At 66.0% G+C, this 57671-nt stretch carries 51 protein-coding genes (2 of these 51 only partly in view); 30 read left to right on the forward strand and 21 right to left on the reverse strand.

Going from position 1 to position 57671, the window contains the following annotated elements; genetic code table 11:
- Window positions 1-319, forward strand: partial view of a polysaccharide deacetylase family protein gene (locus tag NATOC_RS13260; protein ID WP_015321960.1) — the 3' portion only. The gene continues 1055 nt to the left of window position 1, outside the view; only the last 319 of its 1374 coding nucleotides appear in the window; its start codon lies off the left edge, out of view; the stop codon is at window positions 317-319.
- Between the two features lie 16 nt (window positions 320-335).
- Here NATOC_RS13260 and NATOC_RS13265 read toward each other — a convergent pair whose 3' ends face one another.
- From NATOC_RS13265 to NATOC_RS13275, 3 genes are all read right to left on the reverse strand, one after another.
- Complete coding sequence (locus NATOC_RS13265; protein ID WP_015321961.1) at window positions 336-1106, reverse strand: TrmB family transcriptional regulator; 771 nt, start codon at window positions 1104-1106, stop codon at window positions 336-338.
- Window positions 1103-6118: an MMPL family transporter gene (locus NATOC_RS23205; protein ID WP_015321962.1), complete on the reverse strand. Its 5016-nt coding sequence runs from the start codon at window positions 6116-6118 to the stop codon at window positions 1103-1105. The genes NATOC_RS13265 and NATOC_RS23205 overlap by 4 nt, the downstream gene beginning before the upstream one ends.
- 176 nt (window positions 6119-6294) lie before the next feature.
- Window positions 6295-7029, reverse strand: a complete 735-nt coding sequence (locus NATOC_RS13275) for an MBL fold metallo-hydrolase (RefSeq protein ID WP_015321963.1) — start codon at window positions 7027-7029, stop codon at window positions 6295-6297.
- Between the two features lie 89 nt (window positions 7030-7118).
- Between NATOC_RS13275 and NATOC_RS13280 the strand changes: the two genes are divergently transcribed.
- Window positions 7119-8180: a zinc-dependent alcohol dehydrogenase family protein gene (locus tag NATOC_RS13280; RefSeq protein ID WP_015321964.1), complete on the forward strand. Its 1062-nt coding sequence runs from the start codon at window positions 7119-7121 to the stop codon at window positions 8178-8180.
- A gap of 8 nt (window positions 8181-8188) precedes the next feature.
- Here NATOC_RS13280 and NATOC_RS13285 read toward each other — a convergent pair whose 3' ends face one another.
- Complete coding sequence (locus NATOC_RS13285; RefSeq protein ID WP_015321965.1) at window positions 8189-9088, reverse strand: hypothetical protein; 900 nt, start codon at window positions 9086-9088, stop codon at window positions 8189-8191.
- A 178-nt stretch (window positions 9089-9266) separates the two neighbouring features.
- Here NATOC_RS13285 and NATOC_RS13290 point away from each other — a divergent pair, with 178 nt between their 5' ends.
- Together NATOC_RS13290 and NATOC_RS13295 are read left to right on the forward strand one after the other, a co-directional pair.
- On the forward strand, window positions 9267-12080 hold the full coding sequence (locus NATOC_RS13290; RefSeq protein ID WP_015321966.1) for an ATP-dependent helicase: 2814 nt from the start codon (window positions 9267-9269) through the stop codon (window positions 12078-12080).
- A gap of 144 nt (window positions 12081-12224) precedes the next feature.
- Window positions 12225-12743 (forward strand): Lrp/AsnC family transcriptional regulator, encoded by a 519-nt coding sequence (locus NATOC_RS13295; RefSeq protein ID WP_015321967.1) that lies wholly within the window; start codon window positions 12225-12227, stop codon window positions 12741-12743.
- Here the strand turns inward: NATOC_RS13295 and NATOC_RS13300 are convergent.
- Window positions 12740-13807, reverse strand: a complete 1068-nt coding sequence (locus NATOC_RS13300; protein WP_015321968.1) for an mRNA surveillance protein pelota — start codon at window positions 13805-13807, stop codon at window positions 12740-12742. The genes NATOC_RS13295 and NATOC_RS13300 overlap by 4 nt on opposite strands.
- Before the next feature lie 256 nt (window positions 13808-14063).
- Here NATOC_RS13300 and NATOC_RS13305 point away from each other — a divergent pair, with 256 nt between their 5' ends.
- The 3 genes from NATOC_RS13305 (at window position 14064) to NATOC_RS13315 (ending at window position 16767) form a co-directional block, all read left to right on the forward strand.
- Entirely contained in the window at window positions 14064-14387 is a 324-nt protein-coding gene (locus NATOC_RS13305; RefSeq protein WP_015321969.1) for a hypothetical protein, read from the forward strand.
- 95 nt (window positions 14388-14482) lie between these two features.
- Window positions 14483-16261, forward strand: coding sequence for a nitrite/sulfite reductase (locus NATOC_RS13310; protein WP_015321970.1), 1779 nt, complete (start codon window positions 14483-14485; stop codon window positions 16259-16261).
- A 221-nt stretch (window positions 16262-16482) separates the two neighbouring features.
- The gene (locus NATOC_RS13315) at window positions 16483-16767 is read left to right on the forward strand and encodes a DUF6360 family protein (RefSeq protein WP_015321971.1); all 285 of its coding nucleotides are present in this window, start codon (window positions 16483-16485) and stop codon (window positions 16765-16767) included.
- 1 nt (window position 16768) lies between these two features.
- Here NATOC_RS13315 and NATOC_RS13320 read toward each other — a convergent pair whose 3' ends face one another.
- Window positions 16769-17029 (reverse strand): hypothetical protein, encoded by a 261-nt coding sequence (locus NATOC_RS13320; RefSeq protein WP_015321972.1) that lies wholly within the window; start codon window positions 17027-17029, stop codon window positions 16769-16771.
- A gap of 119 nt (window positions 17030-17148) precedes the next feature.
- Between NATOC_RS13320 and NATOC_RS13325 the strand changes: the two genes are divergently transcribed.
- From NATOC_RS13325 to NATOC_RS13335, 3 genes are all read left to right on the forward strand, one after another.
- Window positions 17149-17682, forward strand: coding sequence for a hypothetical protein (locus NATOC_RS13325; RefSeq protein ID WP_015321973.1), 534 nt, complete (start codon window positions 17149-17151; stop codon window positions 17680-17682).
- Between the two features lie 56 nt (window positions 17683-17738).
- Complete coding sequence (locus NATOC_RS13330) at window positions 17739-19487, forward strand: asparagine synthase-related protein (RefSeq protein ID WP_015321974.1); 1749 nt, start codon at window positions 17739-17741, stop codon at window positions 19485-19487.
- Between the two features lie 134 nt (window positions 19488-19621).
- Entirely contained in the window at window positions 19622-20707 is a 1086-nt protein-coding gene (locus NATOC_RS13335) for a thiamine ABC transporter substrate-binding protein (protein WP_015321975.1), read from the forward strand.
- Between the two features lie 75 nt (window positions 20708-20782).
- On the opposite strand, the gene NATOC_RS13340 is transcribed toward NATOC_RS13335, so the two are convergent.
- On the reverse strand, window positions 20783-21097 hold the full coding sequence (locus NATOC_RS13340; protein WP_015321976.1) for a thiamine-binding protein: 315 nt from the start codon (window positions 21095-21097) through the stop codon (window positions 20783-20785).
- Window positions 21098-21208: 111 nt separating this feature from the next.
- Here NATOC_RS13340 and NATOC_RS13345 point away from each other — a divergent pair, with 111 nt between their 5' ends.
- The 3 genes from NATOC_RS13345 (at window position 21209) to katG (ending at window position 26555) form a co-directional block, all read left to right on the forward strand.
- A complete protein-coding gene (locus NATOC_RS13345) occupies window positions 21209-23101 on the forward strand; it encodes an ABC transporter permease (RefSeq protein ID WP_015321977.1) in 1893 nt (630 codons plus the stop codon).
- Window positions 23091-24248, forward strand: coding sequence for an ABC transporter ATP-binding protein (locus NATOC_RS13350; protein WP_083866587.1), 1158 nt, complete (start codon window positions 23091-23093; stop codon window positions 24246-24248). The genes NATOC_RS13345 and NATOC_RS13350 overlap by 11 nt, the downstream gene beginning before the upstream one ends.
- A 138-nt stretch (window positions 24249-24386) precedes the next feature.
- Window positions 24387-26555 carry a catalase/peroxidase HPI gene (katG, locus tag NATOC_RS13355; RefSeq protein WP_015321979.1) on the forward strand — a complete coding sequence of 723 codons (2169 nt, stop codon included), beginning with the start codon at window positions 24387-24389 and terminating at the stop codon, window positions 26553-26555.
- A 27-nt stretch (window positions 26556-26582) separates the two neighbouring features.
- Here katG and rqcH read toward each other — a convergent pair whose 3' ends face one another.
- On the reverse strand, window positions 26583-28721 hold the full coding sequence (gene rqcH, locus NATOC_RS13360; protein WP_015321980.1) for a ribosome rescue protein RqcH: 2139 nt from the start codon (window positions 28719-28721) through the stop codon (window positions 26583-26585).
- 198 nt (window positions 28722-28919) lie between these two features.
- On the opposite strand from rqcH, the gene NATOC_RS13365 reads away from it, so the two are divergent.
- Window positions 28920-29564, forward strand: a complete 645-nt coding sequence (locus NATOC_RS13365) for a hypothetical protein (protein WP_015321981.1) — start codon at window positions 28920-28922, stop codon at window positions 29562-29564.
- A 316-nt stretch (window positions 29565-29880) separates the two neighbouring features.
- Here the strand turns inward: NATOC_RS13365 and NATOC_RS13370 are convergent, their stop codons facing one another.
- The 4 genes from NATOC_RS13370 to NATOC_RS13385 form a co-directional block, all read right to left on the reverse strand.
- Entirely contained in the window at window positions 29881-30603 is a 723-nt protein-coding gene (locus NATOC_RS13370) for a ferredoxin--NADP reductase (protein WP_015321982.1), read from the reverse strand.
- Window positions 30604-30703: 100 nt separating this feature from the next.
- A complete protein-coding gene (locus tag NATOC_RS13375; RefSeq protein ID WP_015321983.1) occupies window positions 30704-31495 on the reverse strand; it encodes a thioredoxin domain-containing protein in 792 nt (263 codons plus the stop codon).
- Between the two features lie 227 nt (window positions 31496-31722).
- Complete coding sequence (locus tag NATOC_RS13380) at window positions 31723-32745, reverse strand: amidohydrolase family protein (RefSeq protein WP_015321984.1); 1023 nt, start codon at window positions 32743-32745, stop codon at window positions 31723-31725.
- A 50-nt stretch (window positions 32746-32795) separates the two neighbouring features.
- Window positions 32796-34028, reverse strand: a complete 1233-nt coding sequence (locus tag NATOC_RS13385; protein ID WP_015321985.1) for an HD domain-containing protein — start codon at window positions 34026-34028, stop codon at window positions 32796-32798.
- Window positions 34029-34135: 107 nt separating this feature from the next.
- Here NATOC_RS13385 and NATOC_RS13390 point away from each other — a divergent pair, with 107 nt between their 5' ends.
- Window positions 34136-34387: a hypothetical protein gene (locus NATOC_RS13390; RefSeq protein WP_015321986.1), complete on the forward strand. Its 252-nt coding sequence runs from the start codon at window positions 34136-34138 to the stop codon at window positions 34385-34387.
- 59 nt (window positions 34388-34446) lie between these two features.
- Here the strand turns inward: NATOC_RS13390 and NATOC_RS13395 are convergent, their stop codons facing one another.
- Together NATOC_RS13395 and panB are read right to left on the reverse strand one after the other, a co-directional pair.
- Window positions 34447-35418 carry a C-terminal binding protein gene (locus tag NATOC_RS13395; RefSeq protein WP_015321987.1) on the reverse strand — a complete coding sequence of 324 codons (972 nt, stop codon included), beginning with the start codon at window positions 35416-35418 and terminating at the stop codon, window positions 34447-34449.
- 349 nt (window positions 35419-35767) lie between these two features.
- A complete protein-coding gene (gene panB, locus NATOC_RS13400; RefSeq protein ID WP_015321988.1) occupies window positions 35768-36580 on the reverse strand; it encodes a 3-methyl-2-oxobutanoate hydroxymethyltransferase in 813 nt (270 codons plus the stop codon).
- A gap of 96 nt (window positions 36581-36676) precedes the next feature.
- Here panB and NATOC_RS13405 point away from each other — a divergent pair, with 96 nt between their 5' ends.
- On the forward strand, window positions 36677-36910 hold the full coding sequence (locus NATOC_RS13405; RefSeq protein WP_015321989.1) for a DUF5822 domain-containing protein: 234 nt from the start codon (window positions 36677-36679) through the stop codon (window positions 36908-36910).
- A 67-nt stretch (window positions 36911-36977) separates the two neighbouring features.
- Here NATOC_RS13405 and NATOC_RS13410 read toward each other — a convergent pair whose 3' ends face one another.
- The 4 genes from NATOC_RS13410 to NATOC_RS13425 form a co-directional block, all read right to left on the reverse strand.
- Entirely contained in the window at window positions 36978-37508 is a 531-nt protein-coding gene (locus tag NATOC_RS13410) for an HAD family hydrolase (protein WP_015321990.1), read from the reverse strand.
- A gap of 48 nt (window positions 37509-37556) precedes the next feature.
- Window positions 37557-38681, reverse strand: coding sequence for an acyl-CoA dehydrogenase family protein (locus NATOC_RS13415; protein WP_015321991.1), 1125 nt, complete (start codon window positions 38679-38681; stop codon window positions 37557-37559).
- Window positions 38682-38725: 44 nt separating this feature from the next.
- Window positions 38726-39403 (reverse strand): helix-turn-helix domain-containing protein, encoded by a 678-nt coding sequence (locus NATOC_RS13420; RefSeq protein ID WP_015321992.1) that lies wholly within the window; start codon window positions 39401-39403, stop codon window positions 38726-38728.
- Between the two features lie 222 nt (window positions 39404-39625).
- On the reverse strand, window positions 39626-40876 hold the full coding sequence (locus NATOC_RS13425; RefSeq protein WP_015321993.1) for an HAD family hydrolase: 1251 nt from the start codon (window positions 40874-40876) through the stop codon (window positions 39626-39628).
- 120 nt (window positions 40877-40996) lie between these two features.
- On the opposite strand from NATOC_RS13425, the gene gfcR reads away from it, so the two are divergent.
- Window positions 40997-41647, forward strand: a complete 651-nt coding sequence (gfcR, locus tag NATOC_RS13430) for a transcriptional regulator GfcR (protein ID WP_015321994.1) — start codon at window positions 40997-40999, stop codon at window positions 41645-41647.
- 317 nt (window positions 41648-41964) lie between these two features.
- Window positions 41965-42303 carry a hypothetical protein gene (locus NATOC_RS22390; RefSeq protein ID WP_174299200.1) on the forward strand — a complete coding sequence of 113 codons (339 nt, stop codon included), beginning with the start codon at window positions 41965-41967 and terminating at the stop codon, window positions 42301-42303.
- A gap of 136 nt (window positions 42304-42439) precedes the next feature.
- Here NATOC_RS22390 and NATOC_RS13440 read toward each other — a convergent pair whose 3' ends face one another.
- Window positions 42440-43402, reverse strand: coding sequence for a transcription initiation factor IIB (locus NATOC_RS13440; RefSeq protein ID WP_015321996.1), 963 nt, complete (start codon window positions 43400-43402; stop codon window positions 42440-42442).
- A gap of 162 nt (window positions 43403-43564) precedes the next feature.
- Between NATOC_RS13440 and rnhA the strand changes: the two genes are divergently transcribed.
- Both rnhA and NATOC_RS13450 read left to right on the forward strand, forming a co-directional pair.
- Window positions 43565-44158: a ribonuclease HI gene (rnhA, locus tag NATOC_RS13445; RefSeq protein WP_015321997.1), complete on the forward strand. Its 594-nt coding sequence runs from the start codon at window positions 43565-43567 to the stop codon at window positions 44156-44158.
- A gap of 49 nt (window positions 44159-44207) precedes the next feature.
- Entirely contained in the window at window positions 44208-44822 is a 615-nt protein-coding gene (locus NATOC_RS13450; RefSeq protein WP_015321998.1) for a DUF7108 family protein, read from the forward strand.
- Between the two features lie 75 nt (window positions 44823-44897).
- Here the strand turns inward: NATOC_RS13450 and NATOC_RS13455 are convergent, their stop codons facing one another.
- Window positions 44898-45257 carry a PadR family transcriptional regulator gene (locus NATOC_RS13455; protein ID WP_015321999.1) on the reverse strand — a complete coding sequence of 120 codons (360 nt, stop codon included), beginning with the start codon at window positions 45255-45257 and terminating at the stop codon, window positions 44898-44900.
- 178 nt (window positions 45258-45435) lie between these two features.
- Between NATOC_RS13455 and NATOC_RS13460 the strand changes: the two genes are divergently transcribed.
- From NATOC_RS13460 to NATOC_RS13505, 9 genes are all read left to right on the forward strand, one after another.
- The gene (locus tag NATOC_RS13460; protein WP_015322000.1) at window positions 45436-45966 is read left to right on the forward strand and encodes an inorganic diphosphatase; all 531 of its coding nucleotides are present in this window, start codon (window positions 45436-45438) and stop codon (window positions 45964-45966) included.
- Between the two features lie 453 nt (window positions 45967-46419).
- The gene (locus tag NATOC_RS13470) at window positions 46420-47763 is read left to right on the forward strand and encodes an alkaline phosphatase family protein (RefSeq protein WP_015322002.1); all 1344 of its coding nucleotides are present in this window, start codon (window positions 46420-46422) and stop codon (window positions 47761-47763) included.
- Window positions 47764-47859: 96 nt separating this feature from the next.
- Window positions 47860-48279 (forward strand): DUF371 domain-containing protein, encoded by a 420-nt coding sequence (locus NATOC_RS13475; RefSeq protein ID WP_015322003.1) that lies wholly within the window; start codon window positions 47860-47862, stop codon window positions 48277-48279.
- Window positions 48280-48810: 531 nt separating this feature from the next.
- Entirely contained in the window at window positions 48811-49623 is an 813-nt protein-coding gene (locus NATOC_RS13480; RefSeq protein ID WP_015322004.1) for an endonuclease III domain-containing protein, read from the forward strand.
- A gap of 125 nt (window positions 49624-49748) precedes the next feature.
- Window positions 49749-51425, forward strand: coding sequence for a potassium channel family protein (locus NATOC_RS13485; RefSeq protein ID WP_015322005.1), 1677 nt, complete (start codon window positions 49749-49751; stop codon window positions 51423-51425).
- A gap of 371 nt (window positions 51426-51796) precedes the next feature.
- On the forward strand, window positions 51797-52945 hold the full coding sequence (locus NATOC_RS13490; protein ID WP_015322006.1) for an ABC transporter substrate-binding protein: 1149 nt from the start codon (window positions 51797-51799) through the stop codon (window positions 52943-52945).
- A 46-nt stretch (window positions 52946-52991) separates the two neighbouring features.
- Window positions 52992-54131, forward strand: a complete 1140-nt coding sequence (locus NATOC_RS13495; RefSeq protein WP_015322007.1) for an ABC transporter ATP-binding protein — start codon at window positions 52992-52994, stop codon at window positions 54129-54131.
- Window positions 54132-54137: 6 nt separating this feature from the next.
- Entirely contained in the window at window positions 54138-55052 is a 915-nt protein-coding gene (locus NATOC_RS13500; RefSeq protein ID WP_015322008.1) for an ABC transporter permease, read from the forward strand.
- Complete coding sequence (locus NATOC_RS13505; RefSeq protein WP_049888771.1) at window positions 55045-55851, forward strand: ABC transporter permease; 807 nt, start codon at window positions 55045-55047, stop codon at window positions 55849-55851. The genes NATOC_RS13500 and NATOC_RS13505 overlap by 8 nt, the downstream gene beginning before the upstream one ends.
- Before the next feature lie 13 nt (window positions 55852-55864).
- Here NATOC_RS13505 and NATOC_RS13510 read toward each other — a convergent pair whose 3' ends face one another.
- Window positions 55865-56842: an EamA family transporter gene (locus NATOC_RS13510; RefSeq protein WP_015322010.1), complete on the reverse strand. Its 978-nt coding sequence runs from the start codon at window positions 56840-56842 to the stop codon at window positions 55865-55867.
- Window positions 56843-57184: 342 nt separating this feature from the next.
- On the opposite strand from NATOC_RS13510, the gene NATOC_RS13515 reads away from it, so the two are divergent.
- On the forward strand, window positions 57185-57671 hold the beginning of the coding sequence (locus tag NATOC_RS13515) for a hypothetical protein (protein WP_015322011.1). Its footprint extends 509 nt past the window's final position; the window shows 487 of its 996 coding nt (coding positions 1-487); the start codon lies at window positions 57185-57187; the stop codon falls past the right edge of the window.

Here is a 57671-nt window from a genome sequence, read left to right on the forward strand (position 1 = left end):
TGTACTGGACGTCGTCTCGGACTACTACTACGCGGGCGGGTTCAACCAGGCCGGCGACGTGAACCTCACCGGCGTCTACGGCTTCGACCCGCTCGTCTTGCCCCGGACGATCGGCCACGACCTCGACATCGCGAAGCGGTGTGTCGACCTCGCCGCGGCCCACCGCCAGTGTACGATTCTCAACTTCCACGCCTTCGATCTAGAGAACACGATGGCCGAAGACGAGTACGAAGAACTCCTGCAGTACATCGATAGCGAGGACGGAGTCGAGGTCATCGACTTCGACGATCTCTGGACGATGCGTCGCGAGGGCCACTAGCGCGAGTGTCGCGTGGCTACGGCTCCGTCGCTTCGGACTCGGGCGCCGCCGTGCTCGCCTCGATAAGCTGAATGAGAACGGAGGCAAACAGCGAGCCCGCGCTCCAGATCGCCGTCTCGCTGCCGTCGTCGCCGACGACACTCAGCAGGATGTTGTCGTCGTCGGCGATCATAATCCGTCCCGAGCGCTGGTCGTCGTCGCGGTGGGCCGGAGGGATAGCTGTCGTAATACCCTCGAGCGCGCCGAGCCGGTCCCGAACCGTCTCGTTTCTGCTGATCACGGTGACCGGGACCCCGTCGGCCGCGCGATCCTCGAGGGTCCGTTCGATTTCGGACGTGACCAGCTCCGGGAGCCTGGTGCCGAAGACGATCTCCTCGTCGGCCTGCGAGAGGAGATCGACGACGCGGTCGTCGACCCGATCGCGGCTCCGTACCGTCCAGATGTCCTCCTGGGTCTCCTCGGTCGTCGACTCCTCTTTGACCGAGTCGACGAACTCGAAGGCCCGCTCGCGTTCGCGCTCGAAGCGGTTCCGGAGGGTGTCCTCGGCTTCGTCGATACTGACGGGTCGGTACCGGATCGGGCTGGATTGCTGTACCTCGAGCAGTCCGCGATCCTCGAGACTTTCGGCGACGCTGTACACCTGCGATCGCGGGACGTCGGTGACGCTTGCGACGTCACGGGCGGTTCCCGAGCCCAGTCGGTGGAGCGCGATGAACACCTTGGCCTCGTAGCTCGTGAGGCCGAGTCGCTCGAACGCGTCGATGGCCTCGCTTTCGTCGTCGGTCACGGTTCGTCCTCCGATCGATCCTCGGAGACCGTGTCGGTTTCCATTTCGGTTCCGCCGTCGCTCGCGGCCGGCGTCGGCGCATCCGTTCGCGATCGGTCGAAGGAGACGTCCGGCCCGAAGTACCGCGTCCACAACACCAGCAGCGTCGGCAGGACGATCACGCTCGCGAGGAACGAGTAGATGATCGTCATCCCGGTGATGATCCCGAACTGGCGCAACGCCGGCAGGATCGCAAAGGCGAGGGTCCCGAACCCACCGACGGTCGTCGCAGCGCTGCCGAGCAGTGCACCGCCGGTGCCAGTCACGGTCGTGTGCATCGCCGACCAGACGTTGCCCTGGCGCTCGAGTTCGAGTGTGTACCGGGCGCTGATGTGGATGCTGTAGGCGACTCCGAGCCCGATCGTGAGGCTGGTGATCATCCCGGTCAACACGTTAAAGGGCATCCCCAGGAGGTACATCGTCCCGAGGATCCAGCTGACCGCGAACGCGACCGGAAGCAGCGTCACCGTCCCCAGCGTCGCGCTGTTCCCCGTCAGCTTGTACGCGGCCGACAGGAACACGAAGACCGCCACCAGCGTGATCAGCAGGCTCTGGAGCACCGTCTCGAGCAGGTCCTGCTCGACGATGTGGTTGACGATCGGATCGCCGGTTGCGAAGGCGTTCAGTTCGCCGTCGCCGGCGTCGACGTTGCGCTCGTCGCCCGTTCCGGCCACGTCGAGATCACCGGCGATCGACCGCAGCTCCGTGGTGACCTCGTCGAAACCGGCACCGCCGTCAGTCGCAACGATCAGCCGAACCGACTCGTACTCGCCGTCGTCGGTCCGGTGGATGACCGTGCTCGCTTCGTCCTCGTTGACCTCGAACAGTTCGTCGTACAGCGCCTCGACGTTCTGGTCGGGAACGCCGTCGCCGCTCGTGTCCGCGTCCTGGAACGACTCGTTGAACGACTCGTTCTCGGCCGCCGTATCCTCCATTACCGACAGCGGCCCCTGGACGTCCGCGTCGCCGTTGGGTAGCGTGTAGACGACGTCGCTCTGTGCCGCCCCCTCCTGGCTCTCATTGAGCTGCTGTAAGGCCGTGTCGTCGGTTATATCACCGTCCACGAGCAGCTGTGCCTGCGTGTCCTCGCGCTGGAAGTTATCGTTGATGTAGTCGAGATCGTCAGCCGCCTGGTACTCGCCCGGCGCCATCGATCCGGGCAGGTTTTCCGTCCAGCCGGGCGGACTCTCAGCGAGGAAGTCCTCTTCCTCGAAGCTGGTGTCGACCTGGGTCGCGCCGTAGACGCCGCCAGCCGTAAGCAAGAGCGCGGCGATCAGGATGATTACCGGGATCTTCCGGGCCGCCTCCGAACCGAGCGTCAGCGCGCTCGTGAACCCGCCCTCGCCGGTTCCGAACGCCCGCTTGCGGCGATCCCAGCCGCGGGATTCGAGCAGCGAGTCGATCTCGACTTTCAGTGCCGGGATCAGGCCGCCGAAGATGATCAGCGCGGCGATGATCCCGAACGCGCTGACGACTCCGAACTCCTGGATCGGAGCGATCGGGCTCACGAGATTCGCGAGGAAGCCGATCGCCGTCGTCGCCGTCACCCACACGAGCGCGACGCCGACGCCGGCCAGCGCGATCGTCATCGAGCCACGGACGGTGCTGGTCTTCCCCTCGGCCTCGCGCTGTTCGCGGTGGCGCATGAAGACGTGGATCGCGTAGTCGATCGAGAGCCCGATCAGCAACACGGGAACGGCGATCATCATCTGGTTGAACGCGATCCCTGTCCACCCCATGAAGCCGAACGTCCAGATCAACACGCCGCCGATCCCGACGACCCCCATAGCAATGTCGAGCGGATCGCGGTAGGCGATCGCCAGCGCGACGACGACGAACAGCAGAGCCAGCGGACCGACGATCGCGAGGCTGTCACCCATCGAGTTCTCGATCTCGTCGGTGATGATCCCGGCGCCGAAGACGACGTACTCCTGTTCGTCCTGGTTCGCGAGCTCGCGCAGATCGAGCTGGCTTTCGAGGGTCTCGTCCATCTCGCCGCCCATCTCCATGTCGTCGCCGCCGGCGGTCTCCTGGGAGACCATCGTCATCCGGGCGTCGGCCTCGGTCGAACCGGGCTCGTAGTCCGAGGGCATGAATCCGAGCGCCGCGCCCTCGTCGCCGTCGTCGTCTTCGTCGAGGACGTCCTGGAGGAGGTCCTCGAACTCCTCGTCGTCCAGGTCCTCGAGGGCCTCGACCTGCTCGTCGAGCGACGGCGTCTCGTCGTCTTCCTCGAGCTCCTCCCAGCCTTCTTCGAGCGCCTCGGCGTCGTCCTCGAGCTGCTCGTACTCCTCTTCGAGTACACCCAGCGTCGCGCCGGTGTAGATCCCCTCGAGCGCCTCGTTGAGCTCCTGATACTCGGGGCTCTCCTCGGGATCGTCCGGCATCTGTTCGATCGCGAAGCGGTTGGACTCGATCTCGCGGGCCTGCTCGGCGAGCTCCTCGTACTGGTCGGTCTGATCCTCGTCGAGCTCCGCGTCGGCCGCGGCCTCGGCGATTGTCGTCTCGATCTCGGCCTCGATCGCCTCGGCCTCCGCGTCGTCACCGGCCTCGGACGCCGCCTCGTACTCCTGCTGGAGCTCGAGGACGTCGTCGAGCCCGTCCTCGAGGACTCCGCTTCGCTCCTCGAGCTCTGCTTCCTGCTGCTCGAGGCTCTCGGCGTCGTCCTCGAGGGCTTGTCCGTCGGCCTCGAGCGCTTCGGCTTCGGCCTCGAGCTCGGCGAACTCATCCTCGAGGACGCCCGCGGTTGCGGCGGTGAAGACCTCCTCGAGCTCCTCTTCGTCCGGTCCGATTCCCGCGTCGGCGGGATCGAACTCGTCAGGGTCGGCGTCAGCCGCGTCCTCGAGTTCGGCGGCCTCCGCTTCGAGAGCTTCCTGCTGTTCCTCGAGCGCTTCGGCTTCGGCCTCGAGTTCGGCGAACTCATCCTCGAGGACGCCCGCGGTTGCGGCGGTGAAGACCTCCTCGAGCTCGCCCTCGTCGGGTTCGAGTCCCGCGTCGGCGGGATCGGGCTGTGCCTCGTCGCCGTCGCCCTCGAGTTCGGCGGCCTGGGCCTCGAGCTCTTCGCGGTCCGCGTCGAGCTCGGCCGCGTCGTCCTCGAGCTGTTCGTACTCCGAACCGAGGATGCCCGTGGCTACGGTGGTGAGCGCGTCGGAGTCGCCGTCCGCGGCGGCTGCGAGCGCTCCGAGCCCGTCGGCCGGATCGAGGTCGTCCTCGTCGGCCGCGACGTCCTCGGGATCGGACTCGGCGAGCGCCTCGAGCTCGGCGGCCTGCTGGCCGTTGAGGTCGGCTTCCTCGATCGTCTCCTGGATCGTCGTCTCGATCTCGTCCTCGAGTTCGGCAGCGGTCGCCTCGTCGTCCGTCGCCGCTAGCTCCGCGCGGAGCTCGGCGGCTTCGAGAAGTCCGTCCTCGAGAGTCTCGGTTTGCTCCTCGAAGTCGGCCTCGCGGTCCGCGAGGTCGTCGGCGCGCTCCTCGAGTTCTGCCTGCTGGGCCTCGAGTTCGTCGGCGCCGTTCGTCGGGAGCTCGTCGACGTCGTCGGTGTCGATCTCCTCGCGGGCCGTCTCGACGGCGGCCTCGTACTCGGCGGCTTGCTCGTCGTCGAGGTCGGCCTCGGCGATCGTCTCTTCGACCGTCGCCTCGATCTCTTCTTCAGCCTCGGCGGCAGCCGCGTCGTCGCCGGCCGCGCTCGCCAGCTCGTACTCGTACTCGAGTTCGATTACGTCCTCGAGTCCCGACTGAAGCGTCTCGGTTCGCTCCTCGAGTTCGGCCTCCTGCTGTTCGAGCGCTGCGGCCTGGCTCTCGAGTTCCGCCTGCTGGGCCTCGAGCTCCGCGGCGTCGCCGCCGGCGAGTTCGGCGAGCTCCTCCTCGGAGACGGTGATCTCCTCGCGAGCCGTCTCGACGGCAGCCTCATACTCGGCGGCCTGCTGGTCGTCGAGCTCGGCCTCGGCGATCGTCTCCTCGACCGTTGCTTCGATCTCCGCTTCGGCCTCGTTAGCGGCGGCCTCGTCGCCGGCCGCGCTCGCCAGCTCGTACTCGTACTCGAGTTCGATTACGTCCTCGAGTCCCGACTGAAGCGTCTCGGTTCGCTCCTCAAGTTCGGCCTCCTGCTGTTCGATCGCTGCGGCCTGGTTCTCGAGCTCCGCCTGCTGGGTCTCGAGGGCCTCGGCGTCGGCCTCGAGCTGTTCGTACTCCTCCTGGAGCACGCCCATGGTCGCGCCGGTGTAGATCTCCTCGAGCGCCTCGTCGAGCTCCTGGTACTCGGGGAGCTCCTCGGGCGGAAGCTCGGCCTGTCGCTCGAGCATCCAGCGGTTGGACTCGACCTCCCGGGCGTCCTCGGCGAACTCCTCGTACTCGTCGGCCTGGTCCGCGTCGAGTTCGGCTTCGTCGACGGTTTCGTCGATCGTCGCCTCGATCTCGGCGTCGATTTCGTCGGCCGCGGCCTCGTCGCCGTCGGCCGACGCCTCCTCGTACTCTCGCTGGAGTTCGGTAACCTCGTCGATACCCTCCTCGAGGACGTCGCTACGGTTCTCGAGTTCGGCCTCGCGATCCTCGAGCTCGTCGGCGCGAGCCTCGAGCTCGTCGATCTCCTCGTTCGTGATCGCGGTCATCGCGAGGATGTTCTCGACGCCGGTGATCGGGTCTTCGTCGGCCAGCGTTTCGTTGAGCGACTCGTTGTCGTGAATCTCCTGCTGGAACTCGAGCGAGCTGATCAGCGACTCCTGTGAGAGGACGTTCCCCTCGTCGTCCCTGTGTATCAGCTGGACGGAAGTCGTGTTCTCGTCACCCTCCGCGGCGAACTGGTCGTCCATCTCCTCGAGGGCCTGGGCCTCCTCGGACTCGCCTTCGAACTGGTCGAGCGAGGAGTCGTCGTCGACCATCGGGACCCCGGCGCCGACGAGCGCCGTGGTCAACAGTAACACGACGATGACGATCTTGGAGTAGGACGTGAGTAGCTCCGAAAAGCGATACGGAAGGCTCATCCGCTCACCTCGGGAATACGGGCGGATCTGGAACGAGGGGACATTCTGTTGTTATCATCCTACAAACTCTCCGCTTATACGTTTTCGGATCTCCCATCTCCGGGACGACGTCGGTATCACTGTCGCTTGCGGCGGTCGGATATCGAAAAAGCGGCACCCGCGTCGCGACCGTTGAGCTACTCGATCGAGATCGTCTGTAAGTCCTCGGCGAACCGGACGTCGCCGTCGTAGTGGTTCCCGATCGACTCGAGCATCTCCTCGTGGCGGCCGTCGGTGTGTGGGTAGAGGTGCGTGAGGTAGACCCGGCCGAGCTCCCGGTCGGCCAGTTCGCGACCGAGCGTTTCGGGGGTCGGGTGGTTCGAGACGTCGACGTCATCCGGGAACGAACAGTCGTGGGCGAGAATCGCCGACCCCTCCGCGAAGTTCGCCAGCCCGGCAAAAGCCTCGCTGTCGCCGCTGAACGTGAACAGATCGCCGAACCGGTAGGCCAGACACGGCAGCGAGTGGCGGGTCTCGTAGGCCGCGACGTCGAAGCCAGCGACCGAGAACTCGCCGGGATGGACCTCCCGGAGCTGCAGGTCGAGCCGGTCTTGCATATAGTCGTGGACGTCGAGTAGGTCGTCGACCAGCGACTTCGTTCCCTGCGGTCCGACGATCTCGAGGTGGTCCTCGCCGGCGAGCCAGCGCGCTTTCATCAGCGGCAGCAGGTCCGCGACATGGTCGAGGTGGTGGTGAGTCAACAGAACCGTCGAGACGCTCTCGTAGCCGACGCCGGACTGCTGGAGCCGGTGGAGGACTCCGGAGCCGCAGTCGATCAGCAGGGTTCGGCCCTCGTCCTGGACGAGGACGCCGGTCTGGAAGCGTTCGCCCGTGGGCATCGCACTGCCCGTGCCGAGAAAGGTGACGCGCATACCCGCCTCTGGGATCGCACACCCGATAAGGTTGGCTCTCGACCGCCGTATCCGTCACTGATTACTCGCCTGCCCGCGGAGTCGAAGGCATGCGCGCTGCAGTACTCGAGGAGTACGGCGAACCGCTCGCGATCGAGTCGGTCGACCCCCCGGATCCCGCTCCTCACGGCGTCGTCGTCGACGTCGAGGCCTGCGGGATCTGTCGGAGTGACTGGCACGCCTGGCGGGGCCACGGCGAATGGGCCGACGATCAGGTGCCGATCGGGCAGATCCTGGGGCACGAGCCCGCGGGGACGGTCGCCCGCGTCGGGGAGAGGGTAGATCGGTTCGAGCCCGGAGACCGGGTCGCCGTTCCGTTCAACCTCGGCGAGGGTACCTGTCCGCAGTGTCGAAACGGCCACGGAAACGTCTGTGAGGACGGCTACGCCCTGGGATTCGAGGAGACGGTCCCCGGCGCGTTCGCCGAGCAGGTGTCCGTTCCCCACGCCGACTTCAACGTCGTCGCGCTCCCCGACGCGGTCTCGACGGTCGAGGCGGCCGCGCTGGGCTGTCGGTACGTCACGGCCTTTCACGCGCTTGCCCACCGGGCCGATCTCGCGGCCGGCGACTGGGTCGCGGTCCACGGCTGCGGCGGGCTCGGCCTCGCGGCGGTTCAGATCGCCGGGGCGCTCGGGGCGAACGTCGCGGCGGTCGACGTCCGCGAGGATCCCCTCGAGCTGGCGACCGACCTCGGCGCCGACGCCACGGTGGTCGCGGACGAGGACGTCGACGTCCCTGGCGAGATCGCGGCCGTGACGGATGGCGGCGCCCACGCCTCCGTCGACGCGCTGGGCCGGGCCGAAACCTGCCGGAACAGCGTCGACTGTCTGCGGACCCGGGGGACCCACGTCCAGGTCGGTCTGACGACCGACGCCGAGCGCGGCGAGATCGCCCTGCCGATGGACGAGCTCACCCGCTGGGATGTCACGATCGTCGGCTCGCGAGGGATGCCGCCGTCGCGGTACGACGAACTGCTGCGGCTGATCGAGACGGGACGGCTCGATCCCGGCGCGCTGGTCACGCGGGAGGTCGTCCTCGAGGACGTCTCCGAGCGCCTGGCCGCGATGACCGACTACGGGACCCGAGGGATCGAGGTCGTAAGCGAGTTCTGAGCGAGCCGTCACCGATCGGTTCTGGCTCGGGCGCTGACGGCACGGTCGACCGGAACGAACAGGAACCGATCGTACCGGTCCGCGTACGAGCCCAGCAGCGACTCGCCGTCGGCCGTCGAGATCCCGATGGCGTGTCGGTCACCGGCGTACTCCTCGGCGGCGTCGTTCGGATCGTAGACCGCGAACGCGATCTCGCCGTCGTCGACGGCGTAGTCGTAGAGCAACACGTAGTGGCCCTCGAGGACGTTCTCGCCGCTGATCGTTATCCCCGCCGTGCCGAACTCGTCGATCGCGGTCTGGAGCTCCCGGGCCTGCTTGCGGTAGTCGATCCGCTCGGGTTCGAGGAGCGGTCGCCGCTGGAGCCACGAGAGGGGATCGAGGAACTGCTGGCGGTGGAACCGTTCGACGTCGTCCCTGACCGGTGTCGCGTCGTCCTCGAGGGGGGCGTCGACGTGGTCGATCTCGCTCGCCGACTCGCGCTCGAGTGGGACGGCAGTCGGCTCCTCGTGGTACCACTGTGCGGCCGTCGCCATGCCGTAACAGTACCCCCTCGTCCCGAACAGTCGGCTGGCGTTCGCGTACAGCCGATCGACGATCGACCCGAGCTGCGGTTCGGCAGTCGACAGCGGGGCCGTTAGCCGCGTCCCCAGCGAGTCGTCGAGTCGAGTCGCCAGCGTCTCCCGCAGTTCGCGTCGCGAGACGAACTCCGTCGGTTCCGGCGGAACCGGGGGCGTCGCGTAGTTTTCGAAACCGAACCCGTCGACGCGGGGGTCGAACGCGACGCTATCGGGGACCGACTCGTCGCCCGACGCGGACCGCGAGCGCTCTCTGACAACGAGAGAGAGCGCGCCGACGCCGGCCGAAAGCGAGAACGCACCGAGCAGCTTGCGACGGGTGAGTCGTGGCATGGTCGAGGAAGTTGCGGTTCGACGGTAGCTGTCACGTCCTCGCACCGAGTAGTGATATATACGTGGCACTTGCAGTCTCCGGCACTCCTATGCGAATCTGCGGACCGGTACCGCTCCCGGTTTCACTTTCACCGTGCCAGCCAAACGCTCTTGACCCGCGCCTCCCCAGGTCGGGGTGATGGACGGGACCGACGAGCTCGCGTTGCCGGTCGCCGACGACGAGCTGCCGTTCGATCCGGACGCCGTCACGATCGAGGACGGCGACGTCCTCGAGCTGCTCGAGCCCGCGGTCCGGGAGTGGTGGCTCGAGGAGTTCGGCGAGTACGTCCCCGAGAACGACGGGTTCTTCACGCCGCCCCAGCAGGGAGCGATCCCGAAGATCGACGCGGGAACGAACACGCTCGTCTGTGCTCCGACAGGGTCGGGAAAGACCCTCGCGTCGTTTACCGCGATTATCAACGAACTCTACAGCGTCGCTCGCGACCTCGAGGAAGGTCTCGAGAACTCCGTCTACTGTCTCTACGTCTCGCCGCTGAAGTCGCTGGCAAACGACATTCACCGCAACCTCGAGGTTCCCCTCGAGGGGATCGAGTCGATCGCGAAAGAGCGCGCGGCGCCACCTGCCGTGGAACACTCAAGCGGTGAAGCCGCGAGGAGCGGTGAGGACGTCGGCGAGATCCGCCACGCGATCCGTCACGGCGACACCGCCTCGAGCGAGCGCCAGAAGATGCTCGAGGAGACCCCACACATCCTCAACACGACCCCGGAGACGCTCGCAATCTTGCTGAACTCACCGAAGTTCCGCGAGAAGCTCCGGACGGTGGAGTACGTCATCGTCGACGAGATCCACTCGCTGGCGGCGGGTAAACGCGGCACCCACCTGTCGGTGAGCCTCGAGCGCCTCGAGGCGATGGCCGAGAACGAGCTCACCCGGATCGGCTGTTCGGCAACGATCGAGCCGCTCTCGCGGGTCGCTGAGTTTCTGGTCGGACGCCAGAAGCCGGGCGGCGAACCCCGGGAGTACGAGATCGTCGACGCCCGCTTCGCCCGCGAGTTCGACCTCGAGCTCGAGTCGCCGACCGACGACCTGATCCACACGCCCCGCGAGCTCGTCCAGGACCGCTTCTACGAGCGCCTCCACGAGCACGTCCAGACCCACACCAACACGCTCGTCTTTACGAACACCCGCTCGGGCGCCGAACGGGTACTGCACAACCTCCGCGAGCGCTTCGACGCCTACGACGAGGCCAACTCGGCGTGTCACCACGGCAGTCTCTCGAAGGAGGTCCGCCAGGACGTCGAAGGACGGCTGAAACGCGGCGAGCTCGCGGTGGTCACGTCCTCGACCTCGCTAGAGCTAGGGATCGACATGCCCCACGTCGACCTCGTCGTCCAGGTCGGCTCCCCGAAGTCCGTCGCCGCCCTCCTCCAGCGGGTCGGGCGGGCGGGCCACCGTGTCGGCCAGACCGTGACGGGGCGGGTGATCGCGCTGGACCGTGACGAGCTGCTCGAGTGCGCGGTGATGCTCAAGAAGGCCGAGGAGGGGTTCGTCGACTCCGTCTCGATCCCCGAGGACGCCCAGGACGTCGCCAGCCAGCACGTCTACGGGATGGCGATCGCCGAGATCCGACCCGAATCCGAGGTCCGGGGGATCCTCCGGCGGGCCTATCCCTACCGGAACTACACCGACGAGGAGTGGGAGTCGCTCTGTCGGTACCTCACCGCCGAGTACGCCGGGCTCGAAGACAAGAACGTCTACGCGAAGATCTGGCGCGACGCGAACGACCCGCCTGGGGGCGAGCACCACCACGAGTCGTTCCCGGTCGGCGAACCCCTGATCGGCAAGCGGGGTCGACTCGCCCGGGTGATCTACATGACCAACATCGGGACGATCCCCGATTCGTTCACCTGCGACGTCCACACCCGCGCGAGCGACGAGTGGGTCGGCCAGTTAGACGAGGACTACCTCGACACCTTAGAGAAGGGCGACGTCTTCGTTCTCGGGGGCGACCACTTCGAGTACCGCTACCGGCGGGGGTCGAAGGTGTACGTCGACCGCACGAGCGCGCGGCCGACGGTCCCGTCGTGGTACTCCGAGCGACTTCCGCTCTCGTACGATCTGGGCTGTGAGATCCTCGCTTTCCAGCGGGAGCTGCTCGAGCATTACGAGGCGGGCGGTCCCTCCCGCGTTCGGGGCTGGCTGCGAGGGTTCCCGCTCGACGACGACAGCGTCCGGGCGATCGCGCGGCTGTTCGACCACCAGCTCCGGTACGCGGGGACCGAAAGCGTCAGCACCGACGAGCGCCTCGCCATCGAGGTCGAGCGCGACCGCGACGAGTACGAACGCCACTACTACGTCCACTCGAACTACGGGCGGAAGGTCAACGACGGCCTCTCGCGGCTGCTCGCGTACCACTGTGCCCAGGCGGCCACGGCCAACGTCAAGGTCGCCGTCGCCGACAACGGGTTCGTCCTCTCGATGCCGCTCAATCGGAAGCTCGACCTCGAGGGCGTCCTCGCGGACCTCGATCCCGAGGACGTCCGCGCGGATCTACGTGCAGCCCTCGAGGGCACTGACCTGCTCCAGCGGTACTTCCGGATCAACGCCACGCGGGCGCTGATGATCCTCAAGCGGTACAAGGGCTACGAGAAGTCCGCCAGCGAACAGCAGGTCTCGAGCGAGATGTTGCTCGGGTTCGCCCGGGATCTCGAGGAGTTCGCGGTGATCGAGGAGACCTACCGCGAAATTCTGGCGGACAAGCTCAACGTCGCCGAGATCGAGGCCGTCGTCGCGGCGATCGACTCGGGGGCGCTGGCGGTCGAGCGCCAGCTGCTCGACTCGCCGACGCCGCGGGCGTTCGGGCTGGCGACGCTGTCGGCCAGCGACGTCGTCCTCGCGGAAGACGAGAGTGCGGCTCTGCAGGCGTTTCACGAGCGCGTCCTCGAGGAGATCGGCGAGGAGTCGCTGCGGCGGCTCTCCGGCGAAGACTGACTCCCACCGTGTCGGTTACCATTCGAAACTGATGACGCGGATCGCGCCTGTCACCGATGGGGACGGGACGGTACCGAGCGGGTGAGCTCCCCGTCGGCGTGCGAACCAAACACGTAAACAGTGGTAACTACCATACTACGAGTTATGAGCGACGCACCCGACTGGGAGTTCAAGGACCGCGACATCGCGATCCTCAGCGAGCTGGCTGATGACCCGCAGCTCTCCTCGCGGGAGCTGACCGACGTCCTTGAGGCCGACTACGGTATCGACGTCTCCCACGTCACCGTCAGCGAGTCGATCCGACGGATGCGAAACGAGGGGGTCTTCCGGGAGGCGATCATCCCCAACGAGGAGTACTACATCTTCGCGCTGTTCGAGTTCAAGTTCAACACCGAAAACTTCGCCGACGGCTGGCGCGAGGCGATGGAACACATTCGCGAGGACAAACACACCCTGTTTTTCTTCCTCTCGGACGGGGAGTACCAGTGGAAGACCGTGATGATGTTTCGGGACCGCGAGGAGGTCTCCCGGTGGATCCACGACTGTTACTCCGAGCACGGCGACGTCATCGCGAACGTTCGGAACTCGGCGGTCCACAACGTGTTGAAGTTCCGGACCGATCCGGAGATCTACGAGGACCTGGGCGAGGAACAGGGGACCTAGTCGAGCCGGTAGCGCAACAGCGCAGCGATCCCGCCGAGGTTCGCGAGCTGTTCGCCGGGTGGGAACTCGCTCGAGAACACCGTCACCTCGCCGCCTTTCTGCTCGGCAGTGCGGACGACGTCGTCGACGTCGATCGCCCACTCCCCGTCAGGACCCCGCTCCTGGCGGAGTCGGTCGTCGACGATCAGCAGCCGCTCGATCGCGCCGTACTCCGCGGCTCGCTTCACCTCTTCGGGGCCGTAGGCCGCCTTCGCGCCCTGGGCGATGCGCTCGGTGAGCTCGTCGATGTACTCGGCTTCGCGCTCGATTCGGGTCTCCTGTTGAACGTCCGCGACGGCACCGCGTTTGAGTACCTCGTGGACGCCCCGGTCGCCGACGGCCGCCGCGTCGACCATCGTGATCTTCTCGGCGACGTCGGGCGCGTTCTGCTCGATGTACTTGTAGGCGTCCTGCTTCGTAAAGCCGGGCCCCGCGAGGATGACCGCGTCGGCGTCCTGGCGCTCGAGGACCGTCGCCAGCTCCGCGAACAGCTCCGAGCGCTCGCGGGCGAAGTCGCCCTTGCCCGTCGGTCCCGTGATCGCCGCCCGTTCTTCGGTGCCGTACTGGGCGACGGTGTGGAGGTGAGCCTTCCCCTCTTCGACGGTCGCGATCGCGACGTCGGGGTTCTCGGTGGCCTCTTCGGCCTCCTCGAGGCGGGCCTCCTGGTCGGGTTTGAACCGCTTCTCGATCGACAGCTCCTCGCGTTCCTCGACGTTCAGGGTGTGGTGGAAGCCAAGCTGGTCCTCGCGCGAACAGGCGACGATCTCGCCGCCGACCCGCAGTCGGTTGGCGAACTTGTGGAACTCGACGTCCTCGACGGCGATGGCGACCCACATATGTTCGCGCTCGCCGCCCGTATCCCGCATCTGATCGTCGTTGCGCTGGATCCGCCGGGTCGTATCGCCCGCAACCCGGTCGCCGGGCTCTAAGACGTACTGCAAATGCCAGAGGTCGTCCACGCTCTCGGGGACGACCGTGAGCCGTTCGCGGCCGCCCTCGACCCGCTCCCGGTCTTTGATCTGCATACCCGCCAGTCCGGCCGGCCCGTTAAAAGGTGCTGTTGTTCGCGGCCCGCCACCATAGGTTCGGGGACAGATCCCCGGCGTGGGGACGGGTCGCCAGTGTGGGTTGTTCATACCGGCAAGAATAGCAGCTATCCTGGTTCGGGATATCAGCGCCGTTCCGATCCCCGCATGCGGTTTTCGTTCGAGCTCCTGTCTGCTCACCGGTAAGCATTGCCCGGGCCGACGAACGGAGGCCGGTCGCCGACGAAGCGGTCGTATGACGATCGCAGTGCGGACGCTCGACGACGGCGCGTGGATCAGCGTCAACGACAGCCGACAGGTAAGCGTGAGCGACGTTTGGACACTGTCACACGGCGTATTCTGCGAGTGCGAACCGGCGTACGTCCTGCTTGAGGGGTTTTTCGGCGTCGACGTCAGCGGCTCGATCGTCGTCGCGGACACCGTCGGGCGATGTCTCGAGTGTGGTACCCAGGATTCGATCGATCGGTTACCCGTCGGCCGAATCGTCGACGGCGAGTTCAAACCGTACGGACCCGAGGGAGTCCAGTCGATCGTCGAGCCGAATCCGCAACCCGAGTAACATCGGTGTGGCAATTTTCTCCGGAACCAGCTAGATGCGGGGAGAACTGACGTGAGGCCGGGGTGCTTATAATAGCGGTTCATAGGGTGGGATCAATGCCGAGTGACGTCGAAGAGTGGAAAGAGGAGCTCTACGGTACCGACATCCGCGCGGAAATAGAACGATTCGCCGAGGAGGGGTGGGACGCGATCCCCGACGACGAGCACGACGCCTGGTTCGAGCGCTTCAAGTGGTACGGGCTGTACCACCAGCGCGCCGGCCAGGAGTCGTACTTCATGATGCGGATCGGCCCGCCGGGTGGCGTTCTCGAGCCCGGCCAGTTCCGAGAGATCGTCGAGATCGCGGACGACTTCTCTCGTGGCCCCGCGGAGAATCCGGTGTTTGGCAACGGCTGGCTCGACGTGACGACCCGCCAGGCGATCCAGCTCCACTGGATCCGCCTCGAGGACGTCCCGGAGATCTTCGACCGGCTCGAGTCGGTCGGGCTCTCGACGGTTCAGGCCTGTGGCGACTCCTGGCGCAACATCGTCGGCTGTCCCGTCGCCGGCAAGGACAAACACGAACACGTCGACGCCGGTGCACTCGCCGACGAACTCCACGACACGTTCAAGAAAAACGAGGCCCACTCGAACCTCCCGCGGAAGTGGAAGGTATCGGTCACGGGCTGTGACGAGGGCTGCGGCCAGGGTGACATCAACGACCTCGCCTTCGAGCCTGCAAGGAAGGAGATCGACGGCGAGACGGTGACGGGCTACAACGTCCGCGTCGGCGGCGGACTCTCGCGCAACGAGCCCCGTCTCGCCCGGGACATCGACGTCTTCGCGACGCCCGAGCAGGCCGTCGACGTCGCCGGCGGCATCTCGGCGCTGTTCCGTGACAACGGCGACCGAGAGGACCGCTACAACGCCCGCATCAAGTTCCTCGTCGACGAGTGGGGCCCCGAGAAGCTCCGCGAGACCCTCCAGGAGGAGTACGTCGACTTCGAGCTCGAGACCGCGGGCGAGGACCTCCGGGAATCCTACTCCTACAACGCCGGCGAGGCCGACGGCAAACACGACCACGTCGGCGTCCACGAGCAAGCCGACGGCGACTACTACGTCGGCCTGAACGTCCTCGTCGGCCGTATCGGCGTCGACGAAGGGTACGAGCTGGCCGACGCCGCCGAGGAGCACGGCTCCGGCGAAGTCCGGCTCACCCAGCGCCAGAACATCATCTTCACGGACGTCCCCGAGGAGAACCTCGAGGAGCTGCGCTCCGAGCCGGTACTCGACCACTACAGCCCCGAGCCGCACCCGTTCCAGCGGGGTTCGATCGCCTGTACCGGAACGGAGTTCTGTTCGCTCTCGATCGTCGAGACGAAGAACCGCCAGGTCCGTTACGCCCGCTGGCTCGTCGACAACGTCGAGCTCCCCGAGGGCGTCGAGAACTTCCACATCCACCTCTCGGGCTGTACGGCCTCCTGTGCTCAGCCCCAGATCGCCGACGTCTCCCTGCGCGGAATGAAGACGCGCAAGGACGGCGAACCCGTCGAGGCGCTCGATATCGGACTCGGTGGCGGGCTCGGCGAGGACCCGCAGTTCGCCTCCTGGATCGCCGAACGGGTGCCCGCCGACGAGGTGCCGGGTGCGATCGCGAACCTGCTCGAGAACTTCGCCGAGGCCCGCGATAGCGAGGCCCAGAGCTTCCGGGAGTTCGTCGCCGAGCGCGACGACGAGGCGCTCGCCGAGCTGATCGAGCCCGAGGAGACGGGCTACGAGGATCCGTTCATGCACAACACAAAGCGGACGTGGTACCCCTACGCCGAGGAGGACGATATGGACGCGAGCCCCGCGCCCGCACAGGCCGACGGGACGCCGATCCCGTCCGACGACTGAGACGGTCTGCTGGACCGATTTGCCGGCACAACCGCAAGACGGTTCGCGGTTGCGCCGTCAACGACTTCCAGTAGTCCGTCCGACCGACGGCCACCGCTCGGCATCGATCTCTCGATTGCTGTTTTCCGGCGGATCCGCGTAGCCACAGCAGTCGGTTCGGCAGTTCCCGTTGCGCGCCGCTGCCGGGCTACCTAAGTGCGTTCGGCCGCTCTCGGGACACGATGGCAGACCGTCTGATGAAAGTCAACGCGTACACGACGCTCGATCTCGTCGACGCCGTCGCGAAAGGCCACGAGTTCGAGACCGAATCGCTCGCCGTCGTGAACGCGACAGCGGACCGAGAGGAGCCCGACTGCGTCCGGTTGCAGTTCGAACTCGACAACATGACCGAAGAGCACCTCCCCGCCCACATGGAGGAGCTCCAGCTAACGCCCGATCAGGCTCGAACGATCGCGGACGACCTCGAGAAACACGCAGAGCGGGTCGAGGACGCGACCGACGAGTAGCTCACTTGAGGTCCTCGAGGGTGTCCTTGGCCTTGTCGACCGCGGTGTCGAACGTACTCTCCAGTTCTTCGACCGAGCGCTCGACGTGGTAGACTCGCTCGCTCGGGACCCGTCGAACCATGTCGTTGCCGTCCTCGTCGGTACCGTACGCGAACAGCCAGTGGTCCTGGAAGTAGGCGATGTGGTCGTTGTCGACGGTGACCTCCTCGATCTCGTCGCTCGAGTTCCGGTAGACGATCGTCGCGGTGCCGAGTTCTGCCATACGTCCGCTATATTGGTCTCGAACGGGAAGCCGCTAGCCCGGCAGCTGCAACGATTGTGTGGAAATACCTAACATAGTTAGGGGTGGCCGGCTTTCGGCGCGAGATCGTACGACGGTGTATGAACACGACGCAGCTGAACCGGCTGGCCGACTTCGGTACCCGCTCGATTATCACGCACGGGCTCATGGCGGCGTCGCTTGTCGGTGCGATCACCGCGGGGCTGTTCGTCGGCGGTGAGCTGGGGCTGGTCTCGTTCGTCGCGCTGTTGAACTTCACTGCCGGACTGTGGATCGCACAGTCGCTCCACTCGCTGGGCCACGCGCGAGACGGCGGCGAGTACAGCGGCGTCCTCGACGAGCTGCTCGAGCGCACCGAAACGGGCTCTGACTCCGAGCGCGGTCTCGACACCGGCCGGCTAGCGCGGCTCGGAACGCTGATCGCGTTCGTGACGGCGGTCTCGCTGCTGACCTCGGCACAGGTCCTCGCGGGAGCGCTATTCTCGGTCGCGGTCGTCGCCATCGGCAGCGTCGCGCTCGTCACCGCCATCATCGGCTTCCTGATCTCGCTGGGGACGGCCTACGACGCGTCGGCAGAACGGTGGGAGACGGCTACCGACCAACGGCGCCGCGAGCTGGCCGACAACCAGGAGTGAGCCGTCGAGTCGGCGGCCGTCGGCGGACTGAAGTGCGCCTCGACGAACGAACGAGTATGCAGACGACGCTGTACCACGACGGCTGGACCCGGGCCGAGGGAGTCGCGGTCCGGGGTCGCGCGTTCGAGGACGGTCGCCTCCTCGAGGACGACGTCCTCGCCGCTCGCCTCTCCGAAATCCGGGAGTCCGACGCCCCGCTCGAGGACGTCGCGGCTCTCGCAGCCACCCTCGAGGGCTTTTTCGCCGCCGTCCTCGAGGACGGCGACGCCACCTACCTCGTCGCCGACGGCGCCCGATCGATCCCGCTGTACTACGGCGTCGAGGGGCCGGTTGCCGACCGCGGTCGCGTCGTCCGCGAGGCGCTCGAGGCGGAAACCGATCCCGTTCTCGAGAGTGAGTTCCTCCTGACGCGGTACGTTACCGGTCCGGAGACGATCTGGGAGGGGGTTTACGCGACCCAGCCCGGCGAGGTGGTCCGGATCGACGGTGACGGGATCGAACGGCGAACCTACCGGGAGTACTGGCCCGCGGGGCCCGAGGACGAACGCACGAACGAATCGGCGACCCCTCGGGCGAGCCTCGAGTCGGCCCTCGAAACCGCGCTCGATCGCCTCGAGCGCGTCGCGGGCGACCGCCCTGTCGTCGTCCCGCTCTCGGGCGGCTACGACTCGCGGCTGCTCGCGTCGGCGCTCGTCGAACGCGACCGGGAGGTGATCGGGTTCACCTTCGGATGTTCGGGCCACCCCGACGTCGAACTGAGCAGAGAGATCGCGGACCGCCTCGGGATTCGCTGGGAGTTCTGTGACTACGACGCCGACCGCTGGCGCGAGTGGTACCGCGGCGCGGCGGGACGGGAGTACCGACGGGCGGCGTTCGGTGGCGACGCGCTGCCCTTCCTCGCGGAGTGGCCCGCCGTCCGCGAGCTAGTCGCCGACGGACGGCTGCCGACCGACGCGCTGTACTGTCCGGGCCACACCGTCGCGACGCCCAGCGAGCGGCTGCCGCGGTTCGTCGGCGAGCGCGAGTGGGAGGCGTCCTCCAGCGTCGGCTGCGGGCCGGCCGTCGACGCCGACGACGACGCACTCGACCGGGAGCTGGTCGACCCGACTCTCGAGGACGTCGTCGACTACGTCCTCGATCGCCACTACGCGCTGTGGGAGTGGGACGATCCGACGTTCGAACGCGCCGCGCGCGAGCGGATCCGGCGCGGGCTCCGCGGCGACCGGGATCCGGACGCCGTCGCGGGGCCCGCGAGCGCGGCCGCAGCCTACGAGCGCTGGGAGTGGCGCGGACGGATGGCGACGTTCACCAACGGGGACCTCAGGGTGTACGAGGACGCGGGTCTGGACTGGTGGCTCCCGCTGTGGGACCCCGCCTACGTTCGCGCCTGGGAACGAGTCCCGCTCGCGTCCCGACGGGGGAAGGGACTGCACGCCGACCTCGCGCGCGATCGCTACCGGCGCGCGGCCGACGTCTCCGACGAACGAGCGGGGTTGACGGACCGATCGCTCTCGGCCGCGGATCGCCACCTGGCGCTGGTTCGACATTCACCGGTCTGCCAGTTCACCGAGCGCGGCGGGGCGTGGGAGCCGCCGTTTCTCGCGTCGCGGTCGGCCTGGAGCGAACCGGGCTCCCATCCCCTGGCGTGGTACGGGATCGTCGACGACGACGTCCTCGAGGCGCTCCCGGCGTTTCGGAACCTCTACGCGCTGCGGACGCTGGCCGCGACGGGTCGGCTCGACCTCGAGGACGCGTCGGGCCCGATCCCCGACAGACCGACGCTTCGGCTGCCGACCGAGGACTGAGACGGATTGCTGTACCGATTTGCCGGCGCAATCGCGACCCAGGCGGCGGTTGCGCCGGAACTGACTTCCAGTAAGCCATACGAATCGAGTCGAAAGCGCGACCCTTACGTACCACCGGTTGTGATCACTCGGTAATGAGACGACGGACGTTTCTCGCAAGCGGAGGGGCAGTCGCCGGGCTCGGCCTGGCCGGCTGCGTCACACAGGAGGGTGACAACGGTGGCACGACCGGGAACGGCGACGACGAGGACGTGCTCCGGGTCGCGGCGAACACTTCGTTCGTCGACGCGCCCAGCGACAGTCCCGGCGAGTGGATCGCCGAGGAGTTCGCCGACCGGTACGACGTCGAGTTCGAGTGGCACACGCCCGAACAGGAGCTGAACTACTACATCGAGCGCCACAACGAGGACGTCGAGATCGAGCCCGAGCTCTACCTGGGGCTAAACCCCCACGAGGTCGTCCGGGCCGACGGGAACACCGACGGCGAGCTGTTCGTCGAGACCGACGACGACGCGCTCGAACACCTCGCGAACGTCGACGAGGAGCACTACTTCGACCCCCAGGGCCGGGTGATCCCGACCTACCGGAGCTTCTGTGCGATGGTCTACGACGGCCGCAACGTCCCCGAGCCCGAAACGTTCGAGGACCTGCTCGATCCCGAGTACGAGGGCCAGATCGCGGTCTCGAACCCCCAGCGCGGGACGACCGGACTGCTCTTCTTGCTGTGGACGATCGACTACTTCGGCGAGGACGAGTACCTTGAGTACTGGGAGGAGCTGCTCGACAACGACACCCGCGTCCTCGACTCCTGGAGCGAGGTCTACGCCCAGTTCGAGGAGGGCGAGATTCCGGTCGTCGCCTCCTACGCGAACGACCGCGTCTACGCCCAACGCGCCGGCAACGACCTCGAGAAACACCAGGTCGCGTTGCTGAACGACCAGGCCTACGCCAACATCGCCGGCATGGGTCGGTTCGCGGATGGGACGAACGACGAGCTCGCCCACGAGTTTATGGATTTCATCCTCGATCCCGAAGTGCAGGCGGTGATCGCCGAACGCAACGTGACGGGCCCGGTCAACGACGAGACCGAGCTTCCGGAGGTGTACGAGGAGTACGCGGAAGTGCCGGACGACACGCCGTTTTTCGACTACGACGACCTCGAGGCGAACCTCGACGACTGGCTCGGCGAGTGGGAGCAGGTCGCCGCGGGCGACCACTGAGCGAGCCGTGGCCCCGAGCGCTCCGGACGATCCGACTGCGGGCGTCGCGAATCGGCAACCGCCGCGAGCGACGACTCAGTCGCCGTCGCTCCGGGCGTCCCGGCCCAGCTCCGACTCGACGGCGTCGACCTTGTCGCTCGCAGTCATCGACTTCTCGCGTCTGTCGTCGACCTGCACCAGCGTCTGGACCTCGCTGCCGTCGACGGCCTGGTGGGCGGCCCCGCAGGCTGCGAACAGCTCCTCGGCGTCCTCGGCCTCCAGCGTCGTCGCCAGCGGCGTCGTCTCGTACTCGACGTCGTACTCCTCGAGGGCGTCGATCGCAGCCGCGACGTCCTCGGTCGCGTCGTCGTCGGTGATCGGCGTCACGCGAAGCAGTGCGAAAACCGTCATGGACGTTCGTTTCCCCGGTCGCCACGTAGTGGTTTCGATCGGCGGTACCACCGGGTTGTCCGCGCGTAGCAGGACGCGAGGACGGACGGGCGAGCACCGAGGTGTGCTGGCGTGACCGATCGTCGCGAGCCGACGACCGACGGCGGGGCGACCGCACCCGTCGACGCGCCGACGCCCGGCTCCGGGGGGGACGATCGATCGGGGCCCGCTTCGGAGGACGAACGGTACCGCGCGAGGGGGATCCGCAACCGCCTCGAGCGACGGGCCATCGCGCTGTTCGGCCTCGGTACCGTCTCGCTGCTGCTCGTGTTGTTTTACTACCCCGTGGCGACGGTGTTCGTCGAGGCCGTCGTCGTCGAGGGCGCGGTGACGCTTGCAGTCTTTCTCGAACTCCTGCGGGATCCGTTCTACTTCGGGGATTTCGCCCGGCTGTTCGCCGGCGAGTCCCCGCTTTCGGTCGCCGCGGACCTCCTCTCGAGCGATCGTCGGATCGGGATCGTCGGCTTCACCGCCTACCAGGCGTTCCTCTCGACGCTGCTCAGCGTCGTGCTCGGCGTCCCCGCGGCGTACGTCCTCGCGCGCTACGAGTTCCGCGGCCGACAGACGCTGCGCTCGTTGACGGTGTTGCCGTTCGTGCTCCCGTCGATTATGGTCGCCGTCGGCTTCGTCGCGACGTTCGGGGAGAACGGTACGCTCAACCGCCTGCTGGGACTCGTCGGACTCGGCCCGATCGAGCTGATGTTCACGCTGGAGGCGATCCTGATCGCCCACGCCTTCTACAACGCCCCGCTGGTAGCGCGGGTGACGACCGCAGCCTGGGAGTCCGTCGACGCGAGCGCGATCGAGACCGCCCGCAGCCTCGGGGCGAGCCCCTTCCGTGCCTTTCGGGACGTCGTCGCCCCCCAGCTGTACCCGGCGGTGCTGATGGGTGCGGCGTTGACCTTCGTCTTCACGTTCGGCACCTTCCCGATCGTGCTGGCGCTCGGCGGGTTCGAGCTGGCGACCGTCGAGGTGTTCGTCTACCGGCTGATCCAGGATCTGAACTACGCCGAGGCGGCCGCGCTGGCGATCGTCGAACTCGTCATCACGCTGGGGATCCTCTACGGCTACCTGCGCTACGAGGCCACCCACGTCGTCCGCTCGCGGGGCGTGCGTCCGCTTCCGCGTCGGCCGCTCTCCCCGCCCTCGCTCTCCGTTCGCGAACTGCTCCCGCGGGCTGGAATCGCCGTCTACGCCGTCATCGCGCTGGTCGTCTTCGTCTCGCCGATCGTCAGCATGCTCTACGCGAGCGTCTCCGGGCCCGACGGGCTCACGCTGGATCACTACCGGTTCCTGCTCGAGCGCCAGGAGACCGCCGCGGCGTTCCAGGTCCAGCCCTGGCCCGCGATCCGTAACTCCCTGCTCTTTGCCGCGGGCGCACTCGCACTCGCCCTGCCGATGGGTGTCGTCGTCTCGGTGCTAACGACCAGACGCTACCGGGGTCGGAAGCTCGTCGACGCCGTGGCGATGGCCCCGCTCGCGGTCTCGGGGATCATCGTCGGGATCGGCCTGCTTCGGGGTCCGGTCTTCGGGATCGAGCTCTCGGGCTGGCGGATCGCGATGGGCGGCGCCGCGGCGATCGTCGCCGCCCACGCTGTCTCCTGTTACCCGTTTGTGGTCCGGACCGTCGCGCCGGGCCTCGAGTCCGTCGATCGCTCGCTCATCGAGTCGGCTCGCGCGCTCGGTGCTTCCCGGGCCCGAGCCCTGTACGACGTCGAACTCCCGCTGGTCTGGCCTGGCGTCGTCGCAGGCGCGGCCTTCGTCGTCGCCATCTCGATGGGCGAGTTCTCCTCGACGGTCATTTTGGCGACCGGAACCGACCAGTACACGATGCCGGTCGCGATCGAACGGTTCATCGGCCGTCGCCTCGGACCCGCAACCGCAATGGGCGTCGTCCTGCTGGTCGTCACGAGCATCAGTTTCGTGATCATCGACCGCCTCGGAGGTGAGAGCTTTGGCATCTGAGGAGCCCGACCGGGCGCTCGATCGATCCTCGTCCGCTACGGACGCGACGAGCGACGAGCCCGCCGCGGACTCGATCGCCGTCGAACTCGAGGCCGTTACGAAACGATATGCCGAGACGACCGCCGTCGACGCCGTCTCCCTGGCGGTCCGCGAGGGTGAGTTCTTCACGCTGGTCGGCCCCTCCGGCTGCGGGAAGACGACGACGCTGCGGCTGGTCGCCGGGTTCGAGTCGCCCACCGACGGCGCCGTCCGCTTTCGCGACGAGGACGTCACCGGCGTTCCGCCCGAGGATCGAGACGTCGGCGTCGTCTTCCAGAACTACGCGCTGTTTCCCCACATGACCGTCGGCGAGAACGTCGCCTACGGGCTCAACTTCGCCGATCCGCCCGGTGGTGTCTCGGACGACCGGCGGGTCCGGGAGCTGCTCGAGCTGGTCGACCTCGAGGGGATGGCGGACAGAGAGCCCGATCGACTTTCGGGCGGCCAGCAACAGCGGGTCGCGATCGCCCGCGCGCTGGCGCCCGGTCCCGACGTCCTCCTGCTCGACGAGCCGATGAGCGCGCTCGACGCTCAGCTGCGCGAGCGACTCCGGATGCAGGTGAAGGCGATCCAGCAGGAGCTGGACATTACGACGATCTACGTCACTCACGACCAAGAGGAGGCGCTGGCCATCTCGGATCGCGTCGCGGTGATGCGAGACGGGACGCCCGAACAGGTCGGCCCACCCCGCGAGATCTACCGCCGTCCCGGAACGCGGTTCGTCGCGGAGTTCGTCGGCGACAACAACGTCTTCGAGGGAACGGTTCGGTCGTTCGACGGAAACGGGCTCGCGTCGGTCGACGTCGGACCGGAGACGTTCGCCGTCGCCCCCGGAGAACGCGACGTCGCCGTCGGCGACGGCCTCGCGTTCTGTGTCAGACCGGAGAACCTGGTCATCGCGGCTGATCCGAACAGCGACCTCGAGACGGCAACCGCGACCCGGGCGACCGTCCGCAGCGCGGAGTTTCTCGGCGAGACGACACGAGTCCACCTCGAGTGGCAGGGCCAGGAACTGCTCGTGCGAACGCGGGATCCGCTCTCCGGCGACGTCCTCGTCGGGTTCGATCCGGAGAACGCACACGTCGTCGCGGTCGATCGAACTGTCTGATCGGCTCGACCGGCCCAGTACAGGGAGTCGCCCGGACGGGACGATCCGATTTTCCCATTTCCTGACTTGCAAAGAAGAGATTCAGCATAGTAGGGGGGGTAGATAATCTTAATAGGGTACTCCCGATCCTGTTACCACATGACGTGGTCCAACCAAAACTGGTGGCCGAACCTATTGCGATTGGATATCCTCGACGATAACACCGTGGACGCCGGTCCGTACGCCGAGGACTTCGACTACGCAGAGGAGTTCCAAAAACTCGATTTCGAGGCAGTGAAGGCGGACATCGAGGAGGTGATGACGACCTCCCGGGAGTGGTGGCCGGCCGATTACGGTCACTACGGGCCGCTGTTTATCCGGATGGCGTGGCACAGCGCGGGAACGTATCGCACTCTCGACGGCCGCGCTGGCGCGTCCGGCGGCCTCCAGCGTCTTCCGCCGGAGAGCAGCTGGCCGGACAACGTAAACCTCGACAAGGCCCGCCGCCTGCTCCAGCCGGTAAAGATGCAGTACGGGCGGCAGCTCTCGTGGGCCGACCTGATGGTCCTCGCCGGAAACGTCGCCCTGGAGTCGATGGGCTTCGAGACGTTCGGCTTCGCGGGGGGCCGCGAGGACGCGTACACGCCCAACGAGGCCGTTGAGTGGGGTCCCGAAATGGAGTGGGAGGAGACCTCGCCCGAGCGCTTCCACGAGGGAGAGGTGGGAAACCTCAAGGACCCGCTCGCGAACACCGTGATGGGCCTCATTTACGTGAACCCCGAGGGTCCGTACGGCGAACCGGACCTCGAAGGCTCCGCGAAGAACATCCGCGAGGAGTTTTCCCGCATGGCGATGACCGACGAGGAAACGGTTGCGCTCATCGCCGGCGGCCACACCTTTGGGAAAGTCCACGGCGCCGACGACCCCGACGAGAACCTCGGTCCCGAGCCCGAGGCGGCCCCCATCGACCTGCAGGGCCTCGGCTGGCAGCACGAAGGCAGCGAAGACAAGATCGGCGGACTCGACGTCATCTCCAGCGGGATCGAAGGGCCGTGGAACGCCACGCCGATCCAGTGGGACATGGGCTACGTCGACAACCTGCTCGAGCACGAGTGGGAACCCCACAAGGGCCCCGGTGATGCGTGGCAGTGGCGAGCGAAAGACGAGGAGGGACTCGAGCCCGCGCCGGACGCCCAGGACGAATCGGAGACGCAGCTGCCGATGATGCTGACGACGGACGTCGCCCTGAAGCACGACCCCGACTACCGAGAGGTCTTAGAGCGCTTCCAGGAGAACCCCAACGAGTTCCGGGAGGCTTTCGCGAAGGCGTGGTTCAAGCTCCTCCACCGCGACATGGGCCCGCCCGAGCGGTACCTCGGACCGGAGGTTCCCGACGAGACGATGATCTGGCAGGATCCGATCCCCGACGCCGACTATGACCTGATCGACGAGGACGCAATCGACGACCTCGAAGCGGAGATTCTCGAGTCGGATCTCTCGGTCCCGCAACTGGCCACGACCGCGTGGGCGTCGGCGTCGACGTACCGCGATAGCGACAAGCGCGGTGGCGCGAACGGCGCCCGCATCCGCCTCGAACCACAGCGGAGCTGGGAGGTCAACGAGCCCGACAAGCTGGAGCCGGTCCTTTCGACCTACGAGGAGATCCAGGAGGAGTTCAACAGCTCGCGCTCGGACGACGTGCAGGTCTCGCTGGCCGACCTGATCGTCCTGGGCGGCAACGCGGCCGTCGAGCAGGCGGCGGCCGACGCCGGCTACGACGTGGACGTGCCGTTTGAACCGGGTCGCACGGACGCCACACCGGAGCAGACCGACGTCGAATCCTTCGAGGTGCTCGAGCCGAAGGCCGACGGCTTCCGGAACTACCTCGGTGGCGAGTACGACGACCTGTACGACTCGCCCGAGGAGCGGCTAGTGGACCACGCGCACCTGCTGACCCTGTCGGTGCCCGAGATGACGGTACTGGTCGGCGGCATGCGCGCGCTGGGTGCGACCTACGGGGACTCCGACCGCGGCGTCCTCACCGACCAGCCCGGCACCCTGACGAACGATTTCTTCGTGAATCTGCTCGACATGGACTACGAGTGGGAGCCGGTTTCGGAGGACAACGAGGGCTTCGAGATCCGCGATCGCGACACCGGCGACGTCGAATGGGAAGCCACCCGCTTCGACCTCATCTTCGGCTCGAACGCCCGACTTCGCACCCTCGTGGATGCCTACGGCGCCGCTGACGGCGAGGAGGAGTTCGTCCGTGACTTCGTGGACGCGTGGAGCAAGGTGATGACGCTCGATCGATTCGACCTCGAGTGACCACGGCCAGTAAGCCGTGGGAGGAGGTCACTCCCCCTTGACCCGGCTCCCACCCGGCGGCATGAAGTGCTGGATGCGGTCCGGGCTGGCGATCTTCCGGACGAACGACTCGTCGGCGAACTCCTCGCGGAACTGCCGGTAGAGCCGCTTCGCCGCGTCGGCCTGGGCGTATCGGCCGGGCTCGAGTTCGATCAGCGTCTCCACCTGGCCCTCGATGGCCGACGGCGGCCCGCCGATCACGCGGGTGTAGGGCTCACACTGGATGCCGACCGCCGCGCCGACGGGCGTGTCCCGGTAGTAGGTTCGGTCCCCGCGGATCGCGAACCCGCCTTTCTCCAGGTACTCGCCGCTCTCGGGGGTCTTGGTGACCTGATCCGAGTCCACTGCGTAGACGTCGCCCGCGTAGCGGCCGTCCTTCCAGACCGACGAGTACGAGACCGCGAACTGGGCTGCCTCCTCGATGCTCGAGTCCGGCAGCTCGATATCCGACGAGGACGCCTCGCTCGGATCGGTCGCCTTCAGCACCGTGACGGGACCCCCGTGGGCCTGGGTGTGGAGCACCGTGTCGCCGGGTTCGAGGTACTTTTTGACCAGCTCCTCGTTCTGGTCGGCGCTGCGCCCGCCGATCACGAGGTAGCCGTCGCTGGTGTGGAACCACCGAAAGCGGTCGTACCAGGGTTCGTTCTCGCGGATCGGGACCGAGGCCATCTCGAGCCAGTTTTTCTCTTCGTCCTCCTCGTCATCGTCGTCCTCGTGGTCGTCCGTTGCCTCCCACTCGTCGCGGCGTCGCTTGGCGTCTTCTAAGTCCTCGCGGGTGTCCTCGATGGCCGCCAGCGCGCCCTCTTTCTTCTCCTCGATGCGTTTGGCCTCGGTGTAGAGGCGGTCGGCGTTCTGCTCGACGCCGTCGTCCGCGACGAGATCGATCTCCTCGCCGTCGAGCTCGACGGTGACGATCCCCTCCGTCCCGTCGACGCCAACGACCGCCTCGGCGGCCTCGATCCCGCGTTCTTTCCCCTCCTCGAAGCGCTCCTCGATCTCGTCCCAGGGGCGATCCTGTGTGCGGGCCTCCTGGATCGTCGAGAGGATGTCGTCGACCAGCTCGTAGCGGGCGTACAGCAGCTCGGCGTTTTCCCGCTGGGCCTGGGCCTGCTGTTCGAACCCCTCGATCGCGCCCTGCTGTTGTTCGATGATCCGCTCGTGTTTGGCGATCTCCTCCTCGAAGTCGGGTCGTTGTTCGGTCGGGTCGGGCTCCTCTTCGTCCTCGAGTTCGAGCTCGAAGAAGTAGTCGTCCAGCGCCCCGAGGAAGCTGTCGGCGGCTTCCGCGGTCAGCCCCTCGTCCTCGTGTTCCTCGAGCGGAAACGGCGTGGCGTCGACGACCGGACCGGTCGTCTCCTCGTCCTCGGTCTCGTCTTCGGCGGGCGCCCGGTACAGCCGCGGATCGAAGTTCCCGTTCCGGACGTCGAGCGCGAGCCGTTCGATGGCCTCGTAGACGCGTCGGTAGTCGTCCTCGGTGGCGTCCTCGATGTCCAGGGCCTTCTCGACGCCCGCGCGGGTGCAGATCTCTTCGGCGTAGAGCCCGCCCATGTTGAGCTGAGTCGCCAACGTCCGGACGACGTCCGTATCCGAATCCTCCATCTCGCGGTCGAAGGCCTCCCGCGAGACCGACAGCGGGTTCGTCCGCGAGTCAGGAAACTCGTACCGGGAGCCGGGAACGACCGTCCGCGATTTCAACCGAACCGTCTCGAGGCAGTCGATGACCTCGTACTCGCCGTCGGTGACGGCGATGTTCCCCTGCCCGAACAGCTCGACGATGATACGGGTGGTGCCGTCGTCGCGTTCGAAGACGAACTCGAGAATGCGGTCGAACTCGAACTGCTCGACGCCGGCGAAGTCAGCACCCGACAGCCGGTTTCGAAGCATCATCGCGAACTGAGGAGGCCGCCCCGGGGCGTCGGGTACCCGCTCGGGGGCGACCGTGTGGGCGCGTTTGATTTCGCCGACCTCGATCAGCAGCTCGACGCGACCGCGGTCGAAATCGCGCATCTTGAGCCGCAGGAGGTCGTCGCCGTAGAGATAGGCCTTGTCGACCTTCGCACCCTCGTAGGTGCCGAACTCCCCGACGAGGGCCGCGAGGTCGACGCTCGTAAGCTCCCGCTTTGGATCCATACCTCTACCTGCCCGGCCCGGTCAAAAAGGCGTGTCGCTCCGGCCCGAACCCGCGGTTTCCGTCCCGGGTCAGAAAGGCTCATCGGCGACGAGCGCGTTTTCGCCGAGTATGAAGGCGACAGGCTCGCACGCGAACGGAACCGATCCGAGGACGTCGAGGCGAAATGCGGGTCGACGAACCGACGGGGGGATGGACCGATGAGCGCACCCCAGGCACCGGTCTGGGCGGACGTTTCGAAGCTCTCGTCGTTTCTCGATCGGCTCGAGGAGACCGGTGGGTTGTCGGCTCGCGGACTGGTCGAGGAGCTCGAGGTCGACGTTCCGGCCGAGGGCGTTGCCTACCACGACCGCGGAATCAGGATCCCCGGCTACGACGCGACGTTCGTCCACGAGCCGACGGGCTCTCGCGGCCGACCGGCCTTCAGCGTCCAGATCGACACGATCGGACCACGAAACGGCTGGGCGATCTTCGATCGGACGCTGTCGTGGGACGTCTACCTGCTCCGGACGGAGGGGGCCGCGGCCATCGCCTGGCTGAGCGACGAGGAGTATCGGATCGAGGAAGCCGACGAGTTCGACTCGAAACACGAGGCGATGGCGGCGGGGCGGTTCTCCTTTGGGGTCTTCCTCTATGCCGGCGAGGACTGGGAGGAACAGCAACGGCGGATCCGGAGCACGAACGCGCCGGCGTACCTGCTTCGTGAGGACGGCCAGCCGATGATCCCGAACACCCAATCGGAGTTCTACAACCTCGTCGACTCGACGGTCACGGAGTTTCGGACCAGCGGCGCGGCGGCGGACTACCTCGGACTGCTCGAGCTCGAGGCAACTATCGACGGCTAACGAGTTGTTAATCGTTTCAGAGCGTCCGAGACGCCCGCTTGAACGGAGCGGGGCCGGACGAAAGGGATCACAGGGTACGTCGTCGAAGACCGCTCGAGTGGGGGGAGAAGCGTCGAGCGGTGGGGGTGGGGGAGTGGACGACGCACCCGAATGAGGTACAGCGGGTGTGGCGCTGGTTGTCTGGGGGGAGTGTGATCGATGCCGACGAACGTCGGCACTCGATGGTTCACATCCCGTTAATATAAAAATTTCGTAAGCAAAGTTATGTTTTAAACATGGTGAGGTGCGAACCCGATCGGGGTTCCAGCGGCAGCCGTCAGTCCTCGCCGGCCGCGTCGGCCTCCCATCCTTCGGTGAAGATCCGATCCTCGTCGGCGCCCGCGTCCGCGAGCAGCTCCTCGGTTTCGACGACCATCTCGGGGACCCCACAGAGGTAGCAGTCGGCGTCCGCGACGTCCTCGAGGTCCAGCGACTCCGGAAGGTGATCCTGGACGTGTCCGGTTCGACCGTCCCAGGCTCGATCGTCCGCGGCGTCGGAGAGGACGTACTTTACGGACAGCTGCTCCGCGCCCGCCCGTAACTGGTCGAGGCTCTCGCGGAAGATCAGGTGCTCCTGATCCCGTTCGCCGAACACGAGCGTGGCAGTGCCGGTTCCCGCTCTGGCGTACTGTTTGACCATCGGGTACAGCGGCGTGATGCCCGTTCCGGTAGCGACGAAGACGGCGTCGCGATCGAGGTCGCGAACGTAGAGGTTGCCCTCGACCGGTTCGATCTCGATCTCGTCGCCCGGCGTTCGGTCGTGCATGTAGACGGAACCGGTGCCGTCGTCGTAGCGTTTGATCGTCAGGACGAGCTGGTTGGTTCCGGGCTCGTTGATCGCCGTGTACGGGCGGGCGTCCGCTTCGCCGTCGACCTCGAAGTGGACCGTCGTGTGCTGGCCCGGGTCGAACTCGAAGCGGTGGTCGTCGGCGACCAGCCGGAACTGCTTGACGTCCGGCGTCATCCGGTGGACGTCCGCGACCGTGGCGGTGATCGTCATGCCTCGTTCTGAGGCCAGTAGCTACTAAGCCGTACTGTCGGCACGTGCACCCCGTGCGATTGCAAAAAGTGACCCTCGATCGGAGGCGTTGATCGAGCCGTTAGGCCTTCTCGTCGACGGCGGCCTCGATGGCCGCGTACAGCTCGTCGGTCTCCTTCGTCGGCGAGTAGACCGTCCCCTCGACGCTGACCTGCGGGACGTCATCGACGGACAGCTCCTCGATCTGGTCGACCGTCTCGTCGAGCTCCGCCTGGTAGGTGTCACCCGCGGCGGCGTCGTAGACCGTCTCGGGATCGTCGACGTCGGACTTCTTTGCGACCCGCTTGAGTCGGTCCGGGGTCGCCCACTCCTTCTCGGTATCGATGTTGATCGCGACGCACTCGACGAACGCCCAGAACTGGTCGGGATCGTGGTCCCAGACCGCCAGTCCGGCCCGGGCCAGTCGCGGCCCGTCGTCACCGTGCAGTAGCGTTCCGTCGAAGGAGGCGATCGCGTGCACCTCGAGATCGACCGCTCCCTTCTTGACGTACTCCTCGAGCAGTTCCGTGAACTCCTCGAGCATGAACTCCGAGGTTTCTGCCGATTTCCAGGAGCCGAACAGCTTGATCGTCACCGGAGCGTCCCCTTCGCCGGCGATCGGGAAGACGGACTTCGGATCGTCCGGCGTCGGGATCGGATCGAGCGCACCCTTTGGCTCCTCGATCTCGTCGTCCTCGTCCGGATCGTCGCCGTTCCCGCCGTTCCCGCCGTCGGACTCGTTGCCGTTCGGCGACCCGTCGTCTTCGTCGTCCTCGTCGTCGGAGAGGAAGTCGGTACATCCTGCCAGTCCAGCAACGGCCGCGCCACTGCCGATCTGTAGTACGCGCCGTCTCGTTCGGTTATCTTGCGTCACGCTCCTGACTAACTCTGCATCCGGAATTACTACTATTCAGATAACTCAGATATTACTGAATTTATAATTCCCTGACTACCGTTGTGGATGATACATCCGCCGCTAATCAGGCTGCTAACGCGTCGAAATACACTCATTAAAAACACTCACTGACTGTTATACATTAGCCAGACGTCCTCGAAAAACGGCCTGTCGGCGGCTCTCGGAGGACGTTACCGTCCCCAGCGTTACGGATTCAGAACGACTTCGCGAACGTCGTCGACGCCGGCGCGACGCACCGCAGCCCGAACCGGATCGCGGGCCCCGACGAGATTGTCCGAGTTGCCGTCGAGGACGAGCCACTTTCCGGGCGCTCCCGGCTCGAGCGGCCCCCACTCCAGCCCCGCGAGCTCGGCACCGTTGATCGTCGCCATCCGGAGAATCGTCTCGGCCGACAGCTCCGAGCACTTCGCGAGGAACTCCATCTCGCGAAACATCGACGGCGAGTTGAGCATCACGTTGTCGGTGCCCAGCGCGAGGGTCGTCCGCTCGGCCAGCTCCGCGGCAGGCGGGAGCCCGACCCCGGTGACGAGGTTCGACCGGGGACAGAGCACGATCGGCACTTCGGCGTCGGCGATCCGTTCGAGGTGGTCGGGTTCGGGATGAACGACGTGGACCAGAAAGTCGGGCTCGAGGTCCAGCGCGCCGTCGAGGTCGTTCGGATCGGCCTCGCCCGCGTGGATGCCGAACGGTTTGCCCGCCTCGCGGGTCGCGGCGCGTTCGTCCTCGAAGTCGGCGTCGTTGGCTCCACTGGCCCCGAACCCGTCGCCCGCCTCCATCGCCGCGACGGAACCGCGGGCGAACGACAGCGCCTCGAGCTTGAGGCCCGCCGCGGCGTCCTCGAGCAGCTCGACGCCTTTCACGTCACCTTCCCGAAAGTCGAGACAGGCGGCAGTCCCCCCGCGCTGCATATACCGCAGCGATCGCCGTATCGCCCCGACGAGCTCCTCGCGGGAGGCCTGCCGAAGCAGACGGTGTTTCAGCCCGTCCGGCGGGGCGACCAGCTCCTCCAGCGAGAGCCCGCCGCCGGCCTCTTTCGCGATCGAGTCCCCGACGTGGGTGTGTGCGTTGACAAAGGGCGGCAGGATGATATCCGAGCTGTCGACCGACTCCTCCTCGATGGCTTCGATCCGACCCGCATCGTCGATGACGATCCGTCCTTCGACGGGCTCGAGTTCCCGCCCGCGAAGGATCGTCCCGGTTCGCTCCATACCGAAGAGTCGGCTGGCTCGCCCTTCAACGGTTCGCGTTCGATCGGCGATCAGTCGACGAACTCGTCAAGCGTCGTCTCCAACCCGTCCCGTACCTCGGTGACGAGCGCGCCGTCGATGTCGAGCCCGAGGACGTCGACGGCGGCCCGGCCGACCCGGTCGCGGAGTTCGGCGGGCGAGTAGACGCCGAGCCGCCACTGAGAGTACTGGGCGGCACGGAGCGCCTCGACCAGCGGTGACTGCTCGCCGAGTCGGCGCATCTCGCCGTTGACCAGCACGCGGGTGGTCGACTCCGTCATCGACGGCCGGCTCGGAACGTCGAGGATGACGTGGGCCGGATCGACGCTCACCCGGTCGGCGATCTCGCGCTCGAACTCCCGGATCGACTCGTGGTCGGCCTCGATGATCCCGCCCGGTACGTCGTCGATCTCGGCCCAGACCGCTCGCTTGAACAGATCCCGGTGGTCGAGTCGACGCGAGAACGCGCTCGTCGCCTCACAGTTCCGCAGCGCCACGGTCAGATCGTAGTCGTCCATCCGCTGGAGCGTCTCGGCGTCGATCCCGGCCGTCGGCGCCTCGAGCAGTCGTTCGGCTGCCCGCCGGAGCATGGCCTTGCTGATCCGGGCGACGCTATGGCTGTACACCGTTGGATTCATTAACGCCCGCGCGACCAGCAGGCTCTCGGCGGCCTGCACGTTCCCCTCGTCGAGGACGAGCTCGTCGTCGGTGAAGGTCAGCTCCCGGACCAGCCGCCCGTGGTCGATCGTCCCGTATGGCACCCCCGTATGGTGGGCGTCCCGCACGAGGTAATCCATCCGGTCGACGTCGAGCTCGCCCGAGACGAGCTGGCCGAACCGCCCTTCGCCGGCGACCAGTCCGGCGACTACCTCGGGCTCGAGATCGTGCTCCCGGAGGACGTCGCCGACCTGACCGTCGGCGAGCAACCTGCCGACGTCGTCGTGATAGCGTCCCGTCCGGCGGTGGGTGAGCGATTCGAGGTTGTGGCTGAACGGGCCGTGGCCGACGTCGTGAAGTATCGCCGCGGCGTGGACCCGCTCGGCTTGCTTCCCCTCAACTCCGAGCTGCTCCAGGGCCTCGCAGGCGAGGTGATAGACGCCGAGGCTGTGTTCGAACCGGGTGTGGTTGGCGGAGGGGTACACCAGGGAGACGGTCCCGAGCTGGGCGATGCGGCGCAGTCGCTGTACTTCCGGCGTATCCAGCAGCGCGCGGGCGACGCCGTCGACCTGGATGTGGTCGTGGACGCTGTCCTTGATGGTCTTCATTGTCGGCGTTTCGCCGCGTTCGTACAAAAATCGTGGTACGATACGCCGTCCGCGGTTGAATACGACGAGTGTACTACTTTAGGCGTGGCCGCCGTTGTTCGGATACGATGACTGAACTGACGATTCCACCGGACGCCGACGAGGAGCGCGCGGCACAGTTGGTCGAGGAACACGTCGAGATCGGCGACGTCGTCGAAGTCACGAGCAAGGAGTGGGCCGACGACAGCCAGGACTTCGATATCGAGGGAACGGTCACCGGTCTCGAGCCCGGCTACCTCGAGCTCGACGACCAGCCCGTCGACGAGGGCAGCGTCCGCTACGACGAGATCCACACCGTCACGCAGGTCGATTCCGCGTAGGGTCGGATTCCGCATAGCGGATTCCGCGTAGACGCGTCCACGCCCGACGGAACCGTCGCTCAGCCCGAGGACGCGTCCCCGGTAACCGGGTTCTCGGGCGCCTCGCCGTCGAGGACCCTCACGACGTCGCGAGTGACGCCTTCGCGGAGCTCGACGATCGACTCCTCGGAGTACCACGCGACGTGGGGCGTACAGACGACGTCGTCACGGTCGACCAGCGGCGAGTCCTCGGGCGGTTCGTTCGGTAACACGTCCAGTCCCGCGGCGGCGAGGACGCCGTCCTCGAGGGCCGTCGCTAGCGCCTTGTCGTCGACGATTTCGCCGCGGGCCGTGTTGAGTACGATCGCGTCGTCGTCCATCGCTGCGAACGCCGCGGCGTCGAACAGCCCTCGAGTTTCCGCGGTCAGCGGCGCGTGGACGGAGACGATATCGGAGCGCTCGAGCAGCCCGTCGAACGACACCTTCTCGACGCCACACTCGGCGAGTTCGTCGGCGGACTGATGGGGATCGTACGCGACGAACTCGAGGTCGAACCCCGACAGTCGCTCGACGATCCGTCGGGGGATCGAGCCGAAGGCCGCGAACCCGAGCGTCTTCCCCGGCAGCCGCTCGATCGGCGCGCCGACCGTCCAGTCCCAGGTCCCCTCGGCGATCGCGCGGTCGTACAGCGCGGTCTTGCGCACGCAGGCGAACAGGAGCGCGATCGTATGCGTCGCCACCTCGCTCTGACAGTAGTCGGGAACGTTGACCACAACGACGTCCTCGTCGGCGGCGGCTTCGAGATCGACGGCGTCGACGCCGATCCCGTACCGGCCCACGACCGCGACGTCGAGCAACTCGAGAACGGCTCGGTCGATCGGCGCGTACTGAACGAGCAACGCGTCGGCCTCGACCTCCCGAGCCGCCTCAATCACCTCGTCGGCGGTTTCGGCGTCCGTCGCGACGAGATCGATGTCTCGCCCCTCGAGGACGTCGCGTTCGATCTCGAGGTCGGGAAAGTCAAAGTCCGTGACAAGGATCGTGTCGGTCATCGGTCGAGCGATTCGTTCGTCCGGTTCGCCGATAGGGATGTCGCCTGCGGTGACGTTCGTGTTCGTCTCATGTGGGTGCGATACCGGCTTCGGTTCTCGTGAGGAGGGACAGCACGACCGAGAAGAGCCAGTGGGACCGGCGTCGTCGTCGGTGAACGCCCGGTTTAACCCGTTCCTACCGGTCGGCTGGACGATTACTCACACCGAGATCAGCTCCGGGAAACATACGTTCGAGCCACGCGCTCCGGACCGAATCACGCCACAGCTACCCGGAGTTGCCGACCGAGAACGGCCCCCGTGCGACGGGAGCCGCCAGTGGACGGTCGGCCCCTGCACGGCGTCGCGGCTCTCAGTACAGCTCGTCGAGGTCGCCCTCCTCGTGGCTGTGGTCCTCGGCGGGAAACGAGCCGGACTCGACGGCCTCGACGTACTCCTCGACGGCAGCGCGCATCTCCCCGCGGACGTCGCCGAACTGCTTTGCGAAGGACGGCGACCACTCGCTGAGTCCGACGGCGTCGTCGACGACCAGCACCTGGCCGTCGCAGTCGGGCCCCGCGCCGATCCCGATCGTCGGAATCCCGAGGACGTCGGTGATCTCCGCGGCCAGGTTCGCCGGAACGTGTTCGAGCACGAGCGAGAACGCGCCCGCGTCCTCGTGGGCGCGAGCGAGCTCGAGGATCCGTTCGGCGTCCTCGCGGTCGGTCCCCTGGCGTGGGTAGCCACCGTACTGGTTGACGTGCTGGGGGGTCAGTCCGAGGTGGGCCATCACGGGGATCCCCAGCTGGACCATCTTCTCGGTCAGCTCGACGGTGTGGGGGCCACATTCGAGCTTCACCGCCGCTGCGCCCTCCTCTTTGAGCATCCGTCCGGCGTTCTCGAGGCTGTCGGCCTCGTCGACGCCGAACGAGAGGAAGGGCATGTCCGCGACGACCAGTGCGTCCTCGGTCGCTCGGGCGACCGCGCCGACGTGGCGGGCCACGTCGTCGACGGTAACGGGAACCGTCGTCTCGTACCCCAGCGAGGTGTTACCGACGCTGTCGCCGACGAGGATCACGTCGACGTCGGCCTCGTCGACGATCTCGGCCGTCGGCGCGTCGTAGGCCGTCAGCATCGTGATCGGTTCCGTCCCGGCCATCGACCGCAGCTCCCGTACGGTGGGCATACGTGTAGGGTCTGGCGCCTGCGAGTAAACGTCATCGTTCCGTGTCGACGGCCCGCACCCGCGAGTCTTAAGAGGTCCCGGAGAACACGTTCAAACGTGCCAGAACGCGTCGAAACGACCTCACCCGACGGCGTCGACTACGGCTGGGTGATGCAGACGACCTTCGTGACCACGATCCTCGTCGGCGCGCCGATCGTCGCCCTGCTGTCGACCGGCGTCGACCTCCCGACGTGGGGCGCCCGTGCCGAGTTCGCGATCCGCGTCGGTGCCGTCGTCTGGCTGGTCGTGGCGGTTGCGGTGTTCGCGTACGCGAAACACACACAGGAGTAGTCCTCGCTTCCGACCGTTCGAGATCCGCCGCTGATATTGCGACCGTACCCGACGACCCGAGGGCTGCTTACTCGAGCGTTTCGACGTACTCGAAGTCGACGCCCGCTCGCCGCGCGGTTCGCTCGTCGCGGTCGGTGTCGCCGACGAACAGCGCGGTCGACGCCTCCGCGCCGAGCCTGCGGACGGTCTCGAGCAGCGGCTCGGGATCCGGTTTCCGCGTGTCGACGGTGTCCCGACCGACGACCGCGTCGACGGCGCTTGCGAGCTCGTGTTCCTCCAGCGCGATCCGGCAGGCTGCCTCGCAGTTGAGCGAGCAAACCCCCGTTGGGATCGGCCGCTCGAGCAGTTCATCCGCGCGGGCCAGCCGCCGCGATCGTCGGGCCCCCTCGCGCTCGTGGTCGGCGATCGTCTCCTCGACGGCCGGGGCGATCTCGAAGTTGCTCGCGGCCTCGAGCAGCTCCCAGAGGTTCTCGCTCGGCGGATCGGCGGCTGCCCGGGCGTACACTGCGATGACGTCGATCGCGACGGCGTTCCAGTCGACCGCGAGGTCGACCAGGGTCCCGTCCAGATCGTAGACGACGGCGTCGTATTCGCTCACGAACGAGCGTAGGGTGGAGAACCCAATAGCGGCTTCGATCCGCGGGGGTCAGTCGAGCAGGTGACGCGCGATGACCTTCTTTTGGATCTCCGTCGTCCCCTCGTAGATCTCGGTGATCTTGGCGTCGCGGTAGAGCCGTTCGACCTCGCCCTCGGTGACGTAGCCGTAGCCGCCGTGGATCTGGACGGCCTCGTTGGTCACGTCCATGGCCGTCTGGCTGGCGAAGTACTTCGCCATGCTCGCGGTCAGTCCGGCGTCTCCCGCCGCGCGTTCGCGAGCCGCTTCCCGGGTCAGCAGCCGGCTTGCCTTGACTTTGGTGGCCATCTCGGCGAGCTTGTGCCGGATCGACTGAAACTCGGCGATCGGTTGGTCGAACTGCTCGCGCTCCCCGCTGTACTCGATGGCCTCGTCCAGCGCACACTGGGCCAGTCCGACCGACTGGGCGGCGATGGCGATCCGCCCGCCCGTGAGGATGTGGAAGGCCGCCGACAGCCCCCTCCCCTCTTCTGTCAGGCGGTTCTCGGCCGGGAGCCGAACGTCGTCGAAGGTGAGACTCGTCGTGTCGCTGGCCCGGAGGCCGAGCTTGTCCTCCTTCTCGCCGACCGAGAGTCCGTCGACGTCGCCGGGGACGAGAAACTGCGTCACCGTCGAGGGGTCGTCGCGGTCGGTCTTCGCGAATAGGACGTAGACGCCCGCCCGCTTCCCGTTCGTGATCCACTGTTTCTCGCCGTTGATGACGTACTCGTCGCCCTCCCTGCGGGCCTCCGTCGACATCTCGGCGGGGTTCGAGCCGGCGTGGGGCTCCGAGAGCGCGAACGCGCCGACGGGACGCCCGTCAGCCATCTCGGGAAGCCACCGCTCCTTGACGTCCTCGCTGCCGAACTCGGCGATACAGGACGTCGCCAGCGAGTGAACCGACAGCGCCGTCGCGACCGCGAGCGCGCCGTAAGCGACCTCTTCGTTGACGACGGCAGCCGTTACGGGATCGGCGTCGTAGCCGCCGTACTCCTCGGGGACCGTCAGGCTCGTCAGGTCGAGCTCCGCGAGCCCGTCCCAGACGTCCTCCGGAAACGACTGTTCCTGGTCGGCCTCGAGAGCGACCGGTCGGATCTCCTCGCGGGCGAACTCGCGAACGACGTCACGAACCGCCGCCTGCTCGTCGGTGAGTTCCATACCCTTTCATTCGAGCCGGGTGGCAAAAATCACCACCATCGACATCAGCCGCCGCCGAGTCCGCTCGCGGAGCTCTCGAGTTGTTCGCTCGCGAGGACGCGGTTCGCGCGCCGGAGCCGCTCCGAGAGGGCCTGGTGGGAGATCTCGAGCTCGCTGGCCAGCTCCTCGAGGGAGATCTCACGGGGGACGTTGTAGTACCCCCGACGGTAGGCCTCGGCGATCGCCTCCCGCTGGGGATCGGTCAGCGTCGTCGCCATCTCGAGGTCCTTGTTCTGGTGGGCCTCGACCATGCGCCTGACGTCGACCCGGGCGTCGCGATCCTCGAGATCGGACACCGCGTCCGAGACCCCCTCCCGATGGGGGAACAACAGCGTGACCGCCCAGCGACCGTTCGTCACCTCGGCCTCGAGGACGGTCCCGTCGTTCGCGTAGACCGCGCTACAGATCGGGGTCGCCGCCTCGGCGTACCGGATCCGGAAGAGCCACGCGTCGCCGTCGGGACGCTCGAGCAGTCGCCGAAACTGCTCGACGGTCGGATCGTCCTCGAGAGTCTCCTCGACGGCCCCGGCGTCGGTGTTACCGAACCAGATCAGCGGGGCCGTCCGAACCGAGTCGTCGACGACGACGCTCTCGACTCGCAGCTCGGACTCCGGCAGCGACTGGATCGTCGGCTCCAGCGCGAACGACTCTGTGGGGATAGCCAGCTCGGCGATCGTCGTCACGACGGGGTCACCCCGCTCGTCGGGTTCGAGTCCGGTCGCTGGTCGATGGCGATACCGAGGTCGTACTGGGACTCGAGTGCACTCATAACGGATCACCCGACTCGACGCGCGAGCACCCGCCGTCGGGGAACCGCCCGCGATCGAACCGTGTTGACAGAACGCACAGCTCCGAGCGGGTTGATGAGACGGCCTATCTATTCCGGTTATTTAAGACTGATTCGGCTACCCGAGCCTGGCGAGGCGGTTGAGCGCGTACGCCGTTCGGAGGACGTCGACGCTCTTGCCGCGGTCGAAGACGAGTTCGTCGGTCCGGAGGACGTGCTCTAAGGTATCCTGAGAGGCGTGTTCCGGCGCAGCCGCGATCCCGGCGTCTCGGTCCTCGACCCACTCCATGACGCGGCGATCGCTCTTCGAGTCGCCCATCACGAGCGCGAACGGGTCCTCGACACCGAGGACGTCCAGCGCGCGCTCGACACCGACGACCTTGTTGAGCTCGAGACTACCGATCTCGGCGGCGTCGGCCTCGTAGTAGGCGACGTCGATCCGCTCGAGAACATCCGCGAGCGCGTCGGGGATCGCCTCCCTGTCCCGGTCGGGGTAGGCGCCCTCCGCCTCGAGGACGGTTCTGATCTCGGGGTCCTGGTCGGCGTAGAACGCGCGGGTCAACTCCCGGCAGTCGTCGGCCCCGATCTCGCTCCCGATCGCCTCGCCGACGGCGTCGGCCAGCAGGTCGATCAGGTAGACCAGCGCGTCGTCGATGATCTCCCTGGCGTCTGCCGAGCCGGTCTCGTAGTTGGGCTTCATCGTGACGTTGAACTCGTTGCCCTGAAGGTGACAGCCCCGCCTGAGCGAGTCGGGCGCCTCCGGAAGGACGCGGGCCCGCAGGTCGTCGAACACCGTCCGGATCTCCTCGTCGAGTTCCTCGTAGAGGAGCTGTTTGGTGTCGGCGCCGTGGCCCGGCGTGAACACACCCGTTCCCGCCTCGTAGACGATCGACAGCTCCCCGGAGTGGACGATCTCGCTGCCCAGCCCCTGGATGGCAAACCCCTTGACGTTCTCTAAGGTCTGGCCGGTACAGATCACGATCGGGACGCCGGCCTCGTGAAACTCGGTCAGGACGTGGAGGGTCTCGCGGGGGATCTCGTTGTCCGTGCTGCCGGCCGACCGCAGCGTCTCGTCGACGTCTAACACGAGGACGTTCACCCCGCGGCCGTACTTGGCCTCGAGATCGAGCGCGGTAAAGGCCTGATCGCGGGTCGCCCGCGCGGCGATCTCGGCGAACGTCTCGCCGGCCGCGAACGCCGACCTGATCTCGTCTTTTCGGTCCCCGAGTTCGTCGTTGGCCTCCTGCCAGTGTTCCAGCGCGACCCGCGAGTCGACGGCGGGAAAGACGTCGACGAACTCCTGGTACTCCCGTAACGTCTTCGTGTCGTACTCGTCGTAGAGCTGGTAGACGAGATCGTACCGTTCCATAGTCGAGATACTGGAGAGCTGGCTGATAACCCTTGTCACTACCGAACGTTTCACCGGCGGGTCGGGGCGACGTTCGTCGACTGCGACACGACTATAAAAACGGCGCGCAAACCTCGAGCCATGAAAAACGTTGACGACCTCATCGAGAGCGCCGCCGAACTCGCCAACCAGGGGCTCTCGAAGGGCGAGATCGCCGACGAGCTGAACGTCTCCCGAGAGACCGCCAGCTGGCTGGTCGAACGAAGCGGTACCACGGCCGAGCCCTCAACCCAGACGGCCGAGCCGTCCGGCGACGCCGGCGGGCCACAGGACATCCACGTCGACTGGTCGGCGATCGGCCGGGACAGCAAGCGGATGGGTGCGATCGCGGAGGCGATGGCCGATCTGCTGGCCAAACACGGCGAGGACGTTGATCTCACCGTCGGCATCGAGAAGGCCGGCGGCCCCATCGCGACGCTGGTCGCGAGCGAACTCGAGACCGACCTCTCGACGTACACGCCCGCGAAACACCAGTGGGAGGAAGGCGACATCGAGGAGTTGGGCGGGACGTTCTCGCGAAACTTCGCCGGCATCCGCGACCGCGAGTGTTACATCGTCGACGACACCATCACCAGCGGGACGACGATGCGCGAGACGATCTCGGCGATCCGCGCCGAGGGCGGCGAGCCACTCGCCTGCGTCGTCCTCGCGGACAAACAGGGCGTCGAGGAGATCGAGGGCGTCCCCGTCTACTCGCTGTTGCAGGTCATCAGCGTCGGCAAGGACGAGTGAACGTTTCGGCGGGGAGTTCGGATCGTTTCGTCCGTTCGAACCGGTAACTGACGTTTTCCGCCGTGCGGTCGTCCCGGCGTAGTCTGTCGGTCTCTCGGAACCATCGCCGTCGAGAGACCGACGATCGGCGATCCGTCGGCTCGAGCGACGTTACTTCTCTCGATCGGGAACGAGCCGAACGTAACTCCGGTTTGTGATCAGCGTCGCGAAAATAGGCAGCGCATTCTCTTTGTGGTGGCTTCCTCAGATCCGATTCGGAGTGACCCACCATGGATGACTATCTCACACGTCGGCGTCTGATCGCACTGAGCGGTACAGTGAGCGCTATCGCGATCGCAGGCTGTAACGACGATCCCGAGGACGACCCCGAAGAGGACCCCGATGACGACCCGGTCGAAGACGAGGACGACGATCCGATGGAGGAGGACGACGATCTCGAAGAGGACGACGAGGAAGACGACGATCTCGAGGACGACGACGAGGAGGATGACGACCTCGAAGAGGATGACGAGGAGGATGACGACCTCGAAGAGGATGACGAGGAAGACGACGATCTCGAAGAGGATGACGAGGAGGATGACGATCTCGAAGAGGATGACGAGGAGGACGACGAGGCGGATGACGATCTCGAGGACGACGACGACGAGGACGAGTAACCCGCTACGCAGTGGGGTTTCGCGTTCGGTGTGTTACGGCCAGCCACGACCGGCGTCCGGACAGTGACGGTCGCTGCGCGAGGACGACGTCGTCACTGGAGAGTGGTGTATGCAAAAAAGTGGGACGGACGTGGCGTTAGCCGTGGATCCCCATCGCTTCGATCTGTTCCTGGTAGCGGTTTCGGATGGTAACTTCGGTTACCTGCGCGACGTCGGCGACCTCTCGCTGGGTCTTTTTCTCGTTACACAGCAACGAGGCGGCGTAGATCGCGGCCGCAGCGTACCCGGTCGGGGATTTACCCGAGAGCAGTCCTTCCTCGGCCGTTTTTTCGATGATCTCGTTGGCCTTGGTCTGGACCTCCTCGGAGAGTTCGAGTTCGGAACAGAAACGGGGAACGTACTTTTTCGGGTCGACGGGGCGCATCTCGAGGCCGAGCTCCTGTGAGATGTACCGGTACGTACGACCGATTTCCTTTCGTTCGACGCGTGAAACTTCCGAGATCTCCTCTAGGCTTCGCGGGATGCCTTCCTTTCGACAGGCGGCGTACAGCGCGGAGGTGGCGACGCCCTCGATCGATCGGCCACGGATGAGGTCCTCCTTGAGTGCGCGTCGGTAGATCACCGACGCGACCTCGCGGACCGATCGTGGAACGCCAAGCGCCGAGGCCATCCGATCGATCTCCGAGAGCGCGAACTGCAGGTTACGCTCGCCAGCGTCCTTGGTTCGGATTCGTTCCTGCCACTTGCGCAGTCGGTGCATCTGACTGCGTTTCTTCGAGGAGATCGAGCGCCCGTAGGCGTCCTTGTCCTTCCAGTCGATCGTCGTCGTCAGCCCCTTGTCGTGCATCGTCTGTGTCGTCGGGGCACCGACGCGGGACTTCTCCTGTCGTTCCTGGTGATTGAACGCCCGCCACTCCGGACCGGGGTCGATCTTCTCCTCCTCGACAACGAGCCCACAGTCTTCACAGATGAGCTCACCCCGATCGGAGTCTTTCACGAGATTGTCCGATTCGCATTCGGGACAGGCACGTACCCCCTCTTGCTCCTCGGATTCGTCCGTTTCACGCATTCGCTCCCGCTGGCGGGTGGACCGTGTCATCGCGCTTTTATAGTAGTACTACTATGATATATAAGTTCTGGGGTTGCGATCTCGGATGGGTTCCCGTATCCGCCGAAAAAGGGCTCTACAGGCACTGAGGGTCGTGGTTTACGATTTGAAACCGGAAAACCTTTATCCGGCTCTCGTCGAGCACAGGCAAGAATGCCGGTCATCGAGTGTAACGTCGACGCCGCCCGCGACCGTCTCGAGGACGCGGGCGTCACCGTCGACGCCGGAAACACGGAACACGAGCGCTGGCGGGCGAGCCGCGACGGCGCGACGGCTGTCGCCTACGACGACAAGGTCGTGATCCAGGGCGAGACGCCCCGAAAACTCGAGTCGCTGCTCCGGGAGAGCGGGGGCCGCGCGCACGTCTACTTCGACGGCGCCAGTCGCGGCAACCCCGGTCCCGCGGCGATCGGCTGGGTGATCGTCACCGGCGACGGGATCGTCGCCGAGGGGAACGACCGGATCGGGACCGCGACGAACAACCAGGCCGAGTACGCGGCGCTGATCACAGCTCTGGAAGCCGCCGCGGAGTACGACTACGATGAGCTCCACGTCCGGGGTGATTCCGAACTGATCGTCAAGCAGGTCCGGGGCGAGTACGACACCAACAACCCCGAGCTGCGCGAGCGACGCGTCACCGCCCGCGAGCTGCTCTCGCGGTTCGACGAGTGGAGCCTCGAGTACGTCCCACGGGAGGTCAACGACCGCGCGGACGGCCTGGCAAACGAGGCGCTGGACCAGGGGTGAACCGAACTCGAAACGGCAAGCGAAAGAGCCTCGAACGCCAACGGCGGGTATGAGCGACTCCGCGAACGGCACCGACGCCGACGGCGAACCGTCGTCCGACGAGCTCCCCGGCGACGTCCTCGAGGAGGCCGAACGACTGACGCGGCTGGCACGTACGGCGACCGACGAGAACGAGCGGGCGGCTCGGCTCGATCGGCGCGACGAACTGCTCGCCGAACACGAGTTTACCGCTCGCGTCCGGGACGACGAGGACGCGACGCTCGTACTCCACCCCGAGGAGTGGCACGAGGACGGCGTCGTCAGAACGGACCGCATCGAGGACATCGACCGCGCGACCGAGATTCGGCTCGAAGGGACCGGCGACCCCGACGACTGGCAGGCGGTCGAGGAGCGAAACCGCGAGCTGGTCGCCACGATCAGGGAGCGCCACGGCGACGTCCACGGCGACAACGCGGCCGCGCTGGCGACCTTTTTCAGCAACCACTACGCGAAGCCGATCGCGTCGGCGACGCCTCCGGAACTCGAGGAGTTCCGGGACGACTACTTCGTGCGCAACGCCTGGCCCTCCGCGGACCAGCGCGACGTGATCGAGGAGTCGATCCGACTGGTCTTCGAAGCGGTCGACGAGCCACACCCGGAGCTCCGGGATTCGTCGGTTGAATAAAACGGAACGGTTCGGCGCCGATCACACCGGCGTGCGATCGAGCGCGATCGAGGGTTCTGACACCTTGGTTGTCGCTCAGTAGCTCTCGTCGACGAGCTGGCGGATCTCGTCGGCGCGGTCGTCGTCGGTGACGATCTTCGAGAGCGACCACTGGACGCCGTCGAGGACGGCCTCGTAGCCCTCGTCGGTCAGCGAGTACTGGTTGGTCCGTTTGTCGAGCTCGCTTTTCTCGACCAGTCCGAGCTCGACGAGCTCGTCGAGGTTCGGGTAGAGGCGGCCGTGATTGACCTCCGTGCCGTAGTACTCCTCGAGTTCGCGTTTGATCGCCAGGCCGTACATCGGCTCCTTGGCGAGGATGGTGAGGATGTTGTTCTGAAACGCCGTCAGCTCGCGAGCGACGCTCTGACCGCCGCTGATTGATTGTGCCTCTGACATACTTTTGTGAAAGTCTCCGGACTATTTAAGACTTCTCAACTATTCTGCCGGATCGACGCTGCCAAGCCGGTCGCCACCACTGCGAGCCCCGCACTTGCCGTCCGTCCGGCGGTCGTCGGCCGTACCAACCGACCGATTACGAAAGGACTTTTTGATCCACCGTGGAGGTTCAAGCCACATGGTCAATCTCTGGGAAGACTTGGAGACCGGACCGAACCCGCCCGAAGAGATCTACGCCGTCGTCGAGTGTCTCAAGGGCGAGCGCAACAAGTACGAGTACGACAAGGACGTCCCCGGCGTTGTCCTCGACCGCGTGCTCCACTCGAACGTCCACTACCCGTCCGACTACGGCTTCATCCCGCAGAGCTACTACGACGACGAGGACCCCTTCGACGTCCTCGTCCTCGTCGAAGACCAGACGTTCCCCGGCTGTGTCATCGAGGCCCGCCCCGTCGCCCTGATGAAGATGGACGACGACGGCGAGCAGGACGACAAGGTCATCGCCGTCCCCAGCGAGGATCCCCGCTACGACCACATCGAGGACCTCGAAGACATCCCCCAGCAGCAACTCGACGAGATCGACGAGTTCTTCGCGACCTACAAGAACCTCGAGGAGGGCAAGGAGGTCGCCACGGAGGGCTGGGAGGACCGCCAGGCCGCCTACGACGCGATCGAACACGCCCAGGAGCTCTACGACGAGAACTTCTAGCGCCGTCCTCGCTTTCGATTTCTTGCGCACGGATTCACGAGAGTTATCTCCGTCCGTCGGTCGTATGTGTTATGAGCATGGGTAATTTTATTGGGTGAGCCGCCGTACTACCGATCGTCATGGCAGCAACCAACCCGTCCGCTCGAGAGTCAGACCCGGCCGACCCCGGTCTCGGAATGGCCCACCTCACGGTCGTTCCGACGAACTTCCGCTCCGAGTCGGACGACTCCGAGGAGTGAGCTCGGCGGACGGCGTCCTCGTCGTCCCGGACGCGGCCGAGCCGTTTTGCCGCCGTCTACGAGCCGTCGACTCCGTAGCCCATCGTTCGACCGTCGCCGTGTGCGGACGCGAACGGTTACGAGAGCGCGATCTGCGTTCGAATCGCCGTCGTGGATTCTCGAAAACAGTGTCCGGAAACGAACCTTCTTGTATGCGGTCGGACTACGGCCTTCCATGGGTCTGTTCGACCGGTTGCGGGGCGACGATAACCCCCGAGTTGCGTTTATCGGCGTCGACGGCGTGCCGTACAGTTTGCTCTCCGAACACGAGGACCGGTTTCCGAACTTCGCGTCGCTCGCGGACGAGGGGACCGCGAGCGAGATCTCGAGTATCGTCCCGCCCGAGTCAAGCGCCTGCTGGCCGTCGCTAACTACTGGCGTCAACCCCGGTGAGACCGGCGTCTACGGCTTTCAGGACCGCGAGGTCGGCACGTACGACACGTACGTCCCGATGGGACGGGAAGTCCAGGCCGACCGCGTCTGGGACCGCGCCCAGGAGGAGGGACTGAAGACGACGGTGATGAACGTCCCCGTCACCTTCCCGCCCCAGCGAAACGTCCAGCGGATGGTCTCGGGCTTTCTCTCGCCCGGCCTCGAGAAGGCCGCCTACCCCGACGACGTCCGGGACTACCTCGAGTCAATCGGCTACCGGATCGACGTCAACCCGAAGCTCGGTCACGAGGACGACAAGGACGCGTTCATCGAGGACGCCCACGAGACGATCGACGCCCGCTTCGAGGCGTTCGAACACTACATCGAGGAAGACGACTGGGACCTCTTTTTCGGCGTCTTCATGACGACCGACCGGGTCAACCACTTCCTGTTCAAAGACTACGAGCGCGATGGTCAGTACCAGGAGGCGTTCTTCGAGTTCTACGAGAAGGTCGATGACTACATCGGTCGGCTGCGCGAGGCGCTGCCCGAGGACGTTACCTTGATCGTCGCCTCCGACCACGGCTTCACGAGTCTCGACTACGAGGTCCATTTCAACGAGTGGCTCCGGGAGGAGGGATGGCTCTCCTTCGAGGACGACGAGCCCGAGGGGCTGGGCGACATCGCCACGGAGACGAAAGCGTACTCGTTCATCCCGGGGCGGTTCTACCTCAACCTCGAGGGGCGGGAACCACGCGGCTCGGTCCCCGACGAGGAGTACGACGAGGTCCGGGACGAGCTCAAGGCGGATCTCGAGGCGCTCGAAGGGCCCGACGGAAAGAAGGTCGTCGACCGCGTCGTCGAGAAAGAACAGGCGTTCCGTGGCGATCACGACGACATTGCGCCCGATCTGGTCGCGATCCCGAACAAAGGGTTCGATCTCAAGTCCGGGTTCAAGGCCGACTCCAACGTCTTCACCAGCGGCCCGCGAAACGGGATGCACAGCTTCGGCGATACCGCGTTGTACATCGACGATCCGGACGCCTCGATCGGCGACGCCGATCTCTTCGATATCGCGCCGACGATCCTGGAGCTGCTCGACGTCGAGTACAGCCGCGGCGAGTTCGACGGCGCGAGTCTGGTCTGACACAAATATAGCGGAAGCCCACGACTTCAGTCGTGGGAGGACGTCACGCCGGGACGAGTCGATTCCGTTTTCCACGCGAGGCCCCGTTTCCAGAGCGTGCCGCTCGAAGAAGTCATTCGCGCTCGGGGCCACGAGCACGTCAGCGCCGAGCACGCGAGCACGTTCGAGGTGACGACCGACGACTATCTCACGCCGGCCGGGGACTGCATCCTCGCGATCGAGGCCGACCGGGCGCCCGCGGAGTTCGACCCCGAGTTCGTCGAGGCCTGCCGGGACGAAGCGGCGACGATCACCGTCGAGATCGAGGCCGACGGCCACCGCGAATCCGTCGAGGGACGCGGCGATCCCGCCCTCGAGTTCACGAACGAGCGCAGCGCGGTCGGGCGAACCAGCGACTACGTCGACGACCGAACGATCGTCGTCGGCGCCGAGTTCGCCGCCGACGGGTTCGATCGCGAGCTGGTCGACGCGCTCGCCGAGGGCGCCGAGGCGACGGTGACGCTTACCGTCGAGTAGGAGGATTCCGTCGTCGATCGACGGCATCGTCGTCGTCGAGAGCGATCGTTCTGGACACCGGATCGTTTTTCTGATAGCGTGGCAATCGGTGACAAGAGTCGTACTGCTCGATACGCAAACCACGGCTCACCTCGAACAGCGACTGAGCTGAGTCGAATCTCGTGACGAACTGCAGGCGTTCGTTGCCACGGCGTCACGCGTGTTGGAGGCGCCGTCGACCGAACCGATCGACACCCAGCGAGAGGAGCGAGTGATCGGCGGTCTCGAGCGGCTGCTCGCGGGGATCCGAGAAAACTCGAGACGCTAGCCGCCGAGGAGGGCGCGGAGGGCTACCAGCTCAGCGTCGCCGGCGGAACGACGGGGCTCTCGGTAACGGTGTCGGTGTCGTACACGTCGGGGGAGTAGACGACGCGCTCACGATCGATATCGAGGCGACTGTTCGAGCGCACGGTGCGTCCTCGGACGCAGACGATCGGCTCGAGTCGCGCCGCTTCCGGGGCGATTTTGCCCTTCGATCCCGAACACGCAGCTATGACCGACGATCGCGAGCCTGCCGTGAACATCAGCGGTGGCGACACAGGTGGCGGAACCGCAGCCGAGTTCGACCCGGCGACCGCCGACACCCGCGCCGAGCGCGTCGTCGATCGGCTCGGCGAGCTGTACTGGCAGAAGACCTACGGCGGACAGGACGCCTTCACCTGTCTGATCCGAACGATCCTGAGCCAGAACACCAGCGACAAGGCGAGCCAGCCGGCCCACGACGCGCTGATCGACCGGTACGACGACCCCGATCGGGATCTCGCCGCAGCGCTGGCCGACGCCGAACAGTCCGAGCTGGCCGAGACGATCAGCTCCGCGGGGCTGTACAACCAGAAATCTGAGATGATCATCGGCGCCGCCGAGGAAATCCTCGCGGAGTTCGAGTCGGCCGCAGGGTTCGACGACTTCGTCAGGGAAGCAGCGCCGGAGGGGGTTCGCGAACGGCTGCTCGAGATCCACGGCGTCGGCCCCAAGACCGCCGACTGCGTGTTGCTGTTCGCGGGCGGACGCGGCGGCGTCTTCCCCGTCGACACCCACGTCCATCGGATCTACCGCCGGCTCGGCGTCGCTCCGCCCGACGCCGACCACGAGGACGTCCGGGCCGTCCTCGAGCGGGAGGTGCCCGCGGCGAAGTGTGGGTTCGGCCACACGGCGTCGATCCAGTTCGGCCGCGAGTACTGTACGGCCCGGAAGCCGGCCTGTCTCGAGGACCCGGACGCCTGTCCGATGGGTGACGTCTGCGATCAGGTCGGCGTCTACCCCGAGACCGACGAGGTCGTCGATCCGTCGGTGGCCGCCGATTGAGGAGGCAAGCGTCGACGATCGCTGCCCGTGGTGGTCGCGTCCAACGGCTCGCGATTTCGAACCTCCGCCGAGGGCGCATATGCAACTATAACGCCTACACGACCGAGCCGTCTATCCGGGTTCGTATGGAGTTTCGGAAGCGGTCACCGGTTCAGTGGGTCGTTCGAAACAGACGTCTCGTCGGCTATCTCTTCTCGTTTGTCGTCGTCGTGTTCGTCCAGACGATGCTGTACTGGTGGGGGATGGCCGAACTGGAGGGACGTCCCCGGTCGCTGCAGGAGTCGCTCAACATCATCGTCCAGTCGCTGACCTCGACCGGGTACGGCCAGGACGCGCCGTGGACGTCGACCGGAATGCAGGCGCTGATGATCGTCGCACAGTTCACCGGGATCGCGTTCATCGCCGTCGCGATCCCGCAGTTCGTCGTCCCCTGGGCCAGGGCTGAGCTCACCGAGACCCGGGTCCCCGACGCGCTCGAGGACGCCGAGGACCACGTCGTCATCTGGGGGTACACCTCGCTGTGTGCGAACCTCGTCGACGACCTCGAGGCCCGGGGCGAGCAGTACGTCATCGTCGAGGACGACGAGGAGCAGGCCGAGCAACTGTTCGAAGAGGGACGAAACGTCGTCCACGGCGACATCAACGACGACGAAACCCTGCGAAACGTCCACGTCGAGGACGCGCTCGCTGTCGTCGTCGGCACGCGGCGCCAGGAGAACGTGATCGGCACCATCCTCTCGCTGTCCGAGTCGAACCCGGATCTCGAGATCATCTGCCTGATCGACGATCCCGAACAGTCACGATACCTCCGGTTCGCCGGTGCGACGACGGTGCTCTCGCCGAAACACCGGCTCGGAAAGAGCCTCGCGGACAAGGCCCAGAACGTCGTCAGCACCGACCTCGAGAACGTCGAGGACTTCGACGCCGACCTCGAGATCGCCGAGTTCCCGGTGACCGACGACAGTCCGCTTTACGGCCAGCGCCTCGACTCCCTCGCCCCCCTCGAACGGACGGGCGCGACCCTCGTCGGCGTCTGGCTGCGCGGCGAGTTCGTTACCGACCCCTCGAGCGAGGCCGTCGCCGACGAGAACACCGTCCTCGTCGTCGCGGGCACCGAGTCCCAGCTCGAGCGGATCGAGTCGATCGCGGAGTCGGGGGGACGATCCTCGACGGCCGGCCCGGTGATCATCGCGGGCCACGGGGTCGTCGGCACGACTGCCGAGGGGATCCTGCGAAAGGCCGACCAGGAGACGACGGTGATCGATACGGAGCCGGGAGACGGGATCGACGTCGTCGGCGACGCCACACGCATTCCGACCTTCGACGAGGCCGGTATCGGCGACGCCGAGACCGTCATTCTCGCCTTGCCTGACGACGACGACGCGATCCTCGCGACACTCGTCGCCCGCCAGGCCGACGACGACGTCGAGATCGTCGTGGCGGCAAACGACGCCGACAGCGCGAGCGAGCTCTACCGGGCGGGCGCGGACTACGTGCTCGCCCTCCCGAAGGTCGCCGGGCGGATGACGACGCTCGATCTCTTCGACGAGGACGTGATGACGCTTCGCGAGCAGATCCAGCTCACCCGAACACACGCGCCGGAGCTCGAGGGGACCCACCCGAACGACGAACGGATCCGGGAACGAACCGACTCCGTGATCGTCGGGGTCAAACGGGACGATGCGCTCCGCACGGAGTTCGATGAGGATCTGGAGCTTGAGACCGGCGACGAAGTCCTCGTCGCGGGAACCGACCGTGGCGTCTCCAACTTCAAGACGGAGTTTGGCGAACGCGAGGAGTGATCGTCCGCGACGGTACCACTGTTTTTCCCGACTCCGTGGCTCGAGTGCAGTTCCCGGTCACGAGACGGTTCGACGAGCGTGGGGTCGAAACCCCGCTTCTCCAGCGGCAAGATCGCGTTCCCGAGACGTCGACGACGGGATCGCTCGTGACGGTTTCGACACCGTCTCCAGCGTCAGATCCGAACCCGACGCGTACTCACGATCGGTGCTCGGCTGCGCCCGTTTCGTTCGGAACGGCTCTCCTCCTGACGGGTCGGTTACCGAACTCGGCCACAGAGCGCGGATATGATGACTGTTGTGCGCGATTTGTGTCGGCTATTATCGCTACATCATAACGTCTTTATGTCCCAACCCAGGTTTACCGGGTACTGATGGCTGCAGACCCGAACCGGGTTGCAGATACCAACGACGACGAATCGGACACTGGAGCAGCAACTACCTCCCGAGCGGTATCACCGTCCAGACGGCGGTTCCTCTCCGCCGCGGCGGTCGGCTCGGCGACCGCACTCGCGGGCTGTGCCGAGCTCGCCGGCAGCGACACCGACGAGATGCTAAGCGTCTGTGTCTGGAGTGGAAACTACGCCGACCGCTTCGAGGAGGGGCTCGTCACCCAGTACGAGGACGAACACGACATCGAGATCGACGTCCAGCGCGGGTGGAACGAGATCCTCGACGAGATCCGGCAGGCGCCGGACGACGACCCACCGTACGACGTCACGGTCGCCGAGGGGAACTTCTACTACTACGGTCGGCAGGACGATCTCTTCGAGCCGATCGACGAGGACAACGTCCCCAACAGCGACGAGATCATCGATTTCTACGCCGAGATGCGCGACACGGAGTACGGACTCCCGGTCGACGGCGCTCCCTGTACGATCATCCACCGCGAGGACGCCGACGTCGACCCCGAAACCTGGGGCGATCTCTCCTCGGAGGCCGTCGAGGAGAGCCAGGGGATCGGCGTCGACACCGGCTTCTGGTGGTACCCGCTTTACGCCGCCGCGATCGCCATGGACGACGCGGAGGGTGCCGAAGAGATGCACGACGAGGAGCTCCACGACGACGTCCTCGAGACGGTCGAAAGCTGGAACATCCAGACCTGGGCCGAATCCGGCGAGGACATCTGGCAGGACTTCGAGAACGACGTCATCGACGTCGCCCAGTGGTACTACGACCAGACGGCCGCCGACATCGACGACTACGATGGTCTGACCCACACGATGCCCGAACAGACCACCGGCTGGTTCAACAACTGGTGTGTGGTCAGTGGCACCGATATGCAAGACGAGGCCGAGGAGTTCATCAACTTCCTGCTGGACGGCGACGTCCAGACGGAGTGGGCCCAGACCCACCCCATGGTCTTTAGCAACGAGAACATCGAGTACCCCGACGAGTACGCCGACGACCTGCCGACCACGACGGAGGAAGCCGAGAACATCGCCTTCCCCGACTGGGAGTACCTCGCGGAACACGAAGCCGACCTCGACGACGCGTTCACGAGCATCCAGCAGAGCTCCTGAGCGCCGAGACGACTACTACCCGCCTTAATCGAACTTACCGAGACCAATGTCAGAAATCACGCTGTCCGAACTCGAAAAACAGTACGGCGACACGACCGCCGTCGAGGACGTCTCCGTCGACATCCGCGACGGCGAACTGTTGTGTCTGCTCGGCCCGAGTGGCAGCGGCAAGTCCACGACGCTGCGGATGATCGCCGGCCTCGAGGAACCGACCAGCGGCCAGATCACGATCGACGGGATCGACGTGACCGCACAGTCGGCCTACGAACGGAACACGTCGACGGTGTTCCAGGACTGGGCGCTGTTTCCCCACAAGACGGTGTTGGAAAACGTCGCCTTCGGGCTGAAGATGCGCGACGTCCCGAAAGAACAGCGCCGCGAACGCGCCGAATCGATGCTCGAGCGGGTCCAGATGGGCGGCTACGGTGACGAGGACCCGACGAACCTCAGCGGCGGCCAGAAGCAACGCGTCGCGCTCGCCCGATCACTCGCGGTCAACCCGGACGTGCTGTTGCTCGACGAACCGTTGTCGAACCTCGACAAGCGGCTCCGCGAGGACATGCAGATCGAACTTCGGGAGATCCACGAGGACGTCGAGGAGACGTTCGTCCACGTCACCCACGACCAGGACGAGGCGTTCACGCTGGCCGACCGTATCGGAATCATGAACGAGGGGAAACTGATCCAGGTCGGCGAACCCACCGAGGTCTACGAGAACCCGGCAAACCGCTTCATCGAGGGCTTTCTCGGCGATACGAACTTCGTCGAGAGCGAGGTCGTTCGCGTCACTGACGACGCCGCCTACGTCGAGACTGAACTGGGCTACGAACTCGTCCTTCCGTCGGACGGAGCCCCCGACGTTGCCGAGGGGACCGAACTGACGCTGTCGTTGCGCCCCGAAGTGCTCTCGATCGAGCAGGACGCGGCTGCCGACGCCGTCGAGGGACACGAACAGCCGGTGCTTGCCGACGGCAGCACGGTCAACGCCGTCGTCGGCACCGTCGAGAACGTCCTCTACCGAGGGTCGACGGTGCGGTACTCCGTCTCTGTCAACGGAACGTCGATGTTCGCCGAGCGAACGGGGACGAACACCGGCGCCTTGACCGCCGGCGACGAGATTCGCATCGAGTGGGAAGGAACCGACGTCCTCGCGTTCCGGCCCGACGGATCGCGGGTCACGCTCTGAAAACCGATGACGGAGACAGCCACACGTATCCCGACGTCGCTCGCGGCGGTTCGAGAGCGGATCGCCGGCCAGTCCAGTTCGAACCGGGCCCTGTTGTTGATGGCCCCGCTGCTCGCGTTCGAACTCCTGGTGTTCGTGATCCCGTTTTTCATCCTGCTGCGGATCAGCGTCGCGGAGTCGTCACCGGACTTCGTCTACGCCGAGGGAACCGTCTCGCTTGAGGCGTACGCAAGCGTCCTTACCAGCGACCTCGTCTGGAGCATCGTCGGCTACTCGTTCCTCATCGGAGTCATCGTCACCGTGCTATCGGTCTTCATCGGGCTGTTCTACGCGTACGCGATCTGGCGATCGACAGGACTGATCAAATCGCTCTTGCTGTTTTCGGTCGTGTTGCCGCTGCTCACGACGCTTGTCATCAGAACGTACGCGTTCCAGCCGTTGCTGTCGCCGACGGGAACGATCAACGAACTGCTGCTCTCGCTTGGACTGCTCTCGGAGCCGATCGCGTTCTACCCCGGCACGGTCGCCGTCGTCATCGGACAGCTCTATATCGTGCTGCCCTACGCCGTGTTGGCGATCTACAGCGTGCTGGCGACGATGGACTGGCACGTCGTCGAGGCCGCACGCGACCTCGGCGCGAGCCGACCCCGATCGATACTCGAAGTCGTCGTCCCCCAGGCGATGCCGGGGATTATCGTCGCGACCGTGATCTCCTTTGCCTGGAGCGTCGGCTCCTACGCGGCACCGGGAGTGCTGTCGAACAATCTCACGTTCGCGATCCAGGTCGAGGACATGATGTACGGAATGCGCTACCCCGAAGCGGGCGCGTTCTCGGTGCTCATGCTCCTGTTGATGCTCGCCTGTATCGCCGTCATCTTTACCGTCCTCAACCGGTTCGGAGGTGAGTTCGACCTTGCATAGAGAAACCCTCGAGACCGCCGCCTTCCGCGCGGGCTATCTGTCGTTGCTCGTGTTCATGTTGCTCCCGTTGCTCGTCGTCGTCGCGACGTCGTTCTCCGGCACGGGACGGCTCGCGTTCCCGCCCGAGAGCTACTCGCTCGCCTGGTACGGCGAGTTCCTCGACAGCGTCCGCTGGCTCGACGCGTTCACGAACAGCATCGTCGTCGGTGTCGGAACGGCGCTCGTCGCGACGGTACTCGGCGTGACCGGTGCGTTCGGGCAGGAGCTCGACGACGACAGCTCGATGGGGCGGCTGCTCGCACCGCTCGTCCTCGTCCCGCTGTTGATTCCGCCGGTTATCCTCGGAATCACGCTGTTGATGTATTTCAACGAGATCGGTCTGCGTGGCTCTTACGCGAGCATTATCCTCGCACACACGCTGTGGGCGACGCCGCTGGTCTACTTCGTGATGCGGTCGGTGTTCAGCCGGTTCGACTGGCAGCAACTCGACGCTGCCCAGGACCTCGGTGCCGGCCCGGTCCAGTCGTTCGTCCACGTCGTGTTCCCCAACGTGCAACACGGGATCTTCGTCGGCGGGCTGCTCGCCTTTATCATCAGCCTCCAGGAGTTCGTGATGGCGCTGTTCCTCTCGACGCCCGAGACCCAGACGATCCCGGTGATCGCCTGGACCGAGATCCGACAGGCGCTGGATCCGGTCGTGAGCGTCGTCTCGACGATTCTGGTCGTCATCTCGATCGTCGGCATCGTCCTCGCGGTGGTCGCGACGAACCTCGAGTGGCTGTCGAAACAGCTCTCCTGACGGCCGCTCCCGTTCAGTAGCTGAACTGAATCAGCGCCGAGCCGACGAGGACGATCATCGACGCCGAGGCCTTCTGGGCGAGTGTAAACGGGTCGAACTGCTCTTCGAGTATGGCCGGTGCGAGCTTCGAGAGCGTGAGCGCGCCGACGAACACCATCATGACGTCGAGCTTGGTGATCGCGGTCGCCAGCGAGACGGGGCCGTTCTCGAGGGCCCGGATGAACGTAAAGAGACCGACGGCGTTGAGTAGCCCCCCGACCAGCAACAGCTTCGTCCCCTTCGTGAGCCGAACGCGACCAGCGAGCAGGTCGGCGGGATTCGGTTCGACCCCGCCGTCGGCCCGGAACGGAACGACCGCGGCGATCGAGGCCAGGCCGCCGAGGCTGATCCAGAAGAGGATCTCGACGGTGCCGAAGCCGTCGGTCAACACCTTCATGCCGGTGTTAAAGACCGCGAAGGCGATCGCGGCCAGGATCGCGACGCCGACCGTCGAGAAGGTGAGACTCTCGCGGATCGAGCCGGCCTCCCGGTCGTAGGAGATGAAGAGTGCGCCGAAGACGACCAGTCCAACGCCGGCGTAGACGCCGGACGGGAACGCCTCGTCGAGCACCAGAAAGCCCAGTACGAGCACGAAGACGGTCTCGATCGACAGCGCCGGAACGAACCGGGAGACGTCGCCGTTGACGAGCCCCCAGTAGTAGATGCCGTAGGCGATCGTCGAGACGACGCCGAACCCGAGCGCGACTGCGATCGGAACGGGTTCGGCGCCCGGGACTCCCTCGCCGCCGACGCCGCCGAGACTGTTGCGGATTGCGGGCCACTCGAGGACGAGCCCGACGAGAACGTAGACGGCGTAGAAGGGGATGCAGTTGTAGATCGCCAGCGTCAGTGGGTCGTCGATCTCGACGCCGCTGACGACCTTCGAGAGCAACGCGATCACGGAGTAGATCCCCGCGGTCAGGAGGGCATAAAGGAACCAGGTCGATATCACGGACGGCTCACCCCTCGACGGGAGCCGTTCGGCCGGAGCTGATCGGTGTCGCGGTCCCGGCAGCGGCGACCGCACTCGTCGGTTTCCATCAGTTTCGACCGAATGACTCGAGTCCTAAGAGTTCCCTGCAAGGGAGTGGAGGGCGTCACGCACTCACACGCAAGGTTCGTCGCCGCTCCTGGGTGGTACTCGATCGCTCGAATCGCAGGGGCAGACGGAAAAGAGCGCGGCAGAGACACTGGATAGGCCGTCCGCCGCGCCGATCGCCCGCACCCGATAGCGATCGAGACAGTGTTCGAACGCGGGGCGAAGCTTCAGGTGGGCGTTTCCTGTACGCGGGCTATGACCGACGACACCAGCTGGCGTCACTCGGTGTTTCGGTGGACAGTCATCGAGGGCAACCGGCTAACCGTCGCCGGCGTGCTCCTCGGCGGAATCACACTGCTGTTGCTCGCCTTGCTCGTCGTGAACCTGTTTCCGCGGGCGCCCGGCGAACCGCTCTATCTCCTGTTCAGCTCGTTTCTCGGCGGAAACCTTACCCTCATCTCGGTCGTCATCGCGATCAACCAGCTCGTGTTCTCGCGAGAGCTCGGCTCGCCGGGTGATCTGGAGCAACGAACCCGCAACGCCGTCGAGTACCGTGATCAGGTCCAGGACGTGATGGACCGGGCGGTGAGCCCGGTGATGCCGGGGTCGTTCCTGCTCGTCCTCCACGAGAACCTCGGCAAGCGAGCCCAGGCGCTGCGCGAGACGGTGACGGATTCTCTCGACGGTGATCTCTCGGCGGAGATCGACGAACTCGTGGGCGCGCTTCGAGGCGACGTCAGAA

It is taken from the genome of Natronococcus occultus SP4, assembly GCF_000328685.1.
Classification (GTDB): domain Archaea; phylum Halobacteriota; class Halobacteria; order Halobacteriales; family Natrialbaceae; genus Natronococcus; species Natronococcus occultus.

Coding starts and splice junctions, on each gene's coding strand:
- NATOC_RS23205 (WP_015321962.1), bottom strand. CDS start 6,118: ATGAGCCTTCCGTATCGCTTTTCGGAGCTACTCACGTCCTACTCCAAG.
- NATOC_RS13275 (WP_015321963.1), bottom strand. CDS start 7,029: ATGCGCGTCACCTTTCTCGGCACGGGCAGTGCGATGCCCACGGGCGAA.
- NATOC_RS13280 (WP_015321964.1), top strand. CDS start 7,119: ATGCGCGCTGCAGTACTCGAGGAGTACGGCGAACCGCTCGCGATCGAG.
- NATOC_RS13285 (WP_015321965.1), bottom strand. CDS start 9,088: ATGCCACGACTCACCCGTCGCAAGCTGCTCGGTGCGTTCTCGCTTTCG.
- NATOC_RS13290 (WP_015321966.1), top strand. CDS start 9,267: ATGGACGGGACCGACGAGCTCGCGTTGCCGGTCGCCGACGACGAGCTG.
- NATOC_RS13295 (WP_015321967.1), top strand. CDS start 12,225: ATGAGCGACGCACCCGACTGGGAGTTCAAGGACCGCGACATCGCGATC.
- NATOC_RS13300 (WP_015321968.1), bottom strand. CDS start 13,807: ATGCAGATCAAAGACCGGGAGCGGGTCGAGGGCGGCCGCGAACGGCTC.
- NATOC_RS13305 (WP_015321969.1), top strand. CDS start 14,064: ATGACGATCGCAGTGCGGACGCTCGACGACGGCGCGTGGATCAGCGTC.
- NATOC_RS13310 (WP_015321970.1), top strand. CDS start 14,483: ATGCCGAGTGACGTCGAAGAGTGGAAAGAGGAGCTCTACGGTACCGAC.
- NATOC_RS13315 (WP_015321971.1), top strand. CDS start 16,483: ATGGCAGACCGTCTGATGAAAGTCAACGCGTACACGACGCTCGATCTC.
- NATOC_RS13320 (WP_015321972.1), bottom strand. CDS start 17,029: ATGGCAGAACTCGGCACCGCGACGATCGTCTACCGGAACTCGAGCGAC.
- NATOC_RS13325 (WP_015321973.1), top strand. CDS start 17,149: ATGAACACGACGCAGCTGAACCGGCTGGCCGACTTCGGTACCCGCTCG.
- NATOC_RS13330 (WP_015321974.1), top strand. CDS start 17,739: ATGCAGACGACGCTGTACCACGACGGCTGGACCCGGGCCGAGGGAGTC.
- NATOC_RS13335 (WP_015321975.1), top strand. CDS start 19,622: ATGAGACGACGGACGTTTCTCGCAAGCGGAGGGGCAGTCGCCGGGCTC.
- NATOC_RS13340 (WP_015321976.1), bottom strand. CDS start 21,097: ATGACGGTTTTCGCACTGCTTCGCGTGACGCCGATCACCGACGACGAC.
- katG (WP_015321979.1), top strand. CDS start 24,387: ATGACGTGGTCCAACCAAAACTGGTGGCCGAACCTATTGCGATTGGAT.
- rqcH (WP_015321980.1), bottom strand. CDS start 28,721: ATGGATCCAAAGCGGGAGCTTACGAGCGTCGACCTCGCGGCCCTCGTC.
- NATOC_RS13365 (WP_015321981.1), top strand. CDS start 28,920: ATGAGCGCACCCCAGGCACCGGTCTGGGCGGACGTTTCGAAGCTCTCG.
- NATOC_RS13370 (WP_015321982.1), bottom strand. CDS start 30,603: ATGACGATCACCGCCACGGTCGCGGACGTCCACCGGATGACGCCGGAC.
- NATOC_RS13380 (WP_015321984.1), bottom strand. CDS start 32,745: ATGGAGCGAACCGGGACGATCCTTCGCGGGCGGGAACTCGAGCCCGTC.
- NATOC_RS13385 (WP_015321985.1), bottom strand. CDS start 34,028: ATGAAGACCATCAAGGACAGCGTCCACGACCACATCCAGGTCGACGGC.
- NATOC_RS13390 (WP_015321986.1), top strand. CDS start 34,136: ATGACTGAACTGACGATTCCACCGGACGCCGACGAGGAGCGCGCGGCA.
- NATOC_RS13395 (WP_015321987.1), bottom strand. CDS start 35,418: ATGACCGACACGATCCTTGTCACGGACTTTGACTTTCCCGACCTCGAG.
- panB (WP_015321988.1), bottom strand. CDS start 36,580: ATGCCCACCGTACGGGAGCTGCGGTCGATGGCCGGGACGGAACCGATC.
- NATOC_RS13415 (WP_015321991.1), bottom strand. CDS start 38,681: ATGGAACTCACCGACGAGCAGGCGGCGGTTCGTGACGTCGTTCGCGAG.
- NATOC_RS13425 (WP_015321993.1), bottom strand. CDS start 40,876: ATGGAACGGTACGATCTCGTCTACCAGCTCTACGACGAGTACGACACG.
- gfcR (WP_015321994.1), top strand. CDS start 40,997: ATGAAAAACGTTGACGACCTCATCGAGAGCGCCGCCGAACTCGCCAAC.
- NATOC_RS13440 (WP_015321996.1), bottom strand. CDS start 43,402: ATGACACGGTCCACCCGCCAGCGGGAGCGAATGCGTGAAACGGACGAA.
- rnhA (WP_015321997.1), top strand. CDS start 43,565: ATGCCGGTCATCGAGTGTAACGTCGACGCCGCCCGCGACCGTCTCGAG.
- NATOC_RS13450 (WP_015321998.1), top strand. CDS start 44,208: ATGAGCGACTCCGCGAACGGCACCGACGCCGACGGCGAACCGTCGTCC.
- NATOC_RS13455 (WP_015321999.1), bottom strand. CDS start 45,257: ATGTCAGAGGCACAATCAATCAGCGGCGGTCAGAGCGTCGCTCGCGAG.
- NATOC_RS13460 (WP_015322000.1), top strand. CDS start 45,436: ATGGTCAATCTCTGGGAAGACTTGGAGACCGGACCGAACCCGCCCGAA.
- NATOC_RS13470 (WP_015322002.1), top strand. CDS start 46,420: ATGGGTCTGTTCGACCGGTTGCGGGGCGACGATAACCCCCGAGTTGCG.
- NATOC_RS13480 (WP_015322004.1), top strand. CDS start 48,811: ATGACCGACGATCGCGAGCCTGCCGTGAACATCAGCGGTGGCGACACA.
- NATOC_RS13485 (WP_015322005.1), top strand. CDS start 49,749: ATGGAGTTTCGGAAGCGGTCACCGGTTCAGTGGGTCGTTCGAAACAGA.
- NATOC_RS13490 (WP_015322006.1), top strand. CDS start 51,797: ATGGCTGCAGACCCGAACCGGGTTGCAGATACCAACGACGACGAATCG.
- NATOC_RS13495 (WP_015322007.1), top strand. CDS start 52,992: ATGTCAGAAATCACGCTGTCCGAACTCGAAAAACAGTACGGCGACACG.
- NATOC_RS13500 (WP_015322008.1), top strand. CDS start 54,138: ATGACGGAGACAGCCACACGTATCCCGACGTCGCTCGCGGCGGTTCGA.